Source organism: Streptomyces sp. NPDC000348 (assembly GCF_042898795.1).
Lineage (GTDB): Bacteria > Actinomycetota > Actinomycetes > Streptomycetales > Streptomycetaceae > Streptomyces.
Genome location: NZ_JBIAZD010000017.1, coordinates 54,551 through 110,888 on the forward strand (window position 1 = coordinate 54,551; position 56,338 = coordinate 110,888).

The 56,338-nt window shown below is 72.1% G+C and carries 51 protein-coding genes, 1 other RNA gene and 3 pseudogenes (1 of these 55 only partly in view); 30 read left to right on the forward strand and 25 right to left on the reverse strand.

The genetic code is table 11. The features are described from left to right. Positions 1-143: 143 nt before the first annotated feature. Both ACFY3N_RS27990 and ACFY3N_RS27995 read right to left on the reverse strand, forming a co-directional pair. Positions 144-311 (reverse strand): hypothetical protein, encoded by a 168-nt coding sequence (locus ACFY3N_RS27990; RefSeq protein ID WP_390819526.1) that lies wholly within the window; start codon positions 309-311, stop codon positions 144-146. Between the two features lie 748 nt (positions 312-1,059). Continuing rightward, positions 1,060-2,067: pseudogene (locus ACFY3N_RS27995) on the reverse strand (hypothetical protein); the annotation flags it as partial. 198 nt (positions 2,068-2,265) lie between these two features. On the opposite strand from ACFY3N_RS27995, the gene ACFY3N_RS28000 reads away from it, so the two are divergent. From ACFY3N_RS28000 to ACFY3N_RS28010, 3 genes are read left to right on the forward strand one after another with little or no spacing between them, the layout of a single operon-like run. Then, positions 2,266-3,132, forward strand: a complete 867-nt coding sequence (locus ACFY3N_RS28000) for a Nif3-like dinuclear metal center hexameric protein (protein WP_390819527.1) — start codon at positions 2,266-2,268, stop codon at positions 3,130-3,132. After that, positions 3,129-3,872, forward strand: a complete 744-nt coding sequence (locus ACFY3N_RS28005) for a zinc ribbon domain-containing protein (protein WP_390819634.1) — start codon at positions 3,129-3,131, stop codon at positions 3,870-3,872. The genes ACFY3N_RS28000 and ACFY3N_RS28005 overlap by 4 nt, the downstream gene beginning before the upstream one ends. Before the next feature lie 11 nt (positions 3,873-3,883). Next, a complete protein-coding gene (locus ACFY3N_RS28010) occupies positions 3,884-5,419 on the forward strand; it encodes a bifunctional RNase H/acid phosphatase (protein ID WP_390819528.1) in 1,536 nt (511 codons plus the stop codon). On the opposite strand, the gene eda is transcribed toward ACFY3N_RS28010, so the two are convergent. The 3 genes and pseudogenes from eda to ACFY3N_RS28025 all read right to left on the reverse strand — a co-directional run. Then, positions 5,394-6,041 carry a bifunctional 4-hydroxy-2-oxoglutarate aldolase/2-dehydro-3-deoxy-phosphogluconate aldolase gene (eda, locus tag ACFY3N_RS28015; RefSeq protein WP_390819529.1) on the reverse strand — a complete coding sequence of 216 codons (648 nt, stop codon included), beginning with the start codon at positions 6,039-6,041 and terminating at the stop codon, positions 5,394-5,396. The two genes, ACFY3N_RS28010 and eda, sit on opposite strands and share 26 nt — an antisense overlap. Before the next feature lie 64 nt (positions 6,042-6,105). Next, positions 6,106-6,888, reverse strand: a complete 783-nt coding sequence (gene yaaA / locus ACFY3N_RS28020; protein WP_390819531.1) for a peroxide stress protein YaaA — start codon at positions 6,886-6,888, stop codon at positions 6,106-6,108. Positions 6,889-6,914: 26 nt separating this feature from the next. Further along, positions 6,915-7,166: pseudogene (locus ACFY3N_RS28025) on the reverse strand (WHG domain-containing protein); the annotation flags it as partial. A 379-nt stretch (positions 7,167-7,545) separates the two neighbouring features. Here ACFY3N_RS28025 and ACFY3N_RS28030 point away from each other — a divergent pair. From ACFY3N_RS28030 to ACFY3N_RS28070, 9 genes and pseudogenes are all read left to right on the forward strand, one after another. Continuing rightward, the gene (locus tag ACFY3N_RS28030; RefSeq protein WP_390819532.1) at positions 7,546-8,124 is read left to right on the forward strand and encodes a Uma2 family endonuclease; all 579 of its coding nucleotides are present in this window, start codon (positions 7,546-7,548) and stop codon (positions 8,122-8,124) included. A gap of 23 nt (positions 8,125-8,147) precedes the next feature. After that, the gene (locus tag ACFY3N_RS28035) at positions 8,148-8,981 is read left to right on the forward strand and encodes an AraC family transcriptional regulator (RefSeq protein WP_390819533.1); all 834 of its coding nucleotides are present in this window, start codon (positions 8,148-8,150) and stop codon (positions 8,979-8,981) included. Between the two features lie 82 nt (positions 8,982-9,063). Continuing rightward, positions 9,064-9,828: pseudogene (locus ACFY3N_RS28040) on the forward strand (DMT family transporter); the annotation flags it as partial. A gap of 67 nt (positions 9,829-9,895) precedes the next feature. Then, positions 9,896-10,326, forward strand: an RNA gene (rnpB, locus tag ACFY3N_RS28045) — RNase P RNA component class A. 462 nt (positions 10,327-10,788) lie between these two features. Continuing rightward, a complete protein-coding gene (locus ACFY3N_RS28050; RefSeq protein ID WP_390819534.1) occupies positions 10,789-12,621 on the forward strand; it encodes an ATP-binding protein in 1,833 nt (610 codons plus the stop codon). 169 nt (positions 12,622-12,790) lie between these two features. Beyond that, on the forward strand, positions 12,791-13,210 hold the full coding sequence (locus ACFY3N_RS28055) for a roadblock/LC7 domain-containing protein (RefSeq protein WP_390819535.1): 420 nt from the start codon (positions 12,791-12,793) through the stop codon (positions 13,208-13,210). Then, positions 13,207-13,563 (forward strand): DUF742 domain-containing protein, encoded by a 357-nt coding sequence (locus ACFY3N_RS28060; protein ID WP_390819536.1) that lies wholly within the window; start codon positions 13,207-13,209, stop codon positions 13,561-13,563. Before ACFY3N_RS28055 ends, ACFY3N_RS28060 begins: the two co-directional genes overlap by 4 nt. Continuing rightward, complete coding sequence (locus ACFY3N_RS28065; protein ID WP_390819537.1) at positions 13,544-14,161, forward strand: ATP/GTP-binding protein; 618 nt, start codon at positions 13,544-13,546, stop codon at positions 14,159-14,161. The genes ACFY3N_RS28060 and ACFY3N_RS28065 overlap by 20 nt, the downstream gene beginning before the upstream one ends. Beyond that, positions 14,158-15,417 (forward strand): cytochrome P450, encoded by a 1,260-nt coding sequence (locus ACFY3N_RS28070; RefSeq protein WP_390819538.1) that lies wholly within the window; start codon positions 14,158-14,160, stop codon positions 15,415-15,417. Before ACFY3N_RS28065 ends, ACFY3N_RS28070 begins: the two co-directional genes overlap by 4 nt. Before the next feature lie 110 nt (positions 15,418-15,527). Here the strand turns inward: ACFY3N_RS28070 and ACFY3N_RS28075 are convergent, their stop codons facing one another. The 7 genes from ACFY3N_RS28075 to ACFY3N_RS28105 all read right to left on the reverse strand — a co-directional run bounded on the left by ACFY3N_RS28075 (position 15,528) and on the right by ACFY3N_RS28105 (position 26,178). Beyond that, positions 15,528-16,754: a cytochrome P450 gene (locus tag ACFY3N_RS28075; RefSeq protein ID WP_390819539.1), complete on the reverse strand. Its 1,227-nt coding sequence runs from the start codon at positions 16,752-16,754 to the stop codon at positions 15,528-15,530. A 216-nt stretch (positions 16,755-16,970) separates the two neighbouring features. Continuing rightward, the gene (locus ACFY3N_RS28080) at positions 16,971-17,279 is read right to left on the reverse strand and encodes a VapC toxin family PIN domain ribonuclease (RefSeq protein ID WP_390819540.1); all 309 of its coding nucleotides are present in this window, start codon (positions 17,277-17,279) and stop codon (positions 16,971-16,973) included. A 116-nt stretch (positions 17,280-17,395) separates the two neighbouring features. Further along, the gene (locus ACFY3N_RS28085; RefSeq protein WP_390819541.1) at positions 17,396-17,653 is read right to left on the reverse strand and encodes a type II toxin-antitoxin system Phd/YefM family antitoxin; all 258 of its coding nucleotides are present in this window, start codon (positions 17,651-17,653) and stop codon (positions 17,396-17,398) included. A 79-nt stretch (positions 17,654-17,732) separates the two neighbouring features. Beyond that, entirely contained in the window at positions 17,733-21,521 is a 3,789-nt protein-coding gene (locus tag ACFY3N_RS28090) for an AAA family ATPase (protein ID WP_390819542.1), read from the reverse strand. A gap of 128 nt (positions 21,522-21,649) precedes the next feature. Beyond that, positions 21,650-24,835 (reverse strand): DEAD/DEAH box helicase, encoded by a 3,186-nt coding sequence (locus ACFY3N_RS28095; RefSeq protein WP_390819543.1) that lies wholly within the window; start codon positions 24,833-24,835, stop codon positions 21,650-21,652. Beyond that, positions 24,828-25,646, reverse strand: coding sequence for a hypothetical protein (locus ACFY3N_RS28100; RefSeq protein ID WP_390819544.1), 819 nt, complete (start codon positions 25,644-25,646; stop codon positions 24,828-24,830). The genes ACFY3N_RS28095 and ACFY3N_RS28100 overlap by 8 nt, the downstream gene beginning before the upstream one ends. Positions 25,647-25,749: 103 nt before the next feature. Further along, entirely contained in the window at positions 25,750-26,178 is a 429-nt protein-coding gene (locus ACFY3N_RS28105) for an ATP-binding protein (RefSeq protein ID WP_390819545.1), read from the reverse strand. A 187-nt stretch (positions 26,179-26,365) separates the two neighbouring features. Here ACFY3N_RS28105 and ACFY3N_RS28110 point away from each other — a divergent pair, with 187 nt between their 5' ends. The 7 genes from ACFY3N_RS28110 (at position 26,366) to ACFY3N_RS28140 (ending at position 35,496) form a co-directional block, all read left to right on the forward strand. Further along, positions 26,366-27,166 carry a Scr1 family TA system antitoxin-like transcriptional regulator gene (locus ACFY3N_RS28110; protein ID WP_390819635.1) on the forward strand — a complete coding sequence of 267 codons (801 nt, stop codon included), beginning with the start codon at positions 26,366-26,368 and terminating at the stop codon, positions 27,164-27,166. Then, a complete protein-coding gene (locus tag ACFY3N_RS28115; protein WP_390819546.1) occupies positions 27,163-27,354 on the forward strand; it encodes a DUF397 domain-containing protein in 192 nt (63 codons plus the stop codon). The genes ACFY3N_RS28110 and ACFY3N_RS28115 overlap by 4 nt, the downstream gene beginning before the upstream one ends. A gap of 265 nt (positions 27,355-27,619) precedes the next feature. Next, entirely contained in the window at positions 27,620-28,351 is a 732-nt protein-coding gene (locus ACFY3N_RS28120) for a hypothetical protein (RefSeq protein WP_390819547.1), read from the forward strand. A gap of 536 nt (positions 28,352-28,887) precedes the next feature. Then, a complete protein-coding gene (locus tag ACFY3N_RS28125) occupies positions 28,888-33,483 on the forward strand; it encodes a DUF6531 domain-containing protein (protein ID WP_390819548.1) in 4,596 nt (1,531 codons plus the stop codon). Positions 33,484-33,495: 12 nt separating this feature from the next. Beyond that, positions 33,496-33,876, forward strand: a complete 381-nt coding sequence (locus ACFY3N_RS28130; protein WP_390819549.1) for a hypothetical protein — start codon at positions 33,496-33,498, stop codon at positions 33,874-33,876. Between the two features lie 170 nt (positions 33,877-34,046). Beyond that, positions 34,047-34,184, forward strand: a complete 138-nt coding sequence (locus ACFY3N_RS28135) for a hypothetical protein (protein ID WP_390819550.1) — start codon at positions 34,047-34,049, stop codon at positions 34,182-34,184. Positions 34,185-34,437: 253 nt separating this feature from the next. After that, positions 34,438-35,496: an alpha/beta hydrolase gene (locus ACFY3N_RS28140; protein ID WP_390819551.1), complete on the forward strand. Its 1,059-nt coding sequence runs from the start codon at positions 34,438-34,440 to the stop codon at positions 35,494-35,496. Between the two features lie 46 nt (positions 35,497-35,542). On the opposite strand, the gene ACFY3N_RS28145 is transcribed toward ACFY3N_RS28140, so the two are convergent. Then, positions 35,543-36,196, reverse strand: a complete 654-nt coding sequence (locus tag ACFY3N_RS28145) for a LysM peptidoglycan-binding domain-containing protein (protein WP_390819552.1) — start codon at positions 36,194-36,196, stop codon at positions 35,543-35,545. A gap of 325 nt (positions 36,197-36,521) precedes the next feature. Then, on the reverse strand, positions 36,522-36,869 hold the full coding sequence (locus tag ACFY3N_RS28150) for a MazG-like family protein (protein WP_390819553.1): 348 nt from the start codon (positions 36,867-36,869) through the stop codon (positions 36,522-36,524). A 140-nt stretch (positions 36,870-37,009) separates the two neighbouring features. Between ACFY3N_RS28150 and ACFY3N_RS28155 the strand changes: the two genes are divergently transcribed. Beyond that, positions 37,010-38,017 carry an aldo/keto reductase gene (locus ACFY3N_RS28155; RefSeq protein WP_390819554.1) on the forward strand — a complete coding sequence of 336 codons (1,008 nt, stop codon included), beginning with the start codon at positions 37,010-37,012 and terminating at the stop codon, positions 38,015-38,017. Positions 38,018-38,486: 469 nt separating this feature from the next. On the opposite strand, the gene ACFY3N_RS28160 is transcribed toward ACFY3N_RS28155, so the two are convergent. Beyond that, positions 38,487-39,488 carry a Gfo/Idh/MocA family protein gene (locus ACFY3N_RS28160; protein WP_390819555.1) on the reverse strand — a complete coding sequence of 334 codons (1,002 nt, stop codon included), beginning with the start codon at positions 39,486-39,488 and terminating at the stop codon, positions 38,487-38,489. A 140-nt stretch (positions 39,489-39,628) separates the two neighbouring features. Between ACFY3N_RS28160 and ACFY3N_RS28165 the strand changes: the two genes are divergently transcribed. From ACFY3N_RS28165 to ACFY3N_RS28175, 3 genes are all read left to right on the forward strand, one after another. Then, positions 39,629-40,978, forward strand: a complete 1,350-nt coding sequence (locus ACFY3N_RS28165) for a multidrug effflux MFS transporter (protein ID WP_390819556.1) — start codon at positions 39,629-39,631, stop codon at positions 40,976-40,978. Continuing rightward, positions 40,930-42,108: a serine hydrolase domain-containing protein gene (locus tag ACFY3N_RS28170; protein WP_390819557.1), complete on the forward strand. Its 1,179-nt coding sequence runs from the start codon at positions 40,930-40,932 to the stop codon at positions 42,106-42,108. Before ACFY3N_RS28165 ends, ACFY3N_RS28170 begins: the two co-directional genes overlap by 49 nt. Positions 42,109-42,213: 105 nt before the next feature. Continuing rightward, positions 42,214-43,245 (forward strand): small ribosomal subunit Rsm22 family protein, encoded by a 1,032-nt coding sequence (locus ACFY3N_RS28175; RefSeq protein WP_390819558.1) that lies wholly within the window; start codon positions 42,214-42,216, stop codon positions 43,243-43,245. Here the strand turns inward: ACFY3N_RS28175 and ACFY3N_RS28180 are convergent. Beyond that, positions 43,152-43,496, reverse strand: a complete 345-nt coding sequence (locus ACFY3N_RS28180) for a DUF6243 family protein (RefSeq protein ID WP_390819559.1) — start codon at positions 43,494-43,496, stop codon at positions 43,152-43,154. The two genes, ACFY3N_RS28175 and ACFY3N_RS28180, sit on opposite strands and share 94 nt — an antisense overlap. Before the next feature lie 57 nt (positions 43,497-43,553). On the opposite strand from ACFY3N_RS28180, the gene ACFY3N_RS28185 reads away from it, so the two are divergent. Beyond that, positions 43,554-44,171: a TetR/AcrR family transcriptional regulator gene (locus ACFY3N_RS28185; RefSeq protein ID WP_390819560.1), complete on the forward strand. Its 618-nt coding sequence runs from the start codon at positions 43,554-43,556 to the stop codon at positions 44,169-44,171. Between the two features lie 22 nt (positions 44,172-44,193). On the opposite strand, the gene ACFY3N_RS28190 is transcribed toward ACFY3N_RS28185, so the two are convergent. After that, entirely contained in the window at positions 44,194-45,081 is an 888-nt protein-coding gene (locus ACFY3N_RS28190) for a glycerophosphodiester phosphodiesterase (protein ID WP_390819561.1), read from the reverse strand. Between the two features lie 214 nt (positions 45,082-45,295). Between ACFY3N_RS28190 and ACFY3N_RS28195 the strand changes: the two genes are divergently transcribed. Further along, entirely contained in the window at positions 45,296-46,033 is a 738-nt protein-coding gene (locus ACFY3N_RS28195) for a bifunctional DNA primase/polymerase (protein WP_390819562.1), read from the forward strand. Between the two features lie 61 nt (positions 46,034-46,094). On the opposite strand, the gene ACFY3N_RS28200 is transcribed toward ACFY3N_RS28195, so the two are convergent. The 4 genes from ACFY3N_RS28200 to efeO are packed head-to-tail and all read right to left on the reverse strand — an operon-like array spanning position 46,095 to position 50,319. Beyond that, complete coding sequence (locus tag ACFY3N_RS28200; protein WP_390819563.1) at positions 46,095-47,072, reverse strand: hypothetical protein; 978 nt, start codon at positions 47,070-47,072, stop codon at positions 46,095-46,097. Further along, on the reverse strand, positions 47,032-47,904 hold the full coding sequence (gene efeU, locus ACFY3N_RS28205; protein WP_390819564.1) for an iron uptake transporter permease EfeU: 873 nt from the start codon (positions 47,902-47,904) through the stop codon (positions 47,032-47,034). Before efeU ends, ACFY3N_RS28200 begins: the two co-directional genes overlap by 41 nt. Before the next feature lie 3 nt (positions 47,905-47,907). Beyond that, positions 47,908-49,152, reverse strand: a complete 1,245-nt coding sequence (efeB, locus tag ACFY3N_RS28210) for an iron uptake transporter deferrochelatase/peroxidase subunit (RefSeq protein ID WP_390819565.1) — start codon at positions 49,150-49,152, stop codon at positions 47,908-47,910. A gap of 15 nt (positions 49,153-49,167) precedes the next feature. Beyond that, positions 49,168-50,319 carry an iron uptake system protein EfeO gene (gene efeO, locus ACFY3N_RS28215; protein ID WP_390819566.1) on the reverse strand — a complete coding sequence of 384 codons (1,152 nt, stop codon included), beginning with the start codon at positions 50,317-50,319 and terminating at the stop codon, positions 49,168-49,170. A gap of 496 nt (positions 50,320-50,815) precedes the next feature. On the opposite strand from efeO, the gene ACFY3N_RS28220 reads away from it, so the two are divergent. Further along, positions 50,816-51,136, forward strand: a complete 321-nt coding sequence (locus tag ACFY3N_RS28220) for a hypothetical protein (protein WP_390819567.1) — start codon at positions 50,816-50,818, stop codon at positions 51,134-51,136. Positions 51,137-51,239: 103 nt separating this feature from the next. Next, positions 51,240-51,884, forward strand: a complete 645-nt coding sequence (locus tag ACFY3N_RS28225) for a PhzF family phenazine biosynthesis protein (protein WP_390819568.1) — start codon at positions 51,240-51,242, stop codon at positions 51,882-51,884. Between the two features lie 124 nt (positions 51,885-52,008). Here the strand turns inward: ACFY3N_RS28225 and ACFY3N_RS28230 are convergent, their stop codons facing one another. Together ACFY3N_RS28230 and map are read right to left on the reverse strand one after the other, a co-directional pair. Continuing rightward, positions 52,009-52,656: a heme oxygenase (biliverdin-producing) gene (locus ACFY3N_RS28230; protein ID WP_390819569.1), complete on the reverse strand. Its 648-nt coding sequence runs from the start codon at positions 52,654-52,656 to the stop codon at positions 52,009-52,011. Positions 52,657-52,787: 131 nt separating this feature from the next. Then, a complete protein-coding gene (gene map, locus ACFY3N_RS28235) occupies positions 52,788-53,645 on the reverse strand; it encodes a type I methionyl aminopeptidase (protein ID WP_390819570.1) in 858 nt (285 codons plus the stop codon). Positions 53,646-53,712: 67 nt separating this feature from the next. Here map and ACFY3N_RS28240 point away from each other — a divergent pair, with 67 nt between their 5' ends. Then, entirely contained in the window at positions 53,713-53,943 is a 231-nt protein-coding gene (locus tag ACFY3N_RS28240; RefSeq protein WP_390819571.1) for a hypothetical protein, read from the forward strand. A gap of 18 nt (positions 53,944-53,961) precedes the next feature. On the opposite strand, the gene ACFY3N_RS28245 is transcribed toward ACFY3N_RS28240, so the two are convergent. Continuing rightward, positions 53,962-54,576: a hypothetical protein gene (locus ACFY3N_RS28245; protein WP_390819572.1), complete on the reverse strand. Its 615-nt coding sequence runs from the start codon at positions 54,574-54,576 to the stop codon at positions 53,962-53,964. Between the two features lie 141 nt (positions 54,577-54,717). Between ACFY3N_RS28245 and npdG the strand changes: the two genes are divergently transcribed. Both npdG and ACFY3N_RS28255 read left to right on the forward strand, forming a co-directional pair. Continuing rightward, entirely contained in the window at positions 54,718-55,431 is a 714-nt protein-coding gene (gene npdG, locus ACFY3N_RS28250) for an NADPH-dependent F420 reductase (protein WP_390819573.1), read from the forward strand. Positions 55,432-55,435: 4 nt separating this feature from the next. After that, positions 55,436-55,708 carry a hypothetical protein gene (locus ACFY3N_RS28255; RefSeq protein WP_390819574.1) on the forward strand — a complete coding sequence of 91 codons (273 nt, stop codon included), beginning with the start codon at positions 55,436-55,438 and terminating at the stop codon, positions 55,706-55,708. Here the strand turns inward: ACFY3N_RS28255 and ACFY3N_RS28260 are convergent. Then, positions 55,698-56,338 carry the 3' portion of a site-2 protease family protein gene (locus ACFY3N_RS28260; protein ID WP_390819575.1) on the reverse strand. The gene runs 160 nt beyond the window's last position, so the window shows 641 of its 801 coding nt (coding positions 161-801); its start codon lies beyond the right edge, outside the window; it ends in the stop codon at positions 55,698-55,700. The genes ACFY3N_RS28255 and ACFY3N_RS28260 overlap by 11 nt on opposite strands.

Genomic DNA, 56,338 nt, shown 5'->3' on the forward strand with positions numbered 1-56,338 from the left:
GGGGGGGGCCCGCCCGCCCCGCGGGGGGGGGGCCCCCCGGGGGGCCCCCCCCCCCCCCCCCCAAACCCCCCCCCCCCCCCGCCCCCAAAACACCCCCCCCCCCCCCCCCCGGGCTGGGCCGCGGACCGGTGCCTGACGTGATGTCAGGCGGCCGACCCCGTGTACTCCTTCGCCTGCTCCGGCCTGCGGTGCCGGCCGCGCGGGGACGCTTCCGCGTCCTGCGTGGAGACCGGGCCCCGGTGCCTGCCGTGTCCGGCAGCGGCCTGTCCGCCCTCGGCGGAGTGCGGCTCGTTCGTGCTGACGTCGTTCATCGGAAGGAACTCACCCCGTAAACATGATCTTTCCTACAGCCGGGCGAGTGTAACCGGCACACCACCGCCCGGATCCAGGCGGCCACGCCGACCGCCACTACTTCGTTACCAACCGCCCCAAAGGCGCCTGCTGCAAGGGGACGGGACGGGGGGCGACGGGATCGCCGTGCGCGGGGAGTCCGGTGGGTGACGGGCCCCGGCCGTCGCCCGTGTGCTCGGCGCACGGCTGCAGCCGGCCGTCGGCGATGTGCGCGGTGCACAGGGGAAGCGGGCCGTCGACGATGTGCACGACGTACGACGACGACCGACCGCCGCCGCGCATGCCGTAGGGCGGGAGGGGACCTTCGTCCAGGGGCCCGGCGGGGGAGACGAGCCGGCCTTCGGCCATGAGCGCGGCGGGGGGTGGGGTGAGGCCTTCGTCCATGGGCTCGGCGGGGTGGGTGAGGCGGTCCTCGGCCGTGGGTGCGGCGGGGGACGAGGTGTGGTCTTCGTCCAGGGGCCCGGAGGGGTGGGTGGGGCGGCCTTGGTCCAGGGGCCCGGCGGGAAAGGCGAGGCGGCCTTCGGTCGTGGGCGTGGAGGCGGACGGCATCCGGCCTCCGGCCGCGGGGCCCACGGCGGTGGAGGGCCGGCCGTCGGGCGCGGGGCCGGGCACGGGCCCGGCGGATGCCGGGCCGCCCGGGACCTCCGGAAGGTCCACCGGTGGACGGAGGTCCAGACCCTCCCGCCGCCGCTCCTGCCCGAGCGCCCTCAGCCCGGCCACACCGCACGGCACCGCCCCGGTGGCGTACGGCAGCCGCAGCACCCCGTCCGCGGTCCACACCCCCGCACCCGCCAGCCACCCCGCCGGCGCCGGAAAGTGGTGCACCTGCCGCTCCGCCGGCCGCCACACCCCGACCCAGCTGCCGAACGCGCCGTCGACGCGCAGCGCCACCGCGCAGCTCTCCGGCGTCAGCATCTGCCCCGGCTGGATCGCGAACGGCGTGACCGCGCAGTCCGCCAGCCGCAGGCACTCCGGGAAACGCACCGGCAGCGTGCTGCCCAGCACCCCCCAGCCCAGCCGGTCCCGACCGGGTGACGGCGCGTCCGAGCGGATCAGCAGCAGCCCGCTGTCCGGGTCGGCGAGCAGCACCCGGTCGTCGCTCCCCTCGGTGATCTGCAGCAACGGGGACGTCTCACCGCCGCGCTCCAGGTCCACCACGACCGCCTTGGTGCGCCCGCCGGTCTCCCGGTCCAGTGCCAGCATCCGCCCCTCGCGGTCCAGCCACACCCCGCCCGAGCAGCGGCCGGGAACCTCCGCGAGCTGCTCGGGCCCGAACGCGCCCCCCGCCACCAGCCACACCACCGTCGACCGCCGGCCCACGGCGAGGGCGTACGCCCGCTCCCCGCCCGGCGCGGGCGGCAGCAGCCGCAGCCGGGTGTCCTCGTCCGGGCACTCGACCGTGCCCAGCGGCAGCTCACCGGTGCCGGGGCCGGTCGGGTACAGCAGGGAGAAGGCGTGCCGTCCGCCCGCCGGCCGGTGGATGAGGACCCGCCCGTCGTTCAGGGGCTGCACCTCGGTGCCGGGTTCCTCGGGCCGGCCGCCGGGCAGCGGCACCGCGTAGGGCTCGGGGCCGTCCAGGGTCCAACGCTCCGGGAAGAGGGAGTCGCCGGCCAGGGCGAGGCGTGCGGCGTAGGAACCGTCGGCGGTGATGGTGCAGCCCGCTCGCCCGGCTCCCTCCTCGTGTCCCGCCGCAGGTTCGATGGCACAGACCGTCATCGTTCGGTCACCTCCGGTGACGAAAGTAGGTCGCGCACGCACAGACGGCGAACCGGTGGGCCCGCACTTCACACGTAAGGGTGCTCCAGGAACGATTCGCCTGAGGAAGGGGCGGACGTGTGCTCCACGGGGTCACGACGCCGGCCGGCGGAAGCCGCCGGTTCGGGCGCACCAGGCGGCCCAGGTAGCCTTGGCGGCGTGCCCCGTCTGTCTGAAGTCATCGCCGCGCTGGAGAACCTGTGGCCCGCCGAGCGGGCCGAGTCCTGGGACGCGGTCGGCACCGTCGTGGGCGAGCCCGACCAGGAGGTCGCGCGGGTCCTGTTCGCCGTCGACCCGGTCCGGGAGATCGTCGACGAGGCGGTGGAGCTGGACGCGGACCTGCTGGTCACCCACCATCCGCTCTACCTGCGCGGGACGACCACGGTCGCGGCCTCCACCTCCAAGGGCCGCGTGGTGCACACCCTCATCAAGAACGACATCGCGCTGCACGTCGCCCACACCAACGCCGACACCGCCGACCCGGGGGTCTCCGACGCCCTCGCCGGCGCCCTGGACCTCAGGGTCGTACGGCCCCTGGTGCCGGACCCGGCCGACCCCGGGGGCCGCCGGGGCCTCGGCCGCGTCTGCGAACTGGACCACCCGCTGACCGTCCGCGACCTCGCCGCCCGCGCCGCCGAACGCCTCCCCGCCACCGCGCAGGGCATCCGCGTCGCCGGCGACCCCGACGCGCTCGTGCGCACGGTCGCCGTCAGCGGCGGCTCCGGCGACAGCCTCTTCGACCACGTCCGGGCCGCCGGCGTGGACGCCTTCCTCACCGCGGACCTGCGCCACCACCCGGCCTCGGAATTCATGGCGGACCGCGCCCAAAACCCCCTCGCGCTGCTCGACGCGGCGCACTGGGCCACCGAGTGGCCCTGGTGCGAGCTGGCCGCGGCCCAGCTCGACGAGATCTCCGACCGTCACGGATGGGGCCTTCGGGTCCACGTCTCGAAGACGGTCACCGACCCCTGGACCGCCCACGCGGCCTCCACCGCCACCACCGACACATCTGGAGCCCCCAACTGAACGCCGAGCCCGCCGACCAGATCCGACTCCTCGACGTCCAGGACCTCGACGTCCGCCTCCAGCAGCTCGCGCACAAGCGGAGGTCGCTGCCCGAGCACGCCGAGATCGAGTCGCTGAACCGGGACCTCGCCCAGCTGCGCGACCTGCTCGTCGCCGCGCAGACCGAGGAGAGCGACTGCGCCCGCGAGCAGACCAAGGCCGAGCAGGACGTCGACCAGGTGCGCCAGCGTGCCGCCCGCGACCAGAAGCGCCTCGACTCCGGTGCCGTCTCCTCGCCCAAGGACCTGGAGAACCTCCAGCACGAGATCGCCTCCCTCGCCAAGCGGCAGGGCGACCTGGAGGACGTGGTCCTGGAGGTCATGGAGCGCCGCGAGTCCGCGCAGGAGCGGGTCGCCGAGCTGACCGAGCGGGTCGGCTCCGTGCAGGGGAGGATCGACGACGCCACCGCGCGCCGGGACGCGGCCGTCGAGGGGATCGACGGCGAGGCGGCCTCGGTGACGAAGGAGCGCGAGGTCGTCGCGGGTTCCGTGCCGGACCCGCTGCTGAGCCTGTACGAGAAGCTGCGCGAGCAGCAGGGCGGCATCGGCGCGGCGAAGCTGTACGCCCGCACCTGCCAGGGCTGCCGCCAGGAACTCGCGATCACCGAGCTGAACGAGATCCGGTCCGCGGCGCCCGACACGGTGGTGCGCTGCGAGAACTGCCGGCGCATCCTGGTGCGTACGTCCGAGTCGGGGCTGTAGGGGTTCCGGCGGTGCGGGAGTTCATCGTCGAGGCGGACGGCGGGTCGCGGGGCAACCCGGGGCCCGCGGGCTACGGGGCCGTGGTGAGCGACGCGGCGACGGGGGAGACCCTGGTCGAGGTGGCCGAGTACCTCGGTGTCGCCACGAACAACGTCGCCGAGTACCGCGGCCTGCTGGCCGGCCTGCGCGCCGCCCACGAGCTGGACCCCCGGGCGCGGGTCCACGTCCGGATGGACTCCAAGCTCGTCATCGAGCAGATGACGGGCCGCTGGAAGATCAAGCACCCGGCGATGAAGCCGCTCGCGGCCCAGGCGGCGCGGGTCTTCGCGCCGGAGCGGGTCACCTACGAGTGGATCCCGCGCGCACAGAACAAGCACGCCGACCGCCTGGCCAACGAGGCGATGGACGCGGGCAAACGGGGCGAGGCGTGGTCGGCGGCGACCTCCCGGGCCGCCCTGGACGCCCCGCCGGCCCGTCCCGAGCCCGCGGCCCCGCCCGGCGACGCGGCAGCGGACGCGGCGAGGGTCCGCGCGGCACTGGCCCCGGCGGCGGGGGCCGGCGCCCCGTCCGTGGGTACCGATGCGTCCGTGGCCGACCGTGCCGGGGCCGAGGCGCGGACCGCCGGGGCGGGCCCCGCGTCCCAAGGCGCCACCGTTTCCGGGGCCGACGCGGACGCGCGGGCCGCACGGACCGCCGGGACCGGTGCCGCCGGGACGGACCCCGCGCCCCAAGGCGCCACCGTTTCCGGGGCCGACACGGACGCGCGGGCCGCACGGACCGCCGGCACCCGCGCCGCGTCCGGTGCCACCGGTGCCGGGGACGCCGGCGGTGGGACCGGTGCCGGGCGCACCGGGGCCGGTGCCGACGTCCGCGCCGCGCGGGCCGTCGCCACGCCCAGTGCCGGGTGGGCGCCCGCCGACCTGGGGCCGCCCGCGACCTTCGTGCTGCTGCGGCACGGTGAGACCCCGCTGACCCCGCAGAAGCGTTTCTCGGGCAGCGGCGGCAGCGACCCCTCCCTCTCCGGCGTCGGCCGGGAACAGGCCGAGAAGGCCGGCGAGTTCCTCGCCCGGCGCGGCACCGTCCAGGCGGTCGTCGCCTCGCCCCTCGCCCGTACCCGCGAGACCGCCGCCATCGTCGCCGCCCGTCTCGGCCTCGACGTGACCGTGGAGGACGGACTGCGCGAGACGGACTTCGGCGCCTGGGAGGGCCTCACCTTCGGCGAGGTCCGCGAACGCCACCCCGAGGACCTGAACGCCTGGCTGTCCTCCCCGGACGCCGAACCCACCGGCGGCGGCGAGAGCTTCGCGGCCACCGCCGTCCGGGTCGCCGCCACCCGCGACCGGCTGACCGCCGCGTACGCCGGCCGCACGGTGCTGCTCGTCACCCACGTGACACCGATCAAGACCTTCATACGCCTCGCGCTGGGCGCCCCGCCCGAGGCCCTGTTCCGCATGGAGCTGTCGGCGGCCTCCCTGTCCGCCGTGGCGTACTACGCCGACGGCAACGCCAGCGTCCGCCTGTTCAACGACACCTCGCACCTGCGCTGAGCCCCGCCGCCGCACGGGCCAGCGCCCCGACGCGGTCCCAGTCGCGGGCGGCCACCGCGTCCGCCGGAAGCATCCAGCTCCCGCCCACGCACCCCACGTTGGGCAGCGCCAGATACTCCGGCGCGGAGTCGGGGCCGATGCCCCCGGTCGGGCAGAAACGGGCCTGCGGGAGCGGACCGGCGAGCGACTTCAGGTACGCCGTCCCGCCCGCCGCCCGCGCCGGGAAGAACTTCATCTCCCGCACCCCCCGCTCGAGGAGCGCCACCACCTCCGAGGCGGTCGACACCCCCGGCAGGAACGGCACCCCGGACGCCCGCATGGCCTCCAGGAGCACGTCCGTCCACCCCGGGCTGACCAGGAACCGCGCCCCGGCCGCCACCGCCTCGCCCACCTGCTCCGGCGTGATCACCGTCCCGGCGCCGACCACGGCCTCGGGCACCTCGGCGGCGATCGCACGGATCGCGTCGAGCGCGGCGGGCGTCCGCAGGGTCACCTCGATCGCGGGCAGCCCGCCGCCGGCCAGCGCGCGCGCCAGCGGTACGGCGTCGGCGGCGTCCTCGACGACGACGACGGGCACGACGGGGGCGAGATCCAGCACGGAGGAGGGCAGGGGAGAGCGCATGGCGTCATCCTGCCCACACGGATGCGCACCGCGCAAAGGTCGTTGCACATCGTGCAATACGCGCTCAGTGCACCTCGTCCACCAGCACGTCCAGCGACCGGGCCGCCCCCGCCCTGGCCGGCGCCGCCGCCTCCACCTCGTACCCGAGGTCCCGCAGCGCCTCCACCAGCTCGGCGGGGTCCTCCGGCGCGGCCCCGGCCGTCAGCAGGCTCCGTACGATCCGCCCCTTGGTCGCCTTGTTGAAGTGGCTGACCACCTTCCGGGTCGGGGCGTGCAGCACGCGTACGGTCGCCGTCCGCCCGGCGACCTCGCCCTTCGGCCTCCAGGCCGCCGCGTACGCCGCCGACCGCAGGTCCAGCACCAGCCCGTCCCCGGCCGCCTCGGGCAGCACCTCCGCCATCGGCGCGCGCCAGTGCCCGCTCAGCGCGCCCAGTCCGGGCAGCTTCACACCCATCGAGAGACGGTAGGAAGGGATCCGGTCGGTGACCCGGACCGCACCCCACAGCCCGGAGAAGACCAGCAGGGACGCCGCCGCCCGCCGCTTCGCCGCCGCGTCCAGGGACGCCAGGTCCAGGGCGTCGTACAGCACCCCGGTGTAGATCTCCCCGGCGGGCCGCGCCCCGGCGGTCCGCAGCTCCGCGTTCTTCGCGACCTCGCCCCGCAGCCCCTCGCTCAGTCCGAGCACCTCGCGCGCCTTGTCCTCGTCGCCGGCGCACAGGTCCACCAGCTCGGCGAGGGCGGCCTCCCGCGCGGCGGCCAGCCCCGGCAGCGACAGCGACTCGGGCTTCAGCGGGGCACCGCGGCCGGAAGAGGCCTTGCCCTCGGACGGCGGCAGCAGGACAAGCACACGTACTCCTTCGATCGAGCTCGACGTCAGGGTACGGCGTGGGCCGGCCGGTCCAGTTCGGCGCCGTAGAGGACGGCCGGGTCGAAGCCCATCCCGGTGAAGTGCCCCGCCGGCTCCAGGGAGAGCACCCCGTGCAGCCGGGTCCAGAAGGACAGCGCGCGGCGCAGGGCGGCGGGGTCCGCGGGACGGCCGCCCGCCCACTGCCGGTGCTCGGCGAGATGGCCGCCGAGCCCGGTGCCGCCGGCCGGGCCCCCGGCGGGCCGGGCGGCGTCGAGGAGGCGATCTGCTCCCGGGCGCGCTCCTTGATCTCCGCGCGCACCTGGGCGCGGTACCGCTCACGAGGCGTCCGCGTGCCCTTGGCCGCCACGTGCCGTGTCCCCTCCGACAGCCGTCCGGTGAGACGCCGTCACCGGGGAGAGGGGGTGCAACGAGCGCACGGACGAGCCCCTCGGAGTCGTCCGCGTGGCGACACCGGCGGCCGTGGCGGGTTCTCCGGTCCGTACGGCCTCAGGAGAGGCGTTGACGTCGCGAGCGGGCGCTGTGGCGTCTGACGGACGACATGATCGTGTGCCACGATCGAGGGAACGGTTCCCTATCCCACGGACAGGTGATCATCCGATGCCCCAGTCTGGCGAGCGACCGAAGGAGGGGCGTGACATGACTGCCATGGCCCATGAGCCGCTCACGCAGGCGGACGTCCTGCTCGAGGGGTTCCTCGCCCTGGACACCCCGGAGGGTTTCCGGGCGGAGCTGATCGAAGGGGAGATCGTTGTGACGCCGCCGCCGGACGGGGATCACGAGGACTACATCGGGCTGATCGTGACGCAGGTGATCAAAGGATCCCGGACCGACATGCAATTCTCCGGGAACAAGGGGCTGAAGCTGAAAAGCGGTGGAGCGTGTCCGAAGGACCACGCCATCCCGGACGGCACCTTCGCGCCCACCGCACGGCGTCTCTACCGAGGAGCCGATCCCTGGATGCCGTGTGACGGCGTCGCCATGGTCCTGGAGGTGACGTCCGCCAAGCCGAAGGCCGACCGTGAGGCCAAGCGCCGCTGCTACGCCCGCGGAGGCATCCCCCTCTACCTCCTCGTCGACCGCGAAGCCTCCTCCATCACCCTGTTCAGCACCCCGGAGAGAGACGACTACCGGGAAAACTGCACCCGCCCCCTGGGCAAGCCGCTCTCCCTCCCCGACCCCTTCGCCTTCGACCTGGACACCGCCGACTTCCTCTGATCCCCTGAGGACGGGGGTGCGCGGTGACGGACGTACGGGAACAGGCCCGCTGGACCAGGGCGCGGCTGGGGCGGTGCGGTCCGCCGCTCGATCTGCTCACCGCCCGTTTCAGCCGGCACGAGTACGCCCCCCACGCCCACGACGAGTTCACGGTCGGCGTCACCGTCGGCGGCCTGGAGGCCATCGCCTACCGGGGCGGACGCATCGTGTCCGGGCCGGGCTCGATCGTCGTCCTCGAACCCGGCGAGATGCACACCGGCGGCCCCGCCGCCCCCGACGGCTACTCCTACCGCGCCCTCTACGCCGCCCCCGCCCTCCTCGCCGACGGCACCCTCGGCCCCGGCCTCCCGCACTTCCGCGAACCCGTCCTCGACGACCCCGAGCTGGCCGCCGCACTGCGCCGCGCCCACACCGCCCTCAGTGCCCGCCCCGACCCCCTGGAGGCGGAGTCCCGCCTGCCCTGGCTGCTCACCGCCCTCGCCCGCCGGCACTCCACGGCCCGCGCGGGCGACGACACGGTGACCGGCGCCGCCACCGTCGCCCTCGCCGTCCGCGACCGCCTCGCCGACGAACTCCTCGCCCCGCCCTCCCTCGCCGCACTCGCCGCCGACCTGGGCCTGTCCCGCTACCAGCTCCTGCGCGCCTTCCGCACGACGATGGGGGTGCCCCCGTACGCCTGGCTCGCCCAGTACCGGGTGACCCGGGCCCGCGCCCTGCTGGAGACCGGAGCGCGCCCCGCCGAGGTGGCCGGACTCGTCGGCTTCGCCGACCAGGCGCACCTGACCCGCTGGTTCCGCCGCGTGCTCGGGGTGACCCCGGCGGCGTACCGCAACAGCGTTCAAGACGGCGCCCGCTGACCCGGCCGACACTCACCGCATGACTGCACGCGGCTGGGCCCTGTTCTCCCTGATGGGAGTGGTCTGGGGCATCCCCTATCTGATGATCAAGGTGGCGGTGGACGAGGTGTCCCCGTCCACGGTGGTGTTCGTGCGCTGCGCCCTCGGCGCCCTGCTCCTGCTCCCCTTCGCCCTGCGCCAACCGGGTCTGGTCCGGAACGCGCGGACGCACTGGAAGCCGATGCTGGCGTTCGCGCTCATCGAGATCGTCGGCCCCTGGTACACCCTCACCGACGCCGAACGCCACCTGTCCAGCTCCACGGCGGGTCTGCTGATCGCGGGCGTACCCATCGCCGGCGTCCTGCTGGCCCGCCTCTTCGGCGCGGCGGAGTCGCTGGGCGCCCGCCGGATCACGGGCCTGGCGCTCGGTCTCGGTGGCGTCGGCGTCCTCACCGTCCCCCACCTGGCCGGCGGTGACGCCCTGTCCCTGGCGGAGGTCCTGGTGACGGTGGTCGGCTACGCCACGGCCCCCCTGATCGCCGACCGTCACCTGAAGGACGTCCCGACGCTGCACCTCATCACGCCCTGCCTGGCCCTGGCCGCCCTGGTGTACGCCCCCGGGGCGGCCGCGACCCGTCCGGCGGCCCTGCCCTCGGCCGAGGCCCTCACCGCCCTGGCCGCCCTCGGCGTCGTCTGCACGGCGATCGCCTTCGTCGCCTTCCTGGAGCTGATCAAGGAGGCCGGCCCGCTCCGCGCGTCGGTGATCACATACGTCAACCCGGCGGTCGCGGTGGCCGCCGGCGCCCTCTTCCTGGACGAACCACTGACCGCCCCCGTCCTGGCCGCCTTCGCCCTGATCCTCGCCGGCTCGGTCCTCGCGACGGCCGCCGCGCCGAAGCCCCGCCCACGCCCGGTACCATGGTCGGCACGGCAGACGAGCCGGGCGGGCGGCCGCGTGGAGTCCCTCACGGGACCCCCCGAGGAACGTCCGGGCTCCACAGGGCAGGGTGGTGGCTAACGGCCACCCGGGGTGACCCGCGGGACAGTGCCACAGAAAGCAGACCGCCGGAACTGCGCTCTTCTCGAAGAGGGCGGTCCCCGGTAAGGGTGAAACGGTGGTGTAAGAGACCACCAGCGCCTGAGGTGACTCAGGCGGCTAGGTAAACCCCACCCGGAGCAAGGTCAAGAGGAGACGCCTCCTCGAAGGAGAAGGCGTCTCTGCGCGGACGATCGAGGGCTGCCCGCCCGAGTCCGCGGGTAGACCGCACGAGGCCGGCGGCAACGCCGGCCCTAGATGGATGGCCGTCGCCGGCGGGCCCGCGAGGACCCGCCGGAACAGAACCCGGCGTACAGCCCGACTCGTCTGCCGCTCCCCGTCCGCCGCCGTCACGGAACCTTCACGATCGGCGGCATTCCCTCACCCCGAAGACCCTGCCGCCATGAGAGCCGGTGCGTGAACAGGGCTTGCCGTGCGTATAGTTGGCTGAAATTCGACAGCTCGTGCGGACGGGGAGCCGATGTACTCCAGGCAGCCGGGGCGATGTGACGTCGCGTCAGTTCCGTTCCCGCCCGCATTCCCGCCCTCACGCCGGGCCCGCCCGGTGTCGTCCCGGATACCACAGCGGGACGTACGAGCGATGGGTTCGCGACGAACTCGGATTGCTGACGGCCTGTGCAACAAGCGGGGCCTTCTCGCACATCAGGGTGATTAGCATGAGCCCTACGTGGTCGGAAGATCGCCTTCCTGTGGGCTGACCTTTTCCCGGCCCGCGGCTGCGTCGCGCGGCCGCCCCGATTCCCCCTGCTCTCACGACCGAGGGACCGCTCCATGCCAGTGCCTGCTTCGCCCAGCCAGCACCGATCGGTGGGGGCGCCGCGCACCTCGTTCGCCGCACGGGCGGCCGTGCTGGTGACGAGCGCCGCCGCCGGCGGCGCGGCGGTCGCCCTGGCACCGTCCGACGCCTCCACCTGGTCCCTGGCCGTGGTCGCGGCCGCCTGGGTGTGCGTCGTCGTCACCGTCCTCGTCGACCACCGGCTCCTCCGCCGGGCCCGGAGCGCGGCCGCCGAGCGGGAGTCGGAGAACGGCCGTCTCAAGGCCGAGTCGGCCCGGCTGTCGGCCGAGATCTCCCACCTGGCCGGTGTGACGCTGCCCGCCGTGGCCAAGCGGCTGCGGGAGGGCACGAGCGCGGCCGAGGTGCTGGGCAGCGTGCCGCCGCCGTCCGACCCGCAACTGCAGCGGCTCACGCACGCCTTCGCCGTCACCGTCGAGGAGGACGCGCGGCGGGCGGCCGCCCTGGACGGCGAGTACCGCAGGATGCGCAGCGAGGTGGACCGGGCGGCGGCCGAGCACGAGCGCCTCGTGCGGGAGACGCTGCCCGCCGCGGTCGCCCGGCTGCGCGAGGGCCGCTCCGCCGACACCGTGCTCGCCGAGGCCGACCTGCCCGAGCTGCCGGCGCTGCGCGCCCCGGCCGAATCGTTCATCCGTGAGCTCGCCCACAGCGAGCGGCGCGCCGCCGCGGCGCAGGCCGCCTCCGCCAAGGCGCTCAGCCGCGTCCAGGCCAAGGCCGTGCGGATGCTCGCCGACCTGCGGGAGATGCAGGAGCGGCACGCCGGGGACGTCTTCGGGGACCTGCTGAAGCTGGACCACAGCACCTCCCAGCTGGGCCTGATGACCGACCGGCTGGCGCTGCTCATGGGCGGCAGGTCCAGCCGCGCCTGGAACAAGCCGATCGTGATGGAGAGCATCCTGCGCGGTGCCGTCGGCCGCATCGCCGCCTACCAGCGGGTGCGCCTGCACTGCTCCACCCGCGCCGCGGTCTCCGGCTTCGCCGCCGAGGGCGTGATGCACCTGCTCGCCGAGCTGATGGACAACGCCGCGAACTTCTCCCCGCCCATCGACGAGGTGCACGTCTACGTCGAGGATCGCAGCGCCGGCATCGTCGTCACCATCGAGGACAGCGGCCTGAAGATGGCCGACGCGGCGATGCGCCGCGCCGAGGAGGCCGTGAGCGGCAACGTCGCCGACCTCGCCTCGCTGCAGGGCACCCGGCTCGGCCTGGCCGTGGTGGGACGGCTCGCGGCGAAGTACGGCATCAGCGTCAACTACCGCCCCTCCTCCCGCGGCGGCACCGGCGTCGTCGTGCTGCTGCCCCTGCACCTGCTCGCCCAGCAGCGCGACACGGTCCCGCACGAGACGGCCCCCCGGCCCGAGGCGATGCCCGACGCGCTCGCGCCCGTCCCGCTGCCCGACACCCCCGTCCGTCCCGCGGCCGCCGCACTGCCCCCGGCCGCCGAGCACTCCACCGCCCGGCCCGAGCTGCCCGACACCCCCGTCCGTCCCGCGGCCGCCGCACTGCCCCCGGCCGCCGGGCGCCCCGCCGCCCGGCCCGAGCTGCCCGAACAGGGACGGCACCGGCGGCCCGACGGCACCACGCCGAACGGTCTGCCGGTCCGCGCCCCCGGCCGCACCATGGCCGAGGCGGAGCGCGAGCGCGAGCAGCGCCAGTCGACGTCCGGGCAAGCCGACGACACGGCGTCGACGCGGCGCCCGGCACGCGACGCGGGCTCGCGGTTCGGCGCCTTCCACCGCGCACGGCAGTCCGGGAACGGCACCGCCGGACCGGCCGCCCGGCCCGGGGCGGAGCCGCCCGCGGCTCCGTAGCCCCGCCTCTTCCCGTACGGCGTCAGCCCCGCCCTTTCCCGTACGGCGCCAGCCCCACCCCTTCCCGTACGGCGCCCGGGGCGACGGCGCCCCTTCCCGCTCGAGTTCGTGAGATAGGAGGAACGGGCCGGTGACCGGTCAGCCGGACACCACCGTCCCATCACCCACCATGCAGACCACCGACAACAGCCTCAGCTGGCTCCTGCAGGGTCTCCTGGAACAGACCCCCGGCGCACGTCACGCCCTGGTCCTGTCCCGGGACGGCCTGAAACTCTGCTGGAGCGAGCACCTGACGCTCGACCGGGCCGACCAGCTGTCGGCGATCTGCTCCGGCATCCAGGCCCTCGCCCAGGGCGCCTCCATGGAGTTCGGCGACGGCACCGGCGGCGTCCGGCAGTCGATGACCGAGTTCCACGGCGGCCTGCTCTTCATCGTGGAGGCCGGCGAGGGCGCGCACCTCGCCGTCGTCGCCGGTGAGGACGCCGACCCCGGAGTGATCGGCCACCAGATGACGGAGCTGGTCGAGCAGATCGGCGAGCACCTGCGGGCCGAGCCGCGGGACCACGCGCGCGGGAGTGCCACATCGTGACGCGCAAACCCGTCGACACGGGTGCCCCGGACCGGCTCTACACCGTCACCGGTGGACGGAGCCACGCCGACGAGTCCTTCGACCTGGTCACCCTCATCGTCAGCGAGAGCGGACCGGTGCCGGGGATGCAGTCGGAGCACGCCCGGATCCTGGAGCTGTGCCGGCACCCCACCGCCGTCGTCGAGATCGCCGCGGAGCTCGGGCTGCCGGTCATGGTGGTGCGGATCCTGCTCGGCGACCTGCTGGACACGGGCCGCATCACCGCCCGCCACCCGCGCGCGGCGCCGTCCATCGCCTCCCTGCCTGATTCCGCCCTACTCCAAGAGGTCCTCCATGGGCTCCGCAACCTCTGAGCTGCCCTCCCACCGCACACCGCTGAACGACACCGCGGAGACCGGTCTGAAGATCGTCGTCGTGGGCGGCTTCGGCGTCGGCAAGACGACCCTGGTCCGCTCCGTGAGCGAGATCCGGCCACTCAACACCGAGGAGGTGATGACCCAGGCCGGCGTGGGCGTCGACGAGACCAGCGCGGTGAGGGCGAAGACCACCACGACGGTCGCGTTCGACTTCGGGCGGATCAGCCTCAACGACCGCATGGTGCTGTACCTGTTCGGCGCGCCCGGCCAGGAGCGCTTCTGGTTCCTGTGGGACAGGCTGTTCTCCGGCACACTGGGCGCCGTGGTCCTCGTGGACACGCGCCGGATGGACGACTCCTGGTACGCGATCGACAGGCTGGAGCACCACCGCACCCCCTTCGTGGTGGCCGTGAACCGGTTCGACGACGACAGCGAACGGTACTCCCTGGACGAGATCCGCCAGGCGCTCGCCCTGCCCGCGCACGTGCCGATGGTCGACTGCGACGCACGGGTCCGGCACTCCGGCAAGGACGTACTGATCACCCTCGTGAACCACCTCCACGACATGGCCATCGCCGAGGAGGCGACACTGTGACCGACTCCGGCCCCTTCGCGCACCCGGCGCCCCCGGGGTGCCCCGCCCACTCCGGCGCGGTGCCTCTGACGGGGCTCGAGTACCAGCAGACGCCGTCGCAGCTCTACCGCGCGCTGCGCAGGGACCACGGCCCCGTCGCGCCCGTGCTGCTCGACGGCGGCATCCCGGCCTGGCTGGTGCTGGGCTACTCCGAGCTCACGTACGTGACCAGCCACGACGAGCTGTTCGCGCGGGACTCGAGGCGCTGGAACCAGTGGGAGAACATCCCGCCGGACTGGCCGCTGCTGCCCTTCGTCGGATACCAGCCGTCGGTGCTGTTCACCGAGGGCGAGGAGCACCGGCGGCGGGCCGGGGTGATCACCGAGGCGCTGGAGGGGGTCGACCAGTTCGAGCTCTCCCACGACTGCCTGCTGATCGCCGACGACCTCATCGCCCGGTTCGCCGGCAGCGGCCAGGCGGAGCTGATGGCCGACTACGCGCACGCCCTGCCGATGCGCACCGTGGTGCAGCTGTGCGGGATGCCGACCTCGGGCGAGGACACCCGCCGGCTCGTCGAGGACCTGCGGATCTCCCTGGACGCGGGGGAGGGCGACGACCCGGTGGCGGCGTACGGGCGCGTGGGGGAGCGGCTGCGGCAGCTGGTGAAGGACAAGCGGGCCGCCCCCGGCCCCGACATCACCTCGCGCATGCTGACGCACCCGGCGGGCCTGACGGACGAGGAGATCGTCCAGGACCTGATCTCCGTGATCGCGGCGGCGCAGCAGCCGACGGCGAACTGGATCTGCAACACGCTGCGGCTGCTGCTGACGGACGAGCGGTTCGCCGTGAACGTCTCGGGCGGCCGGCTCAGCGTGGGCGAGGCCCTCAACGAGGTGCTGTGGCTGGACACGCCGACGCAGAACTTCATCGGCCGGTGGGCCGTGCGGGACGTCCAGCTGGGCGGGCGGCAGATCCGGGCCGGCGACTGCCTGGTGCTGGGGCTGGCCGCCGCCAACACCGACCCGCAGATCTGGCCGGAGGGACACGTGGGCGCGGAGAACGCCGCGCACCTGTCGTTCAGCAACGGTGAGCACCGCTGCCCGTACCCGGCCCCGCTGCTGGCGGACGTGATGGCGCGGACGGCGGTCGAGACGCTGCTGGAGCGGCTGCCCGACCTGGTGCTGGCGGTGGACCCGCAGGAACTGACCTGGCGCCCGTCGATCTGGATGCGAGGGCTGTCGGCGCTTCCGGTGCAGTTCACGCCGGTGGTGCAGTAGCGCGGGTTGCCGGGCCCGTGGAAGGGCCCGGAATCCGGCGCGGACCGGCGGGTGGAGCCGCGGGGCGGGACTGACGGACGGGGCCGGCGGACGGGGCCGGCCGGTACGGGTCAGCTCCTCACGGGGGTGAACCGCACCGGCAGGCTCTGCGGCCCGCGGGTGAACACGCCCTGCTCGGCCGGTTCGAACCCGTCGGCGAGACGCACGTCGGGCATGGCGTCGAGGAGCTGGTCGACGCCGATCTCCACCTCCGCCTTGGCCAGCAGCGCGCCGACGCAGAAGTGCCGGCCGAGCGCGAAGGCGAGATGGTCGGCGGCGGCGGAGAAGGCGGTCGTGGTGGTGAGGTCCTCGCGGAAGATGTCGAAGCGGTCGGCCTCGCGGTAGCGGTTCTCGTCGCGGTTGGCGGCACCTATCAGACAGGTGACGGTGGCGCCCGCGGGCACGGTGCCGCCGCTGAGCTCCACCTCCGTCGCCGACTGCCGCATGATCATGTGGACGGGCGGGGTGAACCGCAGGGTCTCGGCGAAGGCGCGCGGGATCAGCGAGCGGTCCGCGCGGACGGCGGCGAGCTGGTCGGGGTGGAGCAGCAGGTTCGCGAAGATGCCGGCGATGGCCTTGTCGGTGGTCTCACCGCCCGCGGCCAGCAGCAGGCTGCAGAACGCCTTGACGTCCTCGTCGCTCATCCGCACCCCGTCGACCTCGGCGGCGCACAGCACGGACAGCAGGTCGTCGCCCGGGTTCTCGCGGCGTTCCCGGATGATCGGCAGCATGTACTCGGCGAACTCCACCCGGGTCCGCTCGCCGGCCGCCGTCACCCCGGGGTCGCCCGACAGGTTCCCGAGGAAGGCGATGACGGCCGTGTACCAGCGGTGGAAACGGGGGTGGTCGGCCTTGTCCAGGCCCAGCATGTCGGCGATGACGTTGACCGGGAAACGGGTGGCGTAGTCGGTGACCAGATCGGCGGAGCCGGTGTGCCGGAAACCGTCGATCAGCTCGCGGGAGTTGCGCTCGATGACCGGCAGGAACTTCCGCTCCAGGTCGCTGCCGCGGAAGGCGGGGGCGACCAGGGCCCGGCGCACGGCGTGCTCCCGCCCGCTCATTTGGAGGATCGTTTTGCCGTGCACGGGCTCGAGCTGCCAGGCGTAGTTGTCGGTGGTGAACTCGCCGGCCTTGTCCTTGAAGACGCGCTCGACGTCCTCGTAGCGCGAGACGATGTAGCTCTTCGTCGCCTCGTGCCAGATGAGGGGCGCGCTGTCCCGCATCACCCGGTAGGCGGGGTAGGGGTCGGCGGCGAACTCGGGCGAGAGGATGTCGGGCACCTGCTGGGCGGTGGACATGGAACTCCCTGCGATCGTGTCTTCGTGTACCGCACAAGGTTATTGATCAACTATCGGATGCAACAGAGCACTTGGTGACCGACCGTGCCGACAGCGACATCGGCCGAAAACCGCCCCTCGCAGGTGCCGTCGGTGCGGGCGGTGCCTGTAAGCGTGAGGACCGGGACGTCGCGCCCCGGCCCTCACGTCGCGTCGCCGCGATCGAATGCGCCGAGGTCACTGATCGTCGGGCCAGAGGCGGAAGGCGGCGTGGCCGGTCAGGGGGCGCACGGTCCGGAAGTGGCGGCGGTCCAGGGTCAGCACGGCGTCCGTTCGGTACTCGGACGCCATGACGACGTTCATGGTGTCCGTGAGGCCGATCTGCGGATAGCGCCGCATCGTGACCAGCGCGGTCGACAGGTGCGGTTCGATCTCGGGCACCGCGTACCGTCGTACGGCGACGCGGTCGCGGATGTGGGCGAGCGCACCGTGCGCGGCGTCGGGGCCGACCCTCGTGGTCAGCAGGTAGTCGAGTTTGGCTGGCATCAGGGGAGTCAGCACTAAGTGCGCGGCACACGCCCCCGCGGCGCGGCACTCCCTGTGCTCCGGATCGGTTACGTCGTAGTAGGCGAACAGTCCGGATGTGTCGGCGATCAACACGGTCACGCCCCGAACCCCTCCAGGTAGGTGCCGCGGCCCGCCGACCAGTCCACGGGCGAGACGCTGTGGAACACAGGAGCCTCGTCGTTCTCACTCATGGGGTCGGTCGGGAAGGGGGAGACGGGTACCGTCTCGTCGCTCACTGGAGCGAGTATGGCCACCGGCCGTCCGTTCTTAGTTACCGTGATGCGCTCGCCACGTTCCGCGGCAGCGAGGATCTTCGAGGCGTTCCGATGGAACTCACGGGCGGTCGTCTCCATGTAGTACCTCGTAGTACAGGCGTCACGTTGACCAGATGGTGTGGGTCGGCGAGTGGTTCCCCTGGGCTGGGGTGTCGGGTCAGGGGCGCTCAGGGCGTGCGGCCGTCTTCTTCACGGCCATGGGTCGGGCCCGGCGGATGGAGACAGTACCGACGACGCGTTGAGCCAGTGCCCGCCATTCCGGTTCGTTCACGCCGTGCTCATCGCTTGTCCAAACCAGAGTGCCGTTGGGGCCGCCACCGTCCTTTTCGGGCAGCACTCCCTGGTTGGCGTACCACTTCAGGCGCTGCCGCCACCTGGCGGCATACTCCGGATCGTCGAGCATGCCAAGGTGCTCCCAGAAGACGGGGGGACCGGAAAGCGGGGTGATGGTGAAGTCCGGCAGCACGGTGCGGCCGTCCTTCCCCTTGAACGGCTGCTCATACGCCCACGCGCCGGGAGCGAGCTGTTCGAGGAGGCCGGCGACGATCACCTCGTTCTTGCTGCGCACCATCACACCGTTCACCGCCACGTGGACGAGTCGCGCGTCGACCCGCCCGCAGTTTGCGCCGCTGGGTGTCGTCACGATGCGCGGGTCCGGGGTGACCATGAGGTCGGTGAACCGCCGGGCGGTGTCGGATCCGGTGGCCCGGGTCAGCTCGAGGAGATCGTCGAGGGGCCCCTCGTGGCAGATGATCACTTTTTTGGTCTGCCGGGTGAGTGCGGTGTACAGAAGTTCCCGCGAGGTGCCGCGTGCCCCTGCGGGTAGGACCACAACGACGGTCTCGAACTCACTGCCCTGGCTCTTGTGCACGGTGAGAGCCCAGGCCAGCTCCAGGGACACGTCTTCCTCCCCACCGGAGCGCCCGTACTTGTAGCGACGTCCGGGTTGGGAGGAGAACTCGACTTCGGTGGTGTGAGGCGCCCATTTCATACGCCCGCTCTTCAGCTCACCGGTGACCACACCGAGTTCACCGTTGGCGACGTAGCCCTTCGTGTTCTTCCCCTCTGACTGGGACCACGCGGGGAGCGTCCCGTTGCGGGTGTGGACGACCTTGTCGCCCAGCACGATCTGTTCCGCGCCCAAGGGCTTGGGAACCCTGCGGTACCGGGATCCCTTGAGCGCGTTCTCCAGGGAGGCGCCGCGGTAACGTCGCTTGAGGTGGCGGTTGAGTTCCACGGTGCCGTGCGCCGTGCCGCGCACAGGGCTGAGAATCTGCCAGCGCCCGCAGCCCGCCGGGGCGGTGAAGTAGTTCGGGTAGACCGTGTTCCCGTATCGAGTGGTGCCCGCGCCGTACGAGGTGGCGAAGCTCAGGCCCGTGGCGTCCTCCACCACATGGAACTCGTCCCGCAGCACGTCGTCGACCACCTGCGTCGCCGTGCGGCCGTTCCAGGGGACCGCGCGGAGCGTCGCCATGTTCTGCCCCTGGCGCAGCCGCTGCCAGATCTCGTCACTGTCGGCCCCGTGCTCGTCACCGCTGTACCAACGGGCCAGCATCAGGTCATGGCGTACGTTTCCCAGTTCCCGCTGGCGGCGCAGCACCGTCAGCTCCGTCCAGCCCCGGGCGACCCGCGGCCACGAGCCGTCGTGGCCCTGCCGGGCCGCACGCTCCAGGTCGACGAAGGGCCGCCCCGCGCCGATGGGCGGAAGCTGGCGGGGATCGCCCACGAGGATCATCCGCTGCGGTGCCTCCAGGGCGTCCAGCAGCGCCGCGAGCATATCCTCGGTGAGCATCGAGGCCTCGTCGACGATCACCGTGCCGTACTGCCGCTCCCGCGGCGTCCGGCCGGTGATCCGGTACCGGGCGCTGTCGGCCTCGTAGCGGCCCGACTTGCTCAGGAACTGGGCGAGGGTCTGCGCCTCATGGCCCACCTTGTCCTGCAACTGAACTCGTGCCTTACCCGTGGGAGCGAGTAACAGTACCCCGCCCGACAACACTTCGGGGCGTTGCACCAGCGCCTTGACCAGGGTGGTCTTGCCGGTGCCCGCCGGACCGTTGAGCACGGTGAACCGGCTTTCGTACATCTCCCGCAAGGCCACGAGTTTTTCCCGCCGGGCCCGCGACTCCTCGGCACGGTCGACGTCGGCGATCCCGCCCCGCGCGCCGAGGACGGCGTCCAGGGTGGCCCCGAGATCCTTGGGCGCCGCGTGCCGGGGGGCGGAGCGCAGCTGGTCGACGACCTCCCGGATCGTGTGTTTGCGCCACAGGGCGGAGCGCAGTTTGTAAGCGGCCGTACCGCCGGCGATCCGCGTCCTGCACAACTGCGGCCAGGCGAGGTCGAGATCATCATCGAGGTCCTCTGCCCGCAGCTCGTGGGCCGTCAGCACCGCGTCGCTGGGGCGCAGCGGTTTGACGGAGCTGAGTCCTTCCAGCCCTTCCAGCATCTCTTCGAGCGGCAGCAGCGTGTGCCCCTGGCTCTGCTCACGCAGCAGCACGGTCGCCATGGCGGCCTCGACACGCCGTTTGTCGTCGGGGTCCGTGAGCGGTTGCGAGACCGGCAGCGGGTGCCGGTCCGTCAGCTGCCGGTCGGGGAAACAACCTCGGTCGACGGCTTCGAAGGGAATGGGGTTCGCGTCGTCGATCGTGCAGGTCACCAGTGAGTACGGGTCCGCGAGCAGCTCGGACACGGGCAGGGGCACGGTGGTCTTCTGGTGGTAAACGTCGCGCACCTGGTCGGAGGTGAGGTCGAAGCGAGCCAGCAACCGCATGGCCTGACGGTCCTCCTGACCGAGTGCCTTCCATACCTTCCGGCGCGTCGGCGTGGCCAGCGACGTGACGGTGTCCGGGCCGCCCCGTCCGGCCAGTGCCCGCTCCAGCACCGGCCAGGGGTCCTCTCCCTCACCGACAGCAGCCGTCACCTCACGGGCCGCGAAGGTGGGATGCGGCACGCTCAGGAGATCCAGCACCGCGGGAAGACCGGGGGTGGTGCCGCGGCGCAGCCAGGCACGGTCCAACTGCTCGTCGAGCCAGTCGAAGGAGCGCTCCGGCAGTCCGCAGCCGAGGGCGACGGCCGCTTCGGCGGCGCGCTTCAGCTCCAGGAGCGAGGCCACCGCCGTGTCTGCCGGTACGTGTTCGGTCCCGTACGAGAACTCCCAGCGTTTTTCAGGAGCTTCGGCCAGGGCGTCCGAAACGTCCGTGCCGTCGGCCGCGAGCCGCGCCAGGGCCTGCATCGGCAGCAGGATGCCTCCGGTGCCGTCCGGTCGCAGCGTGTGCCGGACCACCGTCTCCCACATGTGGTTGGGGAAGGGGCCGGGCCCGTCGGCCGGCCACCTGCCGGGCAGGGTGACCGATGCGACCAGCGCGGCCCCGACGAGCAGGCGGCGGGGATGGTTCTCGAACGGAGCGTGCTTGAGGTAGAAGAAGACCAGGGACCGGCCGTCGGCGACGTCCTGGAAGAACGTGTCGATGGCCGCCTTCTGGTTGTCCCCGTGGAGCACCCAGGCAGGCGCGAAGCCCAGTGCGGAGATGGCACGGTCCTCCGCGTCCGTGCTGTAGCCGTCCACAGGCTGCTGTTCCATGACGTCGTCGAGGAGGTCCCGGTTGAGCCAGCGGAACGGAATGGCGTGGACCGACCACGCGGGCAGGGGTACGGACGCACTCCGAAGAGCCTTGAGCGCCGGGTTGTGGCCGTAGGGATGGGACGTCCGCAGCACCTGGTCCTTGCTGCTAAGAAAGCCGCCCCGCTCGCCGGCGCACGGGGGCGGACCCCCCGGAAGTGCCTCGAATGCCTGGCCGACGTGGCGGACCTCGAGCTCGTCGTCGCGCCGACGCCCGATGTTCTCCAGCAGCACACAGGAGGCGTTACTCAGCGGATCGTCGCAGATCCGGCCGTCCCAGCCCCTGTCGTGCCAGGGGACCCGGACCGAAAGATGCTGCACGTACGCCACCGCGTTCCCTCCCACACTTCCGGCAGTCGCTCATCACTCTAGGGTCGGGCACTGACACCTGTTTGCGACGAGCGGGTATCCGCACCCGGCGGAGGGACGGGTGTTCGAACGGTCGGAACGGACACGTCTTACCGGGCTCCGTCGAGGATCCGCCAGACCGTTCGGTAGGCCGGGCCCTTGGCGCCCAGGGCCGACCGCCAGGCCGTCTCGGGCAGCGCGGCGAGGCGGGTGCGGGCCTCCGCGGCACTCGTGTGGTTGCTGTCACCGACCGCCGCCACGGCCATGCGGGCCGCCGCCGACCTGGGCACACCCGCCAACCGCATGGCGATCGCGTCCTCGGTGCGCACGCCGTAGAAGGCGTACGACGGAATGTTGCGCAGTTCGCGTTGGGTGTCCGGATGCAGGGCTGCGAATTCCTGGCCCAGGGTGAGCGACTGGAGTGCTGCCAAGCCCCAGGAGACCGTGGGTGCGATGTCGCCGAAGAGGCGCTGACAGCACTTGGTGATGGCCTTGAGACGGTCGGCCTCACCGGCCTTGCTGAAGTGGTCGGCGGCCAGCTGCGGTACGGAGGCTCCGTTGACCCAGTCCTGCATGACACGGGCGACGAAGTCGCCGGTGCGGCCCTCGTGGTCCTGGGTGATCTCGGTCAGGTGGGAACGGAGTTCGGGCACTTCGAGCATGACGCCGATGAGTTGCGCGAGAGGCCGCCGGTCTCCCTGGAAGAGGTGCCGATCCCACACTTCCCAGTCGATCCGCGCGGCGTTCAGCCGACCGAGTGTGGCTTCGACGCTGTCCCAGGAGAATCCGGTGCTGTCGACCAGTGTCAGCGCCTTCCCCGTCAGGCGTTCCGCGTACGCCCGCACGCTGCGGGTCAGTTCCGCCGCCCAGCCGCGGTCCCTGCGCCGCAGGTCCTGGAAACCCAGGGTGCCGCGCAGGATCTGCTCGATCTCTTCCGCGAACTCCTCATGGTCACCGATCTGACGGTAGGTGTGGGCCAGGTACTGCACGAAGGCGGACCACTCCGGGACGTGGGAGAGGAACTGCAGGTCGAGGTGGCCATAGAGGTTCATGGCCTTCTCGACCATGGCGACCAGCGTGGAGTTCAGGTCTGTCACCCGCCGGCCGACGAAGGCCCGCATCTCCCCGGCGCGGATCTCGTCCGGCGCGGCCAGTGCGATCAGGCCCACCTCGCCCTGCTCGACGCGGCCCGCGCGTCCGGCCAGGTTCCAGAAGTCCGAGGCGGGCATCTCCTGCCCGTACGAGAACTGGTGGGAGGCGAGGACGACGTTCGCCACGGGGAAGTTGACGCCCGCGGCGACGGTCGTGGTGGCCACCAGATGGGCCAGGTCGCCCGCCTCCATCAGGTACTCCGTCAGCGTACGGATCTCCTCCGGCAGTCCGCGGTGGTGGACGCCGATCCCCTTGGCCAGCAGCCCCACGAGCGGAAAGTCCGCTCCGAGCTCCTCCTCCACGACGTCCTGGACGGCTCTGAGGTCTCCGCTCACCTCCGTCATGTTCCGCCGGCCACCCTCGATGAGTTTGGCGATGGACCAGGCATAGTCGGGCCGCCCGGCGAGCGTGATGGTCTGGCCCCGCTCGGCCAGGACCGCCGCCGTGGCCGCGGCCAGCTTGGTCGGGCTGCCCGCCTGCGACCAGGACAGCGCGAGCGGCCGGTACCCGTCCAGCGGCAGGATGTCGGGGATGCTGAGCGTCCGCCGGCTGGTGACCAGGGTCTCCAGTGCCACCTGGAAGCCACCGTTGCCCTGGGCGCGCTCGCGACGGGCGAGGGCCAGGATGCGGTCGTTCGGCGTCCAGTCCACGGACAGCCCGACCGACTGCCGGCTTCCGCTGTCCAGCCATGCGGCGATCACGTCGCCGTTGTCGATGAAGGGCGTCAGCAGCAGGAAGCCCGCGTCCAGGGCCTCCCGGTTGACGGTCGCGAGCAGTAGTTCCAGTTTGATACCGCGCCCGTCGGCCGCCAGGTGATGGGCCTCGTCGGCCACCACCAGACACAGCGGACGCCCGATTTTCCCCTGCCAGCCCGACCGCAGCAGCAGGTCCAGTTTCTCCGGAGTCGACACCAGCACCCGGAACCGGTTCTCGCCGCGGTCCGTGAGCATGTCCTCCTCCAGACCGTCGAACTCCAGGGCGGGACTGACCCGTTCCACCCCGATGCCGAGGCCCGCGAAGTCGCGGCGCAGCCGTCGCGTCACCTGGTTCACCAGCGCCCGGTTCGGGGCGACGTAGGCGACCCAGCCCTGCTGCTTGTCGTAGGCGTTGAGCGCCTGGAGGATGCGGAACTGGGCGATCAGTGTCTTGCCCGCGCTCGTCGGGAGACTGACCACCACGCTCCGGTGGGCCGTGCGGATCAGGCCCTGCTCCGCGAGCGCCACCCGCTGTGGTGGCAGCACCTCGAAGATCGGGCGCGGCCGGTCCCGGTCGACCAGCGAGGCCACGAAGGCGTTCACCTCCGGGCTGACCGCGCGCGCCACCGTCCACAGGCTGTTGTCGATGATCTGGTCGGCGGTCGCGGTCAGCAGCCGTACGAGCACCTCCAGGTCCGGGTCGGCCGAGGCCATGGCCGCCTCCAGCGCGCGGTCGCAGTGCGACTGCACGCGTTCGCGCACCCCGTAGTGGCGGCTCGGCCGCCGCCCCCGCATCAACGCCCCCGTCGCCAGGTACTCGGCGAGCAGTTCCGCCGTCTTGAGCAGGTGGTAGTGCGCGGCCAGTGACCAGGCGGCGGGACGCGCGTCGTCGCCCGCCGCCGAGAGGTACGGCTCCTCCAGCCCCGCCTGCTCCCACCGCAGCCGCGCCAGGAGCTGGTCCAGCGCGTCGAGGTCGTCCCACCCGCGCTTGCGTAGCAGCAGCAGCCAGGCGTCGGCGGTGCCGCGCCGCACGCGGGACTCCCAGTCGTCGGCCATCCGCGGCTCGGAGGGCAGCTCCACGTCCGCCAGCAGCCGGGCGGCGAGCGGTGTCTCGTCCGCGATCCAACCCAGGCACGCCGTGCGCAGCAGCTCCAGCCGGGCCTCCGGCGAGTCCCAGGCGGGCAGCCGGGCCCGCGCCAGCGCGAACATCTGCCCGCACAGCCGCCGCGTCGACTCCGCCTTCGGGTCCTCGGCGATCGCGTCCCAGGCCAGCAGGTCCAGGGCGTCCACCGCGAAACCGACCGCCTCCTGGCCCTCCTCGGGGCCCGGCGGGACCTCCCCCTCCACGGCACGCAGCGCGGACCCGATGAGCACGCGGTGTGCCCGTTCGCCGGCCTCGGACACGAGGGCCGGGTCGAGCACGTCGTCCAGCCAGCCCAGGTCAGCCATGGTCGAGCACCCCCACGTGGTCCGGCCATGAGGTCATGGCCACGGGGAGGTACCAGGCCGTGAGCAGCGCGTGCATCGGCTCCACGACCGTCTTGGCCAGGTCCTTGGCCCGGTTGCTCAGGTCCTTGGGCTCCGGGGCGGTGTCGCGCACCAGGCAGCCGAAGAGCTGGACGTCCTTGCCCATCGACTTCACCCAGCGGCCGGCCGCTGTCTGGTAGGCGGCCTTGTGCTCCGGGGTCAGGCACCGGAAACGCAGCCACTTCATGAGCGTGAGGTGGTCGTCCTTCGTGGACAGTTTTCTGAGCTGGTTGATCATGCCGTCCGCGCCGTTCATGACGCCCGGCGGGGCGGACTGCTCGGAGGACGACTTGACCTCGCCGAACAGCAGCCGCGCCGAGCCGTCAGCCACGCACAGGCCGACCAGATCGGCGCCTGGGAGGCTCGCCTTGCGCGTACGCCGGTCACGGGTGCCGTCCCACAGCCACAGCGCCCCGTGCCAGTGCTCCAGCAGCACCTCGGCGAGGGCCTCACCGACCTGCCAGGGGAGTGGTTCCGGCTCGCTCGCCAGGAGGGCCTTGAGGGTGTCGGTCTCCATGTCCGTCGTGGCGAGACCCCGTAACTCGGTCAGGAAGTCGCGGGTGGCGGCGAGATCACCGACCCGCTCGGCCCACGGCCCCCCGCGTAACTCCCGCATCACGTCGGCCGTCAGCTCGACGCCGCTCCACGACACGGCCCCGTCCTTGCCGGCGTACACCTCGATCCCCTGCGAGATGCGCGGCACGGCGCCGCCCATGGCGTTGTCTTCCCCCACCCGTACGTCCCTCCCCCACAGCGTGATCGGAATTCTCTCCACCTCCCCGGGGCCTTGTCCACGGTGTGTGTCCATCTGTGGACGGACTGTCTCGCATTCCCCGTCAGGAGAGCGGGAGACATGCCCACACGGTCTTCCCGGAGGGCGGCCAGGGCTCCCACCCCCAGCGGGTGGCCAGGGCTTCGACGAGGAGCAGGCCGCGGCCGGAAACGGTGGTGGGGTCGGGGGCGGTCGTACGAGGCCGGGGCGCGAGGTCGCCCCGGGCGTCGGTGACCTCGACGTGGAGCGTGCCGGAGGCGGACGTCCCGACGGTGAGCGTGAGCCGGAAACCACGCCCCTGGGCGCGGCCGTGGGTCACCGCGTTCGCCGCCAGCTCGGCGACGACCAGCGCGGTGTTCTCGCTCGCCGTGCAGGACGGCGGCCAGCCCCACGCGTCGAGCTGCTGCACGGTCAGCAGACGGGCGAGCCGGGCGCCGCGCGGGGTGGCACTGAGGAGCTGGCTGAATCGAAGGGGGGAGATCTGTGTCTTCACGTCACCGAGCGTGCTCGGCCCGCTCTACTCTGACCAGGACATCCTTCGGTACGGAGGGTGTCCGTACCGACACGGAAGGTGTCGTGTGCGGGGTGTCGGTCGTGACCCGGGAAAGGGGGCAGTCGTGTCCGAGGCGACGGTGGAGACGCAGGGGGCCTACGACGAGGGTGAGTTGAGCGGTGACCTGATGAGGGCGGTGGGCAAGCAGGTCAAGCTGCTCCGGGAGCGGGCCGGACTCACCCAGCGGGAGCTGGGGGACCAGCTCGGGTACAGCGAGGACCTCGTCTCCTCACTAGAACGGGGGAGGCGGACGCCGCAGCGGGAGTTCTTGGAGGCGGCCGATGAGCTGCTGGGGGCGGGTGGGCTGCTGCGGGCCACCATCGAGGACGTGGAGAGGGCCAAGGCGAAGGCGCGGGTTCGGCATCCGGCCTGGTTCCGGGACTATGCGCGGTTGGAGCGGGAGGCGGTTGAGATCAACTTCTACAACTGCCATGACGTTCCCGGCCTGTTCCAGACCGAACGGCGGATCCGAGCCTTGTACGAGATGCGTAAGCCGCTGCTGGACGAGGAGACGGTGGAGCAACGGGTGATTTCCCGCTTGGCACGGCAAGACATCCTCACCCAGTGGCCCCCACCGATGATCACGGCTGTAGTCGAGGAAGTGGTTTTGCAACGTCCGCTCGGTGAGCGGGACGTTCACAGGGAGCAGTTGGAGCAACTGCTTCGGCTGGCCCGACTGCGCAACGTGGAACTGCAAGTGATGCCGACCGGGCGTACCCAGCACGCAGGGATGGGCGGCTCCTTCATCCTGTTGACCCCCAAAGGGAAGCCTCAACTGGGGTATGTCGAGGCGCAGAGCTCCAGCCGACTGGTCACGGATGTCGAGGAAGTCCGCATCCTTGCCGCACGGTACGGCAGCATCAGGGCACAGGCCCTTACGATGCAGGAGTCCCTTGCCTTGATCGAGAAGATGGTGGCAGAGCTATGAGTGCTGCGGAATCCGCTCCCCGCGCCTGGTTCAAGAGCAGCTATAGCGGCAACGAGGGTGGCGAATGCCTGGAGGTCGCCGTCACGCCCGGCGCCATCCACATCCGTGACTCCAAGGCACCCGCCCGTGCCCAACTCGCCGTCTCCACCCGGGAGTGGGCCGCGTTCGTGCGGTACGCGGCGCGGTAACGGCTCGAAGGCTCAGCCCGGGCGGTACACGTCGTACGCCCGGGCCAGGTCTCTCTTGGATGAAGGACCCCTCTTGCTGACGGCAGGGAGGTCGGTGCTTGCCCACAGAGCTGTGGGGCTGGGCCGCCGCGCAATGGGCGTGATGACCGAGCGGTCAGACTTCACATGCAGGCCGCGATACAAGCGTCAGAGCAGAGCGATAAAGGGAGTGCGGGCGTTCGAGCCGGTGGGATACGTTTCTGCCTGTTCGAAGGGGGGGCCCGACGTGGCGAAGTTGAACCAGATCATCGCGGTCGAGAAGGGTGTCAAGAGCAAGTCGCTCCAGGACATCACCGCGGCGCACCACAAGGTGCAGAAGCCGGCGCTGCTGGCCGGTATCTCGCGCACGTACCAGCCGAAGGACGAGGAGGGCGAGCAGCTGCCGCCCGAGTCGACCCGGGTGCAGGTGCAGGGCGAGGACGTACTGCGGGAGATGGCCGCCTCGCTGACGCGGCTGTTCGACGTGACCGCGACGAAGGACTGGGCGAACTGCACGGCCCGCGCGGACGTCACCGTCGACGGGCGGACGATCGTCGCCGACGTGCCGGTCGGCTACCTGCTCTTCCTGGAGAAGCAGCTCACCGACCTGCACACCTTCGTCAAGAAGCTGCCCACCCTCGACGCCGCCGAGTCCTGGTCCCACGACCCGTCCACGGACTGGTGGAAGACCGACCCGGTCCGCACGATCCGTACGAAGAAGGTCCCGCGCAACCACGTCAAGGCGGAGGCGACCGAGAAGCACCCGGCGCAGGTCGAGGTGTACTACGAGGACGTGCCCATCGGATACTGGACCACCGTGAAGTTCTCCGGCGCCCTTCCGGCGCGGCGGGTGAACGAGCTGGTGGAGCGGGTCGAGAAGCTCCAGCAGGCCGTGAAGTTCGCCCGCGAGGAGGCCAACGGCGCCGAGGTCACCGACAAGCGGGTCGGCGACGCGGTGTTCGGCTACCTGTTCGGCTGACGCCGACCACGATCGCCCCCGCGTGCGAGCGCGGGGGTGCGCGACAGCGCGGGCCGGACATGAGGACCGGCCCGCGTGAGGAGCGCAAGCTGACACTGAAGTTCAGCCTGAAGAAGCGGTGACAGTGAAGGTTCGAGTCCTTCCCCCGGCACAACAGCCCGACACCGGGCCGGGGTGGCCCAACATGGCAGAGGCAGCCGCGGTCAATCTCAGACTCTCGCTCCAGTCTCAGCATCGCCGCCGATCGCCGGATCGACCGGGGACGGACGAACGCCGTCGGATGCGAGTTCGACTCTCGCCTGCGCCTCTTGCCTGGCGCGGTAGTTCAAAGGAAGAACACGACGGCATGATGACTGATCCGTCCTCTTAAACGCCGCCGGCGTGCGCAAGTGGGTGGCATCCCCAGGGGCCCGGGAGCTGGATACGACTCCCGGGCTCCGCCACGTCCGGCACGGGCTTCCCGTCGTACTTCCGTGCTGTGTAGGTTCGCTTGTGCATAGGGGTGTTGACGAGGTGCGGGTGACGGGGGTCGCGGGATGGTGGGTCATCGGCCGAGTGATTGGCATGTCCTTGACCTGGACAAGGACCCGACTCCCGGTGATCCGCAGCGGGTGCGCACCCTGGCCAGGGTCCTGCACGGCTTCGCCGACGACGTCTCCGAGGCGCTGCGCCTGGTGAAGGGGATGGCCGGTGAGGGGGCGCTGGCGGAGTGGGCGGGCAAGTCGGCCGAGGTGTTCAAGGAGGAGTTCTCCGGCGTTCCGAAGAACCTGCGGAAGCTGGAGAAGTCGTACGCGCTGTGCGGGGACGCGCTCGCCGACTACTGGCCGAAGCTGGAGCGGGCGCAGGCCCTGGCGGACAGGGCGCTGGCCAAGGCGCGCGAGGCCCGCGCGGACCTGTCCTCCGCGCAGTCGAAGCTGACCTCGGCGGAGTCCTGGGTGGGCCGGGCGACGAAGGAGGCGGACAAGTACAAGGACGATCCCACGGGTTCGAAGTCGGACGCGGACCAGCCGGACGAGGCGAAGGTGCGGGCCGCGACCCGGGACGTGCGGAGCGCCAGGTCGGCCCAGGACAGGGCGCAGTCGGACGTGTCCGCGGCGCAGGGCGCGCTCGCGGCGGCGAAGAAGATGGCCGCCGACGCGCGCGCCATGCGTGAGGAGGCCGCCCGCGACGCCAAGTCGAAGATCGACGAGGCCTCCGACGCCAGCATCCGGAACCGCTCCTGGTGGGAGGAGATCGGCGACTGGGTCACCGACAACTGGGACACCATCGTCGCCGCCTGCAAGATCGTCGTCGCGGTCGTCGGCATCGTCGCCCTGATCATCGGCGGGCCGATCCTCGGCGCGATCGTCCTCATCGCCGCCCTCGTCGTCCTCGCCGACACCCTCTACAAATACAGCAAAGGCCAGGCGTCCCTGTGGGACGTGGGACTGGCCGCGCTGGACTGCATCCCCGGCATGAAGGGCCTCACCACCCTCGGCGGACTCGCCAAGGGCCTCAGGGCCATGGGCGGGGGCGGTCTCAAGGGCATGGCCCTGGCGGTGCGGGGCCTGGGCAAGAGCGCCCGCAGCATGGCCGACGGAGCAAGAGGTGCCTACAACCGCGTCAGGACTGTTGTCCGGGGCTGCGGTGACCCCGTCGACGTCGCCACGGGAGCCATGTATCTCGACCAGACCGACGTCGAGCTTCCCGGAGTTCTCCCGCTGTCCTTCACCCGGCGTTGTTCGTCGCAGTACCGCGCGGGATGGTGGTTCGGTCCCACCTGGTCCTCCACCATCGACCAGCGATTGGAGGTTGATGAACACGGCGTCGTCTTCGTCACCGAGGAAGGTCTGCTTCTGGCCTACCCGCCGCTCCCCGGCGGCCACCGGCACCCCGTGATGCCGGTGAGTGGTCCCCGCCGACCGCTTACGCGGCTGACCGACGGCGGCTACCGGATCGACGACCCCACCACGGGACACTCCCGCCACTTCGCTCCTCCCAGTGCGGACGGCGTCGCACTCATCACCCGCGTCACGGACCGGAACGGGAACACGATCACCTTCGACCACGACGAGTGCGGCGTCCCGTTGGCCGTGCGTCACTCAGCCGGCTATCACCTCGAACTCGCCACCGACGAGAACCGTGTCATCGCCCTCCGCCTCGTCAGCGACACCCGCCCCACCACGATCAGGCATTTCTCCTATACCGATGGAAACCTGACTGCTGTCACCCGCAGCTCCGGCTCATCGACGCGGTTCACCTACGACGAACGGCTCCGCGTCACCTCCTGGACGGACAGCAACGGCTCCTCCTACGCATATCGGTACGACACGCAGGACCGCTGCGTGAGGCAGGAAGGCCAGGCAGGGCACCTCAGCGGCACATTCGCCTACGACGTCACCGATGCCGAGTGGCCCGGCCACAGGATCACGACGTACACCACGACTCGGGGAGCCACCAGCCGCTTCGTGGTCAACCGCCACTGCCAGATCGTCGCCGAGACCGACCCTCTCGGTGCGACGACCCGCACCGAGTACGACGAACACCACCACGTCCTGAAATGGACGGACGCCCGCGGCGGTACGACTTCGTTCGAGAACAACGAGATGGGGCAGCCGCTCGTCGTCACCCGCGTGGACGGGGCAGTCGTTCGGTACGTCTACGGCGAGACGGGCCGGCCCACCCTGATCACACTGGCCAACGGTGCTTCCCTCCGGTACGAGTACGACATCCGGGGAAACCGGACGGCGGCCGTTGACCCCGCGGGCGGCGTCACCCGATTCTCCTACGACGACACGGGCCGGCTCACGGCTGTCAGGGACGAGAGCGGCCGAGTCACCACGGTGCGGTGCGATGCCGTCGGCCTGCCGATCGCGGTCACGGACCCGGCCGGCGGCACAGTTGGTTACGAGCGGGACGCCTTTGGCCGACCTGTGGCGTACACCGATCCGTTGGGCGCCGTCACGCGTTTCGAGTGGACCGCAGAGGGGGAGTTGTCGTGCCGGACGGCGGCAGACGGCGCCGTCGAGACCTGGGAGTACGACGGCGAGGGCAACTGCATCGCCCACACCGGTCCGACCGGGCTGACCACCCGTTACGAATACACGCACTTCGACCTGCTTGCCGCGCGCGTCGACGCGAGCGGCGCACGGTACGAGTTCACACACGACGCCGATCTGAGACTCGCCGGAGTCACCGGTCCGCAAGGGCTGACCTGGACCTATACCTACGACCTAGCCGGTCGGCTGGTAGGCGAGACGGACTTCGACGGCCGGACCCTCTCGTATGTGCTCGACGAGGGCGGCCGACTCGTCGAGAGCGTCAACGATCTCGGTCAGCGCATACGTTATGAGTACGACGAGTCGGGGCGCGTCATCCGCAAGGACGCACACGGCCAGGTCACGTCGTTCGTGTACGACCCCGTGGGACAACTCGTCGAGGCCATCGGCCCCCATGCCTGCCTGACACGCAGCTGGGACGCCGCGGGCCGCCTCATCGACGAGACGGTGAACGGGCGGAGCACGACCCACGCCTACGACGACAGTGGGCGTCGTATGCGGCGGACCACACCGATCGGGCACGTCACCCGTTGGGCGTACGACGCCGCAGGACTTCCCTCGGAGCTGATTGCCGCAGACCGAGGCATTCTCTTCCAGCGCGATCGCGCAGGTCGTGAGGTCGCACGCCGGATCGCCGGATCGGTGGTCGCGGAACAGGTCTTCGACGAACTCGGCCGCCTCACCGTCCAGTCGGTGATCGGAGCGGACGGACATCGGGTCCAGCGGCGCGCGTACACCTACAGAGCAGACGGAAATCTGATCGGTCTCGACGACCAACTGGACGGCGGACGACGTTTCGAGCTGGACGACGCGTGCAGGGTGACGACGGTCCGGGCCGAGTCCTGGACCGAACGCTACGCCTATGACGACACAGGCAACCAGCTCTCGGCTTCCTGGCCGTCGACGTTCCCGGGGCAGGAAGCTGTCGGTGCCCGCGCCTACACGGGCACGCGACTCACCCGTGCGGGCAGCGTCCGCTACGAGTACGACACACTCGGCCGTGTCGTACTCCGCCGGAAGACTCGCTTGAGCCGCAAACCCGACACGTGGCGTTATGAGTGGGACGTCGAAGACCGGCTGACGGCGGTGACGACTCCCGACGGGACGCGGTGGCTCTACGAGTACGACCCCCTGGGGCGGCGGATCGCGAAGAAGCGGCTCGGGCCGGACGGTCAGGGTGTCGTTGAGCGCGTCGACTTCACCTGGGACGGAACCACCCTGTGTGAACAGACCTCCGCGGTCCTGGACGGTACGCATGCCATCACCCTGACATGGGACCACGACGGTTCGAGACCGGCCGCACAGACCGAGCGCATGACGTCGGTGGACACACCTCAGCAGGAAATCGATCGTCGATTTTTCGCCATCGTCACTGATTTTGTCGGTTCGCCACGCGAACTCGTGGACGAGCAGGGAAGCATCTCCTGGCGTGTGCGCACGACGCTTTGGGGCACGACGGTCTGGAATAAAACAGCCACCGCCTATACGCCGTTGAGATTTCCTGGCCAGTATTACGACCCGGAGACGTCCCTGCATTACAACTACTTCCGGCACTACGATCCGGAAGTAGCCCGCTACATCACGCCCGACCCGCTGGGTCTCCTCCCGGCGCCGAACCCCTCGACCTACGTACACAACCCGCTCCGCTGGGCCGATCCTCATGGGCTCGCCCCCTGCATCACGGCCTGGAAGCACTCAAGGGACGTACAGGCGGCTGGTGGATACAACAACCCTGCCGCACGCGCGTACCAGATCAGGCACTGCGGTCCCACCGAGTACAGGGCGACGGGAGGCGGGGAGGTGGTGTGGGCAGACGGTATAGATTCCAATACCGCCGAACTGCTCGACGCCAAACATGTCGGCAAGCCGAAGGCCAGCCCTTTCATACCCACCTCCGGAATGCCGCCATTCATTCGGGATAAAATCGTCGCCGACTTGGATGACGAATTCCGAAGGTACGGAGCGGTGATCAATGATCCGAATACTCCGGTGACCGGACTGCGTGTCATTACCAACCACTCGGACGCTGTACCCTTCTTTCAAGGACTGATGCAACAACACGGCGTGCCGGGTCGTGTTGTAGTAGCCCCATAAATGAGGAGATTCATGACCTACCTCGCTGTTTTCGAGGGAAAGGGTGGCCAGGCCGTCGACCGGGACGTTCTGACGCGGGCGCTCCGGTCGGACTGGCCTGAGTCGGAGGTGTCCGTGAGCAGCGGCGACGGTCCCGGACGCGAAGTGCGGGACGTGATCTGGCTGTACAGCGAGGCCGGGAGCCGACTCGAAGGGCGGTCCCACATCGATGGGACGTGCGTCTATCTGGAAGGGCCTCTGGACCTCGCTGTCCGGTTCGCAATCTGGTACCGGGGCCTGGTTCCGCCGACCGAGGAGCTGGTCTTCTGCGACGACACCTACAGTTTCGCGGTGCCGGTCGCTGAGGGGGCGACCCCTGAGAGCGTCGAGCGGGCTGTGACGGAGACGTTCTGATTCCCGGGCCGACAAGACCGGTCGTGCGGACCGGCGTTGTCCATCGCGTTCCGGGGCGGCGGAACGTCCCGTGCGTACGGGCCTTCGCCCCGACGCCCGGTGCCTCCGCTCCGGGAGCGGGGCCCGCGCCGACCGCACGATGGGCAAGGCTCACGTTCTGAAGGGGGCTCATGGCCGCCCGCACGCGCCCGAAGACCCGCTCCACGTGCTGCCTGCTGCCCGCCGTGCGGGAGTACCGGTCCCTCCGCATGGGCGAGGTGACCGGAACCGTCCTCCGTCGGCAGCCGGTGGGCTCGACGGGGCCGTAGCCGGCCGACCTCCGGGCGGAGCGGGGCGGGCGTCCCCGCTGGAGGAAGGGTGAGTTCCCCCAGGGGGCGCCGGTTCCCCGGTGCCGAGCCGTCGCGTGGCCGAGGACTCCGGAGGAGGGCTGGAGAGGAGGAGTGCGGCCCCGGGCCTCCTGGAGGGCCACAACCGACGGCACACGCCCTAAAGGATCACTCTCTGTGCGCATAAGGTTCGGATGGGTGAAAATGGTGACGCTCTCTACCTGACGGAGGTCGGATGTCCTGGCGCTCTGCGCGGCTGCGACTGCTGCTTCCCCTGGTGATCGCGGGTTTCCTCCTGCCGGCGGAGGGTTCCGCGGCGTACGCCGGCGGAGATGTCCCGGCACCGCACCACGGTGCCCGGGTCGTCGCCGAGGAGGACGTCGGGGAGCGCCTGGTCGACCTCACGGTCGACTCGCCCGCCCTGGGGCGCACCGCGAAGGTCCGGCTGCTGACCCCGGACGGCTGGGAGGACCGGCGGCCGGGCCGGAGCTGGCCGGTGCTCTACCTCCTGGTCGGCGGTGACGGCAACCACAAGGCGTGGACGGAGGACTACGACGCCCGCCTCCAGGAGCTTCCCGGCCTGCGGGACGTGCTCGTGGTGATGCCCGAGATGCCGCTGTTCGGCTTCTACAGCGACTGGTACAACGACGGCCGGGGCGGCCCGCCCGCCGTGGAGACCTTCCACCTCCGGGAGGTGCGCCCCCTGCTGGAGCGCCACTACGGTGCCGGCACCCGCCGCGTGGCCGCGGGTGAGTCGCAGGGCGGATTCGGCGGGCTCTCCTACGCCGGCCGCCACCCCGGGCTGTTCCGGGCGGTGGCGAGCTACAGCGGCTACGTGCACCCCCTGCAGCACCCGCACGCGGTCCGGGCCGCGATGACCTTCCTGGGCCTGGACTGGAAGGCGCTGTGGGGAGACCCGGTCGCCCAACGCGTGAACTGGGAGGCCCACGACCCGTACCACCTGGCCGACCGGCTGCGCGACACCCCCGTTCACCTCTCCAGCGGCGACGGCAGGGCGGGCGTGCTCGATCCGCCGGGCACGCAGCCCGACCCGGAGGTTCCCGGGCTGGAGGACCCGTCCGACCCGTTCCCCGACGACGTGATCTCGCCCACCGAGACGCTCATGGAGCGCGAGTCCCGTGCCCTGGCCGCACGCCTGGAGTCCGTCGGGACCCCGGTGACGACGCACTTCTACTCCGGCACGCACGATCCGCCGTACTGGGTAAGGGAGTTCCGCAGGTCCCTGCCCATGCTCCTGCACGCCCTGCACGACGATGCCGGTACCACCGGCTGACCGGCTTCGCCGGGTTGCCGAGACGGAGGCAACCCGGCGAAGTCCGTCACCCCAGGGCGGGCAGGTCCGCAAGCGCCTCCGCCAGACAGGCCGCGGGGTCCTCCCCCTCCGTCACGCAGGTGAGGAACGGCTCGGCCAGTTCGATGAGTTCGCCACCGGAGACTTCCTCCAGGAAGTCGATCCGGTCCAGCAGTTGGGGCGCCTGGTCCAGCAGCCCCAGGAAACACTCGCCGATGTCCTCGGGTGCCTGCGCTCCGGGGCAGAGCGCGCTGCCGAGCAGTTGCGGATGATGCGTCAGGACGTGGTCCAGGACGTCCCGGACGGCCTGCGCGCCCGCCTTCACCAGGGCGGGGTCCGGGACGGCCAACTCGGTCCCGGGGAAGATCCGGTGGCCGATGCCGCTGCCGTCGTGCCCGTGGTCCCGGGCGGTCTTCTCGATCGTCTCGGCGTTGGCCCCGAAGAGGGCCCACCAGGCCGTCCCGTCGCCGTAATGGGTGTCGGCGATCTCCCACAGGGTGTTCCCACGTGCCACGGTGTGGGTCTCGTGGCGCGTCGTCCGGTCCTTCGCGTGCCCGGCCGACCGGTGCGGCCGGGCCGGATCCTCCGTGGCCGCTGCCTGACTCGTGGCCACCAGCATCGAGCCGGCCGCCAGGCCGCTGATGAGGGTCAGGGCCAGACCGCGGCTGCGTATGTGCGGCATGTGTCGCCTCCCGAGGTGAACGCATACGGTGACAAGGCCTCACGCTAGGTCGCGGCGGGTGGCGCGGCGCGACCACTGGGCCGATCAGGCGATGGGCCGCACCGTCAGGATCCACCGGGCCCGACCCGCCGGGCCGTCCACGACGTGCAGGGCCGTGCAGGGCCGTGCAGGGCCGTGCCGGCCAGGCCCCGCCCGCGTGTGCCGGCCGGTGGCGGTGGTCGTCGACGCGTTCGAAACGGCTGCCCCGGGGGGCGGCGGAGGTGGGCAAGGGGCGTCTCCTCCGGACGCGGGAAAGTGCATCCCGCGTGTGACGGTGCCGCCCGTTTCAGCCGCCGAGCGAGCGTCGCGTCACCCGGGCCAGGTGGCCGGCGAAGACCTCGCGGGCGTCGGGGGTGAGGGTGCGCAGGACCACCAGCGCCGTGACGGCGACGTCGCACAGTTCCGACCGGACGTCGTCCCAGGTGTGCGTGGTGCCCTTGCGCGGGTTCTGGCCGGTCGCGCCGATCACCGCCTCGGCGACCTCGCCGACCTCCTCGGACAGTTTGATGATCCGCAGCAGGAGGCCCTCCCGGCCGTCGGCCGGACGGTTGGCGTCCAGCCAGCCGCACAGGTCGTCGATGGAGTCCCAGAGGTCGGCGGGCGGGGGAGGGGGCGGGGACAGGTGGTCGCTCATGGGCGCCGAGCCTGGCACACGGCACTGACAGGCACTGGCACAGGTACAGGCACAGGTACAGGCACAGGCACAGGCACAGGCACCGGCGCCGAGCCGGCGGCTTGCCTTCGCGCGCGCTCCAACTCCTAGCGTTCCGGGGCATGGAGACCACACGGACACTGGGACGCAGCGGTATCGAGGTCAGCGCCGTCGGGTTCGGCTGCTGGGCGATCGGCGGTGAGTGGCGGGACCCGGGCGGGCAGCCCCTGGGGTGGGGCGAGGTCGACGACGAGGAGTCGACGCGGGCGATCCGGCGCGCGCTCGACCTGGGCGTCACCTTCTTCGACACGGCCGACGTCTACGGGACCGGACACAGCGAGTACGTCCTCGGGCGGGCCCTCGGGCGGCGCCGGGACGAGGTCGTCGTCGCCACCAAGTGGGGCAACCTCTTCGACCCGGACTCCCGCACCCTCACCGGCGGCGACGACTCCCCGGAGCACCTCCGCCGCGCCCTGACCGCCTCGCTGCGCCGGCTCGGCACCGACCGCATCGACCTGTACCAGCTCCACCTCGCCGACGCCGACCCCGACCGCGCCGCCCGGCTGCGGGACGCCTGCGAGGAACTGGTGGCGCAGGGCCTGATCCGGGCCTACGCCTGGAGCACCGACGACCCGGCCCGCGCCGCCGTGTTCGCGAAGGGACCGCACTGCGCCGCCGTGCAGCACGCGCTCAACGTGCTCACGGACGCGCCCGAGATGCTGCGGCTGTGCGAGGAGGCGGACCTCGCCTCCGTCAACCGCAGTCCGCTCGCCATGGGCCTGCTCACCGGAAAGCACGCCGGCCGGCGGCCGCTGCAGGAGGGGGACATCCGCAGCAGGCCGCCCGCCTGGCTGCGCGGGTTCGGTGCCGGGACCGGAGCGGACCCCGAGTGGCTCGCGCGCGTCGACGCGCTGCGGGACGTGCTCACCGGCGACGGCCGCACCCTCGCCCAGGGCGCCCTGGCCTGGCTGTGGGCCCGCAGCCCGCGCACCGTGCCGATCCCCGGCTTCCGGTCGGTCGCCCAGGCCGAGGAGAACGCGGGTGCGCTCGGGAAGGGGGCGCTGAACGGTGAGCAGATGGCCGAGGTCGATCGGATCCTCGGCCGTCAGGGAGCGGTGACCGGCGGTTAGGGGACGGCGGCCGGCCGGTTCACGCGGCAGCCGTTCCACCCACCGGTGCGTACCCGCGGTCCTGCGCGGATCCCCCCAACCCGGTGGCGTGGAACGGCTGCCGCCTCCCCCTGGACATGGCCTGCGGAAGTCGACTGCTCCAAGTGTGAAGCTTTGGTGTAGGAGAGTTGAGCACACGTTCGCCGCCGGCCGCAATGGCGCGGACGTCGAAGTTCCTTTCGTTCGGGGCCTGTTCGTGGAACCCCGGCCCCGGACCGCGTACGGCGTCGTCGTCGCCGCCACGGTCGCGAACCGCGGGTTCGCCTCCAGCGGCGGCTCCGCCGCGTGCCGCACCGTACGGGCCGCGTCCGCGACGTCCCCCACCGGTCCTGGGGCGGTCTCCCCGTTCGCCCGGAGGGTGTCGGTGTACGGGGTGAACCGGGGTCCGGGCGGCCCGCCTGGACCCCGGTCACCAGTCACCGGGCGCCGCTCAGCGGGTCTCGCCGGGGTAGCGGACGCCGACGCGGTCCCGGATCGTGTCGAGCGTCCGCATCACGGCGAGGGTGCCGTCGAGCGGGACCAGCGGGGACTCGGTCTCGCCGGCCCGCAGGGCCCGCATCACCTCGGCGGCCTCGTGCCGGAGGCTGTCACGGGGGCCGTCGGCCGGGTCGGCCGTGAACTCCTCGGCGTCACGGCCGTCCCGGTGCAGGACGAACCGCTCCGGGAAGAAGAAGCCGGACGGAATGTCGATGCGGCCCTGCGCACCGGTGATCGAGGCGTAGGTCGCCGTACCGCCCACGATGGAGCAGTGCACCGAAGCGAGAGCGCCGCTCTCCCACGAGAGCAGTGCTCCCGTCTGGAGATCGACGCCCTCCTCCGAGAGCATCGCCCGCGCCGTGACGTCCGACGGCTCCCCGAGCAGCAGCTGCGCGAACGACACCGGATACACGCCCAGGTCCAGCAGCGCGCCCCCGCCCAGCGCCGGATCCCGCAGCCGGTGCGACGCCGGGAACGGCCCCCCGAGGCCGAAGTCCGCCTGCACATGGCGCACCTCGCCGATCGCGCCGTCGTCGACCAGGGCCTTCAGCCGCCGCACCATCGGATGGCAGTACGTCCACATGGCCTCCATCAGGAAGCGCCCGTTGCCCCGCGCCAGCGCGACCAGCTCCTCCGCCTCCCGCGCGTTCAGCGTGAACGGCTTCTCGCACAGCACGTTCCGCCCGGACTCCAGCATCAGCCCGGCCGCCGCGCGGTGCGCCGAGTGCGGAGTGGCGACGTAGACGACGTCGACCTCCTCGTCGAGCGCCAGGGACTCCCAGTCGCCGTACGCCCGCGGTATCCCGAACCGCTCGGCGAACGCCTTCGCCGGCTCCACCGACCGCGACGCCACCGCCACGACCTCCGCGTCCGGCACGTCCGCCAGATCCGCGGTGAACCTCGCGGCGATCCCCCCGGTCGCCAGGATGCCCCAGCGCACCTTCTGCTCCGTCATGTGTCCCACCCTGTTCGTGTCGTTCGTCACATCGTGAAGGGATGTAGGTGGAAGCGCTCCCATGACATCGCCGTTGACGCCGAGCACTCCGTACGAGCTGAGAGCATAGGGAGCCGACGGCAGGAAAAGGGAGGGGTCACATGCCCGAGGGTGGGGCGTCCATATCGAACCCGGCAGCGAACGCGACGGCGAACCCGGGAGCGGACAGGGCCCCGGACACGGCCGTCCCGGACCTGACGGCGGCCGGAGCGGCGCTCCGCGCGACCACCGCCCGCCGCACCGGCCTGCTGGTCACACTCGTCCTCGGCGGCCTGACCGCCACGCCACCGCTGGCGATGGACATGTACCTCCCCGCGCTCCCGGCGGTCACCCGGTCCCTGCACGCGCCCGCCGCCACCGTCCAGCTCACGCTCACCGCCTGCCTGGCCGGCATGGCCCTCGGGCAGCTGGTGGTCGGCCCGATGAGCGACCGGTGGGGCCGCCGCAGGCCGCTGCTCGTCGGCCTCGCGGTCTACGTCGTCGCCACCGTGCTGTGCGCCTTCGCGCCGACCGTCGAACTCCTCGTCGTCTTCCGGCTGGCGCAGGGCCTCGCGGGCGCGGCCGGCATCGTCATCGCGCGGGCGGTCGCCCGTGACCTGTACGACGGCATGGCCATGGCCCGCTTCTTCTCGACCCTCATGCTGATCTCCGGGGTCGCGCCGATCGTGGCGCCGCTCATCGGCGGGCAGATCCTGCGGGTGACGGACTGGCGGGGCGTGTTCGTCGTGCTGACCGTCGTCGGGGTGCTGCTGACGGCCGTCGTCTGGGCGAAGCTCCCGGAGACGCTGGCCCCCGCCGACCGGCACGAGGGAGGCGTCGGCGAGGCGCTCGGCTCGATGCGCCGGCTGCTCACCGACCGCGCGTTCACCGGCTACACGCTCACCGGCGGCTTCGCCTTCGCGTCCCTCTTCGCCTACGTCGCCGCCTCCCCGTTCGTCGTCCAGGAGATCTACGGCGCCTCCCCGCAGACGTTCAGCCTGCTGTTCGGGCTCAACTCGATCGGGCTGGTGATCATGGGGCAGATCAACGGCAAGGTGCTGGTCGGCCGGGTCCGGCTGGACAAGGTGCTCGGCCTGGGGCTCGTCGTCGTGGTCGTCGCGGCGGTCGCGCTGCTGCTGATGTCGCTGGGCACGTTCGGCGAGGTCGGGCTGGTGCCCGTGGCCGCCGCGCTGTTCGTGCTGATGTCCGCGATGGGCATCACCCTGCCGAACACGCAGACGCTCGCCCTGATGCGCACCAGGCACGCCGCCGGCTCCGCGTCGGCGCTGCTCGGCACGACGTCCTTCCTCATCGGCGCGATCGCCTCCCCGCTGGTCGGGATCGCCGGGGAGGACACCGCCGTCCCGATGGCCGTCGTCCAGCTGGCCGCCGCCCTGGTGGCGCTCGCCTGCTTCCTGGGGATGTGCCGTCCGTGGGACGGACGGACGGGCGCGAAGGGCGGGGGCGTCTGAGCGCGCCGCGCCTGCGTGACGGCACACCCGAACGGGCCGGACTCGACGCCGGGGAACTCCGCCACCTGGTCCGGGAGGTCCACGCCCGCACCGGCGGCGAGCGGCCCTGGGCGGCGGGCGCCGTCGTGGTCGTCGGGCGCGGCCCGGTGCTCGCCGTGCAGGAGGCGGCGGGCTGGGCCGTGCGCTACGCGGCGTACGACGAGGAGACGGACACCCCGGTCGAACTGCCGCCGGCCGAACGCGTCCCGATGACCGTGGACACCCCCTTCGACCTGGCGTCCCTGACCAAACTGTTCACCTCGGTGGCGGTGGTGCAGCAGATCGAACGGCGCACGCTGGGCATCGACGCGCGCGTGGGCGCGTACCTCCCGGACTTCACGGCGGCGGCCCGCCACGGAACCACCGTCCGCCAGCTGCTCACCCACACCTCCGGGCTGCGCCCCGAACTCCCGCTGTACGACTGTGCCGACGACGCGCAGCGGCTGGCGCTGCTGCGCGCGGAACGGCCCGCCATGGCGCCCGGCACGTACTGCTACTCCGATCTCAACATGCTGCTGCTCCAGCACGTCCTGGAGCGCATCACCGGCCGCACGCTCGACGTCCTCGTGCGTGACGGCATCACCCGGCCGCTCGGCATGACCGCGACCGGCTTCGGTCCGTGCCCGCACGCGGCGGCGACGGAGGACCAGCGGCGGCCGTGGGCCAAGGCGGACCGGGGGATGCTGCGGGGCGAGGTGCACGACGAGAACGCGTGGGCGCTGGGCGGGGTGGCGGGCCACGCCGGGCTGTTCTCCACGGGGCGGGACCTGGCGGTCTTCTGCCGGACCCTGCTGGCGGGCGGTTCGTACGGCCCCGCGCGCATCCTCGGTCCCGACTTCGTGGACCTGCTGTTCACCCCACCCGGCCTGGGCTTCGCCCTGGACCAGCCGTGGTTCATGGGAGAACTGGCGGGGCGGGGCGCCGCGGGCCACACCGGTTTCACGGGCACGTCCCTGGTGCTGGACCGGGCCACGGACACGTACGTGATCCTGCTGGCGAACACGGTCCACCCCCGGCGGCCGGTTCCGCCGGACAGCACGCCGAGGGCGGCGGCGGCGACGCGGGTGGCGCGGGCGGTGCGGGAGATCTAGAGAGGTCCCTCTTTTATGGGGTGCCGTACGTACGGCCTGGCGCTTTGCGGGGCGCCCGCGCCTTGAAGTGGGCCGGGGGCCGGCCGCGCCCCGTAGAATCGCCGGGTGAACGCCCCCGCCCCGCCGGCCACCGCCGAAACCCTGCGCTCCGCCCTCGCCGGGCTGCTCGACGGGATTCCGCCGCGGCAGGCCGCGCAGGCCGTCGAGCGGCTGATCGCCACCTACCGGGGCGCCACCCCGACCGGGGCGCCGATCCTGCGGGACCGGGCCGACGTGGCCGCGTACGCCGCCTACCGGATGCCCGCGACGTTCGAGGCGGTGCGGTCCGCGCTGGAGGCGTTCGCGGACGCCGTGCCCGGGTGGACGCCCGGCGACCACGTGGACGTCGGCGGCGGCACCGGTGCGGCGGCCTGGGCGGTGAGCGCGACCTGGGACGGGCGGCGCCCCGTGACCGTCCTCGACTGGGCCGAGCCCGCCCTCGCCCTCGGCCGGGAACTGGCCGCCGCCAACCCCGCCCTGCACGGCACCCGCTGGCACCGCTCTCGTATCGGATCGGCGCTCACCATCGAGAGCACTGATCTCGTCACCGTCTCCTACGTCCTCAACGAGCTCACCGCCCCCGACCGCGCCGCCCTCGTCGACGCCGCGGCCGGCGCCGCGCGGTCCGTCGTGATCGTCGAACCCGGGACCCCCGACGGATACGCCCGCGTCATCGAGGCCCGCGACCGCCTGGTCTCCGCCGGCTTCCACGTCGCCGCCCCCTGCCCGCACAGCGCCGCCTGCCCCATCGCCCCCGGCACGGACTGGTGCCACTTCTCCGCGCGGGTCAGCCGCTCCTCCCTGCACCGGCAGATCAAGGGCGGTTCCCTCGCCTACGAGGACGAGAAGTTCAGCTACGTCGCCGCCACCCGCCTCCCGGTCACCCCGGCCCCCGCCCGCGTCGTCCGCAAGCCGCAGATCCGCAAGGGCCAGGTCCTCCTCGACCTCTGCGAGAAGGACCCGGCCCTGAGCCGCGGTACCGTCACCAAACGCCACGGCGACCTCTACCGGGCGGCCCGGGACACCGACTGGGGCGACTCCTGGCCGCCCGCGGACCCCCGGCCGCCCGCGGACCCCCGGCCGCCCGCCGACGCCTGATCCGGCACCGCGCCACCCTCCTCCCGCTCTTCCCCCTGCTCCTCCTCCCGCCGCTCCTGCAGCCTGCGCAGCAGTTCCCGCTTCTGCGCCCCCGGATCGGCGCCGCCGCCGATCCGGCCCCCGCGTGCGCCCCCGCGCAGGGCCCCGCGGCCCAGGTGCTGCCGGGTGCCGCCGACGCCCAGCATGTTTCCGGCTCCGCCTCGGGCCATGACGATCTCCCTTCCTCGGTACGAGACGTATCGTCTCGTCATCGACACCCACCACTGTCCGGCGAGACGCGCCGTCTTGTCAACTGATAAATTCGACCCATGGCCGCACACCAGTCAGCCCCCGACGCCACCCGCCGCAGCGAGCGCTCCCGGCGGGCCATCTACGACGCCGCCCTCGCCCTGGTCGTCGAGGTCGGCTACCCGAGGACCACCATCGAGGGCATAGCCTCCCGCGCCGGAGTCGGCAAGCAGACGATCTACCGGTGGTGGTCGTCGAAGGCGGACGTCCTCCTGGAGGCGTTCCTCGACATGGCCGAGCGGGCGGCAACGGCGGCCGGCCAGGTCCCGTACGCCTTCCCGGACACCGGCGACCTCGCCGCCGACCTCAAGCTCGTCCTGCGCGCCACGGTCGACGAACTGCACGACCCCTCCTTCGAGGCCCCCTCCCGCGCGCTGGCCGCCGAGGGCGTCGTCAACGAGGAACTCGGCCGCAGACTCGTCGCCCACCTGCTGGAACCCCAGCTCCAGCTGTACGTGGACCGTCTGCGCTCCGCCCGGGACGCCGGGGACGTCCGCCCGGACATCGACCCCCGCATCGCCCTGGAGCTCTTCGTCTCCCCCCTCGCCCAGCGCTGGCTCCAGTACACGGGCCCGATCACCCACGACTACACCGACACCCTCGTCGACTACGCCCTCAACGGCCTCGCGCCCCGCTGACCGGCACGGCCGGCCGGCGACCTCACCGTCCCGGCCCCGCGCCCACCTTCCCCGGCTTTCCCGGCGCCGTCCCCGGCACCCGCGCCGGATGCCGGGCCAGCCGCCCCGGCGCGTCCGTGATGACGCCGTTGCAGCCCAGCGCCAGGGCGCGGTCGCGCTGCGCCGGGGTGATGACCGTGTGGGCCCACACCCGGGGAACCCCGGAGCGCACCGCGCGCCGCAGATCGGCGTCCCGCGCCTTGACGTCGACGTCGAGCAGGTCGACGTAGGAGCGCCAGCGCTCGGGACGGTCGGTGCGCAGCTGACGGGCCGAGCGCCACAGCTGGGTCAGCAGGCCCAGGCGGTGGACGCGGCGGGCGACCGCGGGGTCGTTGGTGTTCACGAACACCGAGCGGGTCAGACCGCGGGCGCGGATCAGCGCGGCCAGCCGCTCCACACCGCGCGGGTCCTTCGCCTCCAGCATCAGCACGATCCGCCCGCCGAATCGGTCCAGCACCTCGGCGACCGTCGGCGGCCGCTCCGAGCGCCAGCTCCCCGGCAGCCGGTCGCGCGGACGCAGCCGTACGCCCCGCCACTCCCCGGCGTCCAGGCCGCGCACCTCGCCGCCCAGGAAGGTGGTGCGGTCCAGGGTCGCGTCGTGGAAGACCACCGGCGTGCCGTCCCGCAGCACCCGCGTGTCGAAGTCCAGCACCTGCGCCGTACCGCGCCGGTACGCCGCCATCAGCCCCGACATGCTGTTCTCCGGGACCTCGCGCGCCCCGCCCCGGTGGGCGACGTACGGAACGCGCGGCAGCGAGTCCACCGTCAGCGGCCCGGGACCCGACTCCAGCGGGCCCTGGAAGCCCGCGGCGGTCAGTGAGACCACGGACGCCACGGCCGCCAGGCCCGTCCACGCGACACATGTGACCATGACGACCACGGTAGGTCCGCGGATCACCGCGGACCGCCCCACGGCACCCGAACCGGTGCACGCGCCCTCGTCTCGCGCGCCCCCTTCGCCACCTCTCGCCCCATCGGGTCGCCCTCGTCCCACCTGCGCCGATTGTGCGCTCCGGCCCCCCGGCGCGTACGGTCGTGGGACCATAGGGCATGCTGTGGGGCACGACGGCGAGGCGAGGGGATAGATGAGCGCGGAGTTCGGCGGCCGGACCGGCCGGCAGGGCAAACTCTCCCAGTGGCTGCGCGGACGCCGCCCGAGGCAGGCCGCCGACGAGGGCGGCCGTGAGACCCTGCTGCTCGCCGCCGCCGAAGCGGGACTGCCGCTCGCGCCCGCCGCCCACCCCGCCGCCGGATACGGCTGCTCCTGCGACCGCGTCGGCTGTCCCACCCCCGCCCGGCACCCGGTGTCGTTCGCCTGGCAGACGCAGTCCACCACCGACCGCGCCCAGATCGAGCGCTGGGCCCGCCACCAGCCGCAGGCCAACTTCATCACCGCCACCGGCATGGTGCACGACGTCCTCGACGTCCCCCTGGACGCCGGCCGCGAGGCGCTCACCCGCCTCCTCGACGCCGGCGTCGAGGTCGGCCCCGTCGCCGAGAGCGACGACGGCCGGATGCTGTTCTTCACCCTCACCCGCGGCACCCCCGAGGACGAGGACGAGTGGTGGCCGTGCGAGCTGGACTGCCACCCGGAGACCATGGACGAGCACCCCGGCCTGCGCTGGCACTGCCGCGGCTCCTACGTCCTCGTACCGCCCGCCCGCCTCCCCGGCGACGACGACCCGTCGGTGCACTGGGTACGCGGCCCCGAGCATCCGCTCCCGGACCCGCTGAGCCTGCTGGAGGTCCTCACCGACTCCTGCGCCCGCCACATCGGCGAACAGCCCGACCACGCGGGCACGGCCTGGCCCCTGCACCGCTGACAGCCGGGCCGCCGCTCTTCTTCCCGCACCACGGACAGCGGGGCCGCCCACCCCGCCGCGGCTACTCCCCCTGCGCCGACGTCAGCCCCTGGATCCGCCCCAGGACCTCCACCTCGCCGTCGGCCGGGTCCAGTGCCACCTCGTTGGAGACGAACTCCATCGTCAGCGACTGCCGTATCTCCCCGGTCGTCAGCGCCAGCACGTCCTTGTTCGGCGTCGGCACCGACGCCCCGGCCGCGGCGGTCTGCTTCTCGAAGTGGCGGGTGGTGAAGAACACCAGCGCCCCGCCGTCCTCGGTGCGCAGCGCCAGCGGCGCGTAGTCGCCGTCCGTCATCGGCTCGTCGATGTACTGCGTGGCCAGCCCCGGCCGCGACGACTTCTTCTCCCGCTGGGTCCGCCACCCGCTGGTGTACGGGCCGTCCGAGAAGACGTCCCCGCCGTCCTTGAGGAACGACGCGTAGTCCTCGCTCAGTTCGCCCGGCGGCACCGCCACGTCGGACGAGTCGGCGGGCACGGCCTCGGCCCAGCCGTCCTCGTCGGTCCTGAACTCCGGTATGTCGTCCGGGGCGACCAGCGTCAGGTACGCCGCTTCCCAGGTCTCGTCCAGCCCGTCCCGGGTGAACACCAGCAGCCAGCGTGCCTCGCCGCCCTTGTTGCCGGCCGCGTCGGCGAGGAACCAGCGCGGCCAGCCGGCCTTCTTCGGGATGGTGAACTTCGCGTCCGTCAGCTCCAGCGGCGAGTGCCCGGCATTGCCCTCCGGGCTGTTGGCCCGCCCGGCCTTCAGCCGCGCCCCGTCGATGGCGGCGAGGGCGCCGGTGGTGTGGCCGGCGTCCAGGGAGGCGTCGTACGCCTCGTCGGCCGCGTTGTACGCGGCCGTGAACTCCTCGAGCGCCTCGGCGGCTTCGGCGCGGGTGGTGGCCGGGAGCACCTCGCGCTCGCCGTGCACCACCACACAGCCGCTCGCCGTGACCGACAAGGCGGCCACGAGCACCCACGTGTCAAGCCTGCGGAGCCTTCGAAGGCCGAGATCCCTGCTCATCCGGTTCCTTCACCTTCCCCTTCCCGGAGGCGAACCCTACCGGGGCGAGGAACAGCGCGAGCGCCGGGACCAGGTACAGCAGCCACACCGTGACCTGGAGGACGGTCGGGTCGGGCTGGAAGTTGAACACGCCCTTCAGCAGGGTGCCGTACCAGCTGTCCGGCGGGACGACGGTGCTGACGTCGAAGGCCAGGTCCGTCAGACCGGGCAGCCAGCCGGCCTCCTGCAGGTCGTGGAAGCCGTACGCCAGCACGCCCGCCGCCACGACGACCAGCAGGCCGCCGGTCCACGTGAAGAACCTGGCGAGGTCGATGCGCAGCGCGCCCCGGTAGAACAGCCAGCCGAGGACCACCGCCGTCGCCAGCCCCAGCGCCACCCCGATCAGCGGGCGCGGGCTGCCGTCCCCGGCCGCGTGCACGGACGCCCACACGAACAGGGCGGTCTCCAGCCCCTCGCGGCCCACGGCGAGGAACGCGGTGACGACCAGCGCGCCCGTGCCCATCGCGAGCGCGGCGTCCAGCTTGCCGTGCAGCTCCGCCTTCAGGTGCCGGGCGGTGCGCCGCATCCAGAACACCATCCACGTCACCAGGCACACCGCGAGGACGGACAGTGAACCGCCGAGCGCCTCCTGCGCCTCGAACGTCAGCTCCTGCGAGCCGAATTCGAGCGCCGAGCCGAAGCCGAGCGCCAGGGCGACCGCGACCCCGATGCCGGTCCACACCGGCTTCAGCGCGTCCCGCCGTCCGGTCTTCACCAGGTAGGCGATCAGGATGCAGACGACGAGACTGGCCTCCAGGCCCTCGCGCAGACCGATCAGGTAGTTGGAGAACACGGCTCAGGCCTCCTCGGTGAACAGCGCCCGGCCCCACCAGTCGTCCTGGTCGCGGACGCCCGGTGGCACGGCGAAGACCGCCGAACCCACGTGCTGGATGTACTCGTTGAGCGCGTCCTGGGCCAGGTTCCGCTGGATGCGGATGAACCCGGTGCGCGGATCGCGCTGGTAGGCGAGGAAGAACAGCCCCGCGTCCAGGCGTCCCAGACCGTCGGTGCCGTCGGTGAAGGAGTAGCCCCGGCGCAGGATCGTCGCCCCCGCGTTGGCCTCGGGGTGTGCCAGCCGCACATGGGCGTCGGGCTTCATCGCCTTCAGGAACGGCTCGTCCCGCTCCTTCGCCCTGCCGACCGGTGCGCCCTCGCCCTTGTCCCGGCCGAAGATGTCCTCCTGCTCCCGCAGCGGGGTGCGGTCCCAGGTCTCGATGTGCATCCGGATCCGCCGGGCGACGAGATAGGAACCGCCCGCCATCCACCGGGGCCCGTCCTTCTTCCCGACCCAGACGAACTTCTCCAGCCGGTCCTTCTCGGCGCCCGAGATGTTGCGGGTGCCGTCCTTGAAACCGAACAGGTTGCGCGGGGTCTGCGCGTCGGGGGTCGTGGACGACGTCTTGCCGAAGCCGAGCTGCGACCAGCGCACCACGACCCGGCCGAACCCGATGCGGGCGAGATTGCGGATCGCGTGCACGGCGACCTGCGGATCGTCCGCGCAGGCCTGCACGCACAGGTCCCCGCCGCTGCGGTCGCGGTCCAGGTTGTCCCCGGCGAACCTCGGCAGCTCCACCAGGGCTTCGGGACGCCGCCCGGCCAGATCGAACCTGTCGAACAGGGACGGTCCGAAGCCCACCGTCAGCGTCAGCCGGGACGGCTTGAGGCCCAGCGCCTCACCGGTGTCGTCCGGCGGCGCCTCGGCGAGGCCGCCGTACGCGCCCTCACCGACCGCGCGGCCGGCGGTCATCCGGCGCGCCGCCTCGGTCCACTCCTTCAGCAGCTCGACGAACTCGGCGCGGTCGTCGGTCGTCACGTCGAACGCGGCGAAGTGCAGCCGGTCCTGTACGGGCGTCGCGATGCCCGCCTGGTGCGGCCCGTGGAACTCCACCGCGGAGCCCGCGTCCGCGTCCGTGCCGGGCCCGTCCCCGGTACGGGCCACCGCCGCCGCACCGCCGGCCGCGGCGGCACCGAGCGCGAGCCCCGCGCCGCCCCAGCCGAGCAGTGAACGCCGCGAGGGCGCCTGCGCGTTGCCGTCCGTCATCGTCCCGGTCCGTCCTTACTTCACCACGGCCGCGGCGAGCCGCGACAGCGGCTCCGCGAGCGCGTTGACCGCGTCCGACAGCTCCTTGCGGTCGGCCTTTCCGACCTTGTCGTACGAGGTGAAGTCGTACGACACCGTGTCCGGGCGGTACCGGTCGAGCAGCGTGTCCAGCGCCGCGAACTGCTCGTCGAGCTCCTTCACCAGCGCCGGTTCGTTCTCCTCCGCCACCGCCTTGAGCAGGGCGTACGACCTCTCGGCGCCCTCGACGTTGGCCTTGAAGTCGACCAGGTCGGTGTGCGAGTAGCGCTCCTCCTCGCCGGTGACCTTGCCGGTGGCGACCTCGTCGAGGAGTTCCTTGGCACCGTTGGCCATGGAGGTCGGGGTGATGTCGGCCTCGCCGACCCGGTCCTGCCAGTCCTCCAGGTCGGTGATCAGCCGGCCGGCGAGCTCCTTCTCCCGGTCGCCGATCCTCCCGTCCTGCCAGAGGGCCTTCTCCAGGCGGTGCCAGCCGGTCCAGTCGGTCGCCGGGTCCTGGCCGTCCTCCAGGCCGTCCTCGCGGACGTCGACCTTGGGGTCGATGTCACCGAAGGACTCGGCCACCGGTTCGGTGCGCTCCCAGCCGATGCGGGAGGGCGCGTACGCCTTCTTCGCGGCCTCGAGGTCGCCGGCCTCGACGGCCTCGGCGAACTCCTTCGCCTTCGGCAGCGTCTCGTCGGCCTGCGCCTGCACGTACGCGCGGTAGGCGGCCACGGCCTTGTCCAGCCGCGGGTCACGCTCGACGGCCTGGCCGCCGGTGGCCCTGACGGCCTGGCGTATGCCCTTGCCGCGCATGCCCGGCTTGCAGGCGATCAGGTAGTCACCGGACTTCACCTCGGCGGTGACGCGCTGCTTGGTGCCGGGGCCGATGTTCTCCCGCTCGGTGACCACCCGGTCGTCGGGGAAGAGGAGGTAGACCTCGGTGACCTTGGAGCCCTTGTTCTCGATGGCGAGTTCGACGTGTCCGGCCGGGAACTCCTTCTTCGACACCTCGCACGTGTCGTCCGTGGCCGTCACGCCGACGACCTGTTCGCCGTCGGCGTCGCCGCCCTTCTCGGTGCAGCCGGTGAGGGCGGCGAGGGCCGCCGCGGTGGCGACGGCGGTGACGAGAGAGAGTCTGGCGGGTCGCATGGAGGCTCCCAGTGTGGCCGAAATGTTGCGCGATCAACCTCATGAAGGAAGGTGAGGCTGACCTAACGTACCTAAGGTTTTCCTAAGTGATACCTGCTCGAACGGTGATCCGGCTCTCATTGACGGCGTACAGGTACGGTCGGATCACGGTGGCTCAAAACAACCGCCATGGCCAGGTCAAGAATCGGTCAGGCCGGGTCAAGCGGAGGTCAATCGGTCCCGCCCCGGAAGCGCCGGGACCGCCCTGGGCGGGGCGTGGCCGAGCGGCGCGGCCGTCGTCACGGGCGGAGGTCTCCCCGCCCGCCGCGCCGCCCGCGAACGGCGGGCCCCGGCCTCGCTCGTCGGCGACCGGTGCTCCGTCGGGGCGGCCGCCCGCAGGGAAGTGCCGCGCCCCGGCGGTCACCGGGGACACATCGGTGCCTCGCCCGTGCAACCCGCTGCGGCGCCCCGGCGTCCCCCTCCACGACGGACGGCCACCGATCACCCGGGAGAGCACGTGGCGAAGAAGGACCGGACGACGGACGCGGCGGGGGAGAAGGACCGCGAGAAGTGGATGGCGCGTTTCCAGGTACGGCTGGCCATGCAGCCGGGCGTGGACCGGGCGGTCGTGCTCCAGGCGGTCAAGGAGGTCACGGCGCACTGCGCGGACACGGGGGAGGACCCGCGGACCGCCTTCGGCGACCCGGACGCCCACGCCGTGCGGACCGCCGCGCGGCTGGTGCCGGCGGACCGGGCGGCGCGTGCGAGGCGGCGCGACGCCCTGGGGGACAGGCTCACCTCCGTCTTCAAGAGGGCCGGGGACGTCGCCGATCTGTGACCCGTCGGGGCGGCTTCCGCCGCGGCCCGGCGCACGGGTCCGGGCGCCGGTGGCGTCGTGACCTGGGGCGGCCTCGCCGCCCGCGCGGTGCTTGAATGCCCCCGTGACTGATTACGACGTGGTGCGCGTCTTCTGCGGGCCCCGTGGCGGGTACGGCAACGAACTCGGTGTCGTACGCAACGGCTCCGTGATGCCCGAGCGGGACGACCGCCAGGAGTTCGCCGCGAAGCTCGGCTTCAGTGAGACCGTGTTCGTCGACGACCCCGAGCGCGGGGTGATCGACATCTACACCCCCACCCTGCGCCTGCCCTTCGCCGGCCACCCCTGCGTCGGCGCGGCCTGGCTGCTCGACGTACCCGAACTGGTCGTCCCCGCCGGGGTGATGGGCGCCCGGCAGGACGGGGAGTTCTGCTGGATCGAGGCACGGGCGGAGTGGGCGCCGCCGCGCACCCTGCGCCAGTACGCGAGCGCCGCCGAGGTCGACGGCCTGCCCGTGCCGCCGAAGGGGGAGTGGATCTACGCCTGGGCCTGGCTGGACGAGCCGGCCGGCCGCGTCCGCGCCCGCGCCTTCCCCGGCCGCGACGACGGCATCGACGAGGACGAGGCGACGGGCGCCGCGGCCCTCCTCCTCACCGACCGATTGGGCCGCGCCCTGAACATCACCCAGGGCACCGGCTCCCAGATCCTCACGGCCCCCCAGCCCGAGGGCTGGACGGAGCTCGGCGGCCGCGTCTACCTGGAGCGCTGACCGCTCACCGCGCGACGAAGGCGTCCCGGGCGGCGCGCTGAACAAGGTGCCCGCCCGACGGAGCCGGACCGCCGAGCCGCGCGCGGAGCCGGTGCGCCCGTGGCTGCCGTGACGGCGGCCGGTGTCACGCCGACAGCGGGAACTCCTCGCCCAGGGCCCGGAAGACGTCCGTGTTCAGGGCGAACGCCCGCTTGCACTCCGTCACGACGCGCTGTTTCTCCAGGTCGTCGACCGGGACCGCGTCCAGGAGTTCGCGGTAAGCCCGCTTGAAGGCCGCCGGGTTGGGGATCTCCTCGAAGACGTAGAAGCGGACGCCGTCGCCCTTCCGCTCGAAGCCCCAGGTCTTCTCCGCCGTGCCGCGGATGATCTGGCCGCCGGAGAGGTCGCCCAGGTAACGGGTGTAGTGGTGGGCGAGGTAACCGGACGGCCAGGTACGGGCGCACTCGGCGACACGGGCCGCGTAGGTCCGGGTGGCGGTCAGGGCGGTCAGCCCGGCGCGCCAGCCGGGGCCGCGCAGGTGGGCCAGGTCGCGCTCCAGGGAGGGCAGGCGGAACAGCTCCGGCCGGATGAACGGGCCCGCCACCGGGTCCGACGCCAGCCCCCGCGCACCGGACTCCAGCGCCTCGTACACGAACCACAGCTGCTCGGTGTAGCGCGCGTACGCGTCCACGCCCAGCCGGCCGCCCAGCAGATCGCTCATGAACGTCGACGTCTCCGCCTCCCTGTGCTGCTCGTGGGAGGCGGTGCGGATGAGGGTCGAGAAGGAGTCCATGAGTCCAGATCTTTCACGCTTAGGGTTACCTAAGTCAATGGTTTGCCGACGCCCTGTCGGCAACTCCCCACTCTGCCACGGCACGGAAAAGCCCGCCCTCCGGGGAGAGGGCGGGCCGGGAAACAAGGGGGCTACGGCAGGGTCAGGATGTCCGCGCCCGTGTCCGTCACGACCAGCGTGTGCTCGAACTGGGCCGTGCGCCTGCGGTCCTTCGTCACGACCGTCCAGCCGTCGTCCCACATGTCGTACTCGTGGGTCCCCAGCGTCAGCATCGGCTCGATGGTGAAGGTCATCCCCGGCTGCATCACCGTCGTCGCGTGCGGACTGTCGTAGTGCGGGATGATCAGGCCCGAGTGGAACGACGAGTTGATGCCGTGGCCGGTGAAGTCACGGACCACGCCGTAGCCGAACCGCTTCGCGTACGACTCGATCACCCGGCCGATGATGTTGATCTGCCGGCCCGGCTTGACCGCCTTGATCGCGCGGGCGAGGGACTCGCGGGTGCGCTCCACCAGCAGGCGGCTCTCCTCGTCCACCTCCCCGACCAGGTACGTGGCGTTGTTGTCGCCGTGCACCCCGCCGATGTACGCCGTCACGTCCAGGTTGACGATGTCGCCGTCGCGCAGCACCGTCGAGTCCGGGATGCCGTGGCAGATCACCTCGTTGACCGAGGTGCACAGCGACTTGGGGAAGCCGCGGTAGCCGAGCGTCGACGGATAGGCGCCGTGGTCGCACATGTACTCGTGCGCCACGCGGTCGAGTTCGTCCGTCGTCACGCCGGGCGCGATCAGCTTCGCGGCCTCCTCCATCGCCCGCGCGGCGATCCGGCCGGCGGTGCGCATCGCCTCGACCGTCTCGGGCGTCTGCACCTCCGGACCGGTGTACGGGGTCGGGGCGGGCTTGCCGACGTACTCGGGACGACGGATGTTCCCGGGCACGGAACGGGTGGGGGACAGCTCCCCAGGGACGAGCAGCGACTGGCCAGACATGCCGGCGAGTCTAATTCAGCGGCGACGGGGGACCATCTTCCTGGTGAGATGGCGAGAGGAGCCGGTCATGCCCCTGTTCAAGAAGCGGACGGTCGGAAAGCCGGGCGAGTGGTACTACTGCCTGGAGCACAAGAAGGTCGAGGAGGGTCCCGACTGCCCCGGCAAGGACCGCTTCGGCCCGTACCGGAGCCGCACCGAGGCCGAGCACGCCATGGAGACGGCCCGCGAGCGCAACCTCCAGTGGGAGAACGACTCCAGGTGGCGCGACGCCCCCGCAGGGGAGCGGGACGGCGACTGACCGCACCGGTGCGGGCCGCTACCAGCGCGTGGGCGGCGGGGCCGTCAGCAGGTCGGCCAGCCGCGACAGGCGGTCCCGGAAGCGGCGGGGACCCCGGCGGGCCGGCAGGACGTTCTCCCCGGCCGCCGCGCTGACCAGGTGCTGCACGGTGTCCAGGTCCAGCTCGGAGCCGTCGGGCACGGGCAGGACCTCGTGCGCCATCGCCGGGAGCTCACCCTCGCCGGGACCCAGGGACAGCACCGTCGCCCCGGCCCGGCGGGCGTCGCACACCCGCTCCAGGAGCGGGGCGGCCGTCTCCCCGGCAGCCTCCCCGGGCGCCACCACCAGCAGTGTCTCGCCCCGCCGCGCCGCCTCCAGCCGCCCCAGGCCCACCGCCAGGTGCGCGGGGTCCGAGGAGCGCGCCCCGTGCCGTACGAGCGTGGGGGTCAGCTCCGGGGTGCCCGACCAGGCGGCCTCGTCCGCCAGGTGCGCCGCCAGATGCCACGGCTCGTACTCCGGTGTGCCCACGAGCAGCAGCCCGCCCCGGTGCGAGACCACCGAACCGCGCAGCGTCCCCGCGAAGTGCCGGGTGGCGCCCAGCCATTCCGTCCCGGCGAGCACTTCCCGCAGCAGCGCGACCCGTACCGCATCCATGCGACCGCATCCTTCCCCCAACCGCGCCTCCACGTCCGGGTGTTCGAACCCGGTTCGCCCGAACCGGGGACACGGCCCCGGGGCACGTGAGAGGGCTCACGCCCGCCGGACGCGGTGCCGTCACGGACGTAAGGTCGGTCCATGACCTCCAGTGACAGCGCACAGCAGCCCGCGAAGGCCCCCGCCAAGGACCCCTGGGACCTGCCCGACGTCTCCGGGCTCGTCGTCGGCGTGCTCGGCGGCACCGGCCCCCAGGGCAAGGGCCTCGCGTACCGGCTCGCCAAGGCCGGCCAGAAGGTGATCATCGGCTCCCGTGCCGCCGAGCGCGCCCGGGCCGCCGCCGAGGAGCTCGGGTACGGCGTCGAGGGCGCCGACAACGCCGAGACCGCCCGCGGCAGCGACATCGTGATCGTCGCCGTGCCGTGGGACGGTCACGGAAAGACGCTGGAATCCCTGCGCGAGGAACTGGCCGGCAAGCTCGTCGTGGACTGCGTCAACCCGCTCGGCTTCGACAAGCAGGGCGCCTACGCGCTGAAGCCGGAGGAGGGCAGCGCCGCCCAGCAGGCCGCCGCGCTGCTCCCGGACTCCCGGGTCACCGCCGCCTTCCACCACCTGTCGGCCGTACTGCTCCAGGACCCGGGGATCGACGAGATCGACACCGACGTGATGGTGCTCGGCGAGGTCCGCGCCGACGTGGAGATCGTGCAGGCGCTGGCCGGCCGCATCCCGGGCATGCGGGGCGTCTTCGCCGGGCGGCTGCGCAACGCCCACCAGGTGGAGTCGCTGGTCGCCAACCTGATCTCCGTCAACCGCCGCTACAAGGCGCACGCCGGGCTCCGGGTCACGGACGTATGAGGCGATGGGGGACACTGGAGGCCGTAGCAGTGTCCCCCGACAGGAGCCCGCAGCCATGTCCCCCCTGCCCCCGCCGGCCCAGGCCCGGCGCCTCTTCCCCTACGCCCTCGCCGTCTGCCTCCTCGCCGTCGCCGCGGCCGTCGTCTCCTTCGTCCGGGGCAGCGTGTTCATCGGCATCGTCTGGGTGCTGCTGGCGGGCCTGTCGTCCAACATGACCTGGTACTACCTCAGGCGCGGGCGTACGGCCGCGCGGGACGGCGGGCCGGTCACGGGCTGACCGAGCAGTACCCGCTCGTCTCCCGCCAGAAGCGGAACAGGTCGTAGCCGCAGTACGTGTCGAGCTCGTCGATGCCCAGCGTCCCCAGCAGCGCGTCGACCGCGTCGAAGAACGCGCCGTTCACCGACGGCACCCACAGCAGCGCGAACACGAACAGCAGGCCGAACGGGGCGAACGGCTCCACCTGCCGCCGGACCCTGTACGACAGCCAGGGCTCGATCACGCCGTAGCCGTCCAGGCCCGGCACCGGCAGGAAGTTCAGGATCGCGGCCGTCACCTGGAGCAGCGCCAGGAACGCCAGCGCGAACCGGAAGCCGGCCGGCACGCCGTCCAGCGCGTCCAGCCAGAACGGCGCCGTGCACACGATCGCGAAGAGCACGTTCGTCAGCGGGCCGGCCGCCGAGATCAGACTGTGCCGCCACCGCCCCCGGATCCGCCCGCGCTCGATGAACACCGCACCGCCCGGCAGGCCGATCCCGCCCATGATCACGAAGACCACCGGGAGCACGATGCTCAGCAGGGCGTGCGTGTACTTCACCGGGTTCAGCGTGAGATAGCCCTTCGCGCCGACCGATATGTCGCCGCTGTGCAGCGCCGTGCGCGCGTGCGCGTACTCGTGCAGGCACAGGG

Coding starts and splice junctions, on each gene's coding strand:
- ACFY3N_RS27990 (WP_390819526.1), bottom strand. CDS start 311: ATGAACGACGTCAGCACGAACGAGCCGCACTCCGCCGAGGGCGGACAG.
- eda (WP_390819529.1), bottom strand. CDS start 6,041: ATGCGCTCTCCCCTGCCCTCCTCCGTGCTGGATCTCGCCCCCGTCGTG.
- ACFY3N_RS28030 (WP_390819532.1), top strand. CDS start 7,546: ATGACTGCCATGGCCCATGAGCCGCTCACGCAGGCGGACGTCCTGCTC.
- ACFY3N_RS28050 (WP_390819534.1), top strand. CDS start 10,789: ATGCCAGTGCCTGCTTCGCCCAGCCAGCACCGATCGGTGGGGGCGCCG.
- ACFY3N_RS28055 (WP_390819535.1), top strand. CDS start 12,791: ATGCAGACCACCGACAACAGCCTCAGCTGGCTCCTGCAGGGTCTCCTG.
- ACFY3N_RS28065 (WP_390819537.1), top strand. CDS start 13,544: ATGGGCTCCGCAACCTCTGAGCTGCCCTCCCACCGCACACCGCTGAAC.
- ACFY3N_RS28075 (WP_390819539.1), bottom strand. CDS start 16,754: ATGTCCACCGCCCAGCAGGTGCCCGACATCCTCTCGCCCGAGTTCGCC.
- ACFY3N_RS28080 (WP_390819540.1), bottom strand. CDS start 17,279: ATGCCAGCCAAACTCGACTACCTGCTGACCACGAGGGTCGGCCCCGAC.
- ACFY3N_RS28085 (WP_390819541.1), bottom strand. CDS start 17,653: ATGGAGACGACCGCCCGTGAGTTCCATCGGAACGCCTCGAAGATCCTC.
- ACFY3N_RS28095 (WP_390819543.1), bottom strand. CDS start 24,835: ATGGCTGACCTGGGCTGGCTGGACGACGTGCTCGACCCGGCCCTCGTG.
- ACFY3N_RS28110 (WP_390819635.1), top strand. CDS start 26,366: ATGAGGGCGGTGGGCAAGCAGGTCAAGCTGCTCCGGGAGCGGGCCGGA.
- ACFY3N_RS28115 (WP_390819546.1), top strand. CDS start 27,163: ATGAGTGCTGCGGAATCCGCTCCCCGCGCCTGGTTCAAGAGCAGCTAT.
- ACFY3N_RS28125 (WP_390819548.1), top strand. CDS start 28,888: ATGGTGGGTCATCGGCCGAGTGATTGGCATGTCCTTGACCTGGACAAG.
- ACFY3N_RS28130 (WP_390819549.1), top strand. CDS start 33,496: ATGACCTACCTCGCTGTTTTCGAGGGAAAGGGTGGCCAGGCCGTCGAC.
- ACFY3N_RS28135 (WP_390819550.1), top strand. CDS start 34,047: ATGGCCGCCCGCACGCGCCCGAAGACCCGCTCCACGTGCTGCCTGCTG.
- ACFY3N_RS28140 (WP_390819551.1), top strand. CDS start 34,438: ATGTCCTGGCGCTCTGCGCGGCTGCGACTGCTGCTTCCCCTGGTGATC.
- ACFY3N_RS28145 (WP_390819552.1), bottom strand. CDS start 36,196: ATGCCGCACATACGCAGCCGCGGTCTGGCCCTGACCCTCATCAGCGGC.
- ACFY3N_RS28150 (WP_390819553.1), bottom strand. CDS start 36,869: ATGAGCGACCACCTGTCCCCGCCCCCTCCCCCGCCCGCCGACCTCTGG.
- ACFY3N_RS28155 (WP_390819554.1), top strand. CDS start 37,010: ATGGAGACCACACGGACACTGGGACGCAGCGGTATCGAGGTCAGCGCC.
- ACFY3N_RS28160 (WP_390819555.1), bottom strand. CDS start 39,488: ATGACGGAGCAGAAGGTGCGCTGGGGCATCCTGGCGACCGGGGGGATC.
- ACFY3N_RS28165 (WP_390819556.1), top strand. CDS start 39,629: ATGCCCGAGGGTGGGGCGTCCATATCGAACCCGGCAGCGAACGCGACG.
- ACFY3N_RS28180 (WP_390819559.1), bottom strand. CDS start 43,496: ATGACGAGACGATACGTCTCGTACCGAGGAAGGGAGATCGTCATGGCC.
- ACFY3N_RS28185 (WP_390819560.1), top strand. CDS start 43,554: ATGGCCGCACACCAGTCAGCCCCCGACGCCACCCGCCGCAGCGAGCGC.
- ACFY3N_RS28190 (WP_390819561.1), bottom strand. CDS start 45,081: ATGGTCACATGTGTCGCGTGGACGGGCCTGGCGGCCGTGGCGTCCGTG.
- ACFY3N_RS28195 (WP_390819562.1), top strand. CDS start 45,296: ATGAGCGCGGAGTTCGGCGGCCGGACCGGCCGGCAGGGCAAACTCTCC.
- ACFY3N_RS28200 (WP_390819563.1), bottom strand. CDS start 47,072: ATGAGCAGGGATCTCGGCCTTCGAAGGCTCCGCAGGCTTGACACGTGG.
- efeB (WP_390819565.1), bottom strand. CDS start 49,152: ATGACGGACGGCAACGCGCAGGCGCCCTCGCGGCGTTCACTGCTCGGC.
- efeO (WP_390819566.1), bottom strand. CDS start 50,319: ATGCGACCCGCCAGACTCTCTCTCGTCACCGCCGTCGCCACCGCGGCG.
- ACFY3N_RS28230 (WP_390819569.1), bottom strand. CDS start 52,656: ATGGACTCCTTCTCGACCCTCATCCGCACCGCCTCCCACGAGCAGCAC.
- map (WP_390819570.1), bottom strand. CDS start 53,645: ATGTCTGGCCAGTCGCTGCTCGTCCCTGGGGAGCTGTCCCCCACCCGT.
- ACFY3N_RS28240 (WP_390819571.1), top strand. CDS start 53,713: ATGCCCCTGTTCAAGAAGCGGACGGTCGGAAAGCCGGGCGAGTGGTAC.
- ACFY3N_RS28245 (WP_390819572.1), bottom strand. CDS start 54,576: ATGGATGCGGTACGGGTCGCGCTGCTGCGGGAAGTGCTCGCCGGGACG.
- npdG (WP_390819573.1), top strand. CDS start 54,718: ATGACCTCCAGTGACAGCGCACAGCAGCCCGCGAAGGCCCCCGCCAAG.
- ACFY3N_RS28255 (WP_390819574.1), top strand. CDS start 55,436: ATGGGGGACACTGGAGGCCGTAGCAGTGTCCCCCGACAGGAGCCCGCA.